Annotated in this window: 42 protein-coding genes (1 of these 42 only partly in view); 29 read left to right on the top strand and 13 right to left on the bottom strand. The window is 40.2% G+C overall.

Features of this window, described 5'->3' with window-relative positions; all coding sequences use genetic code 11:
• Positions 1-222 precede the first annotated feature (222 nt).
• The gene (locus tag C9J40_RS22125; protein WP_199188053.1) at positions 223-540 is read left to right on the top strand and encodes a hypothetical protein; all 318 of its coding nucleotides are present in this window, start codon (positions 223-225) and stop codon (positions 538-540) included.
• A gap of 147 nt (positions 541-687) precedes the next feature.
• On the opposite strand, the gene C9J40_RS22120 is transcribed toward C9J40_RS22125, so the two are convergent.
• Positions 688-846 carry a hypothetical protein gene (locus C9J40_RS22120; RefSeq protein ID WP_005366214.1) on the bottom strand — a complete coding sequence of 53 codons (159 nt, stop codon included), beginning with the start codon at positions 844-846 and terminating at the stop codon, positions 688-690.
• Positions 847-1,178: 332 nt separating this feature from the next.
• The gene (locus C9J40_RS06625; protein WP_107246255.1) at positions 1,179-1,568 is read right to left on the bottom strand and encodes an MAPEG family protein; all 390 of its coding nucleotides are present in this window, start codon (positions 1,566-1,568) and stop codon (positions 1,179-1,181) included.
• A 243-nt stretch (positions 1,569-1,811) separates the two neighbouring features.
• On the opposite strand from C9J40_RS06625, the gene msrA reads away from it, so the two are divergent.
• The 4 genes from msrA (at position 1,812) to C9J40_RS06605 (ending at position 4,387) form a co-directional block, all read left to right on the top strand.
• Positions 1,812-2,309 (top strand): peptide-methionine (S)-S-oxide reductase MsrA, encoded by a 498-nt coding sequence (msrA, locus tag C9J40_RS06620; protein ID WP_005366207.1) that lies wholly within the window; start codon positions 1,812-1,814, stop codon positions 2,307-2,309.
• A 114-nt stretch (positions 2,310-2,423) separates the two neighbouring features.
• Positions 2,424-2,705 (top strand): HPF/RaiA family ribosome-associated protein, encoded by a 282-nt coding sequence (locus C9J40_RS06615; RefSeq protein ID WP_107246254.1) that lies wholly within the window; start codon positions 2,424-2,426, stop codon positions 2,703-2,705.
• A 270-nt stretch (positions 2,706-2,975) separates the two neighbouring features.
• Positions 2,976-3,524, top strand: a complete 549-nt coding sequence (locus C9J40_RS06610) for a hypothetical protein (RefSeq protein ID WP_233217708.1) — start codon at positions 2,976-2,978, stop codon at positions 3,522-3,524.
• A 122-nt stretch (positions 3,525-3,646) separates the two neighbouring features.
• A complete protein-coding gene (locus C9J40_RS06605; RefSeq protein ID WP_107246252.1) occupies positions 3,647-4,387 on the top strand; it encodes an AAA family ATPase in 741 nt (246 codons plus the stop codon).
• Positions 4,388-4,425: 38 nt separating this feature from the next.
• Here the strand turns inward: C9J40_RS06605 and C9J40_RS06600 are convergent, their stop codons facing one another.
• Positions 4,426-5,295 carry a LysR family transcriptional regulator gene (locus C9J40_RS06600; protein WP_107206741.1) on the bottom strand — a complete coding sequence of 290 codons (870 nt, stop codon included), beginning with the start codon at positions 5,293-5,295 and terminating at the stop codon, positions 4,426-4,428.
• Between the two features lie 104 nt (positions 5,296-5,399).
• Between C9J40_RS06600 and C9J40_RS06595 the strand changes: the two genes are divergently transcribed.
• The 4 genes from C9J40_RS06595 (at position 5,400) to C9J40_RS06580 (ending at position 12,185) form a co-directional block, all read left to right on the top strand.
• Positions 5,400-6,302: an SDR family oxidoreductase gene (locus C9J40_RS06595; RefSeq protein WP_233217686.1), complete on the top strand. Its 903-nt coding sequence runs from the start codon at positions 5,400-5,402 to the stop codon at positions 6,300-6,302.
• Positions 6,303-6,865: 563 nt separating this feature from the next.
• Positions 6,866-9,883, top strand: a complete 3,018-nt coding sequence (locus C9J40_RS06590; protein WP_107246251.1) for a flavocytochrome c — start codon at positions 6,866-6,868, stop codon at positions 9,881-9,883.
• Between the two features lie 89 nt (positions 9,884-9,972).
• Positions 9,973-10,920 carry an FAD:protein FMN transferase gene (locus C9J40_RS06585; RefSeq protein ID WP_107246249.1) on the top strand — a complete coding sequence of 316 codons (948 nt, stop codon included), beginning with the start codon at positions 9,973-9,975 and terminating at the stop codon, positions 10,918-10,920.
• A 218-nt stretch (positions 10,921-11,138) separates the two neighbouring features.
• A complete protein-coding gene (locus C9J40_RS06580) occupies positions 11,139-12,185 on the top strand; it encodes an oxidoreductase (protein WP_107246247.1) in 1,047 nt (348 codons plus the stop codon).
• Between the two features lie 104 nt (positions 12,186-12,289).
• Here the strand turns inward: C9J40_RS06580 and C9J40_RS06575 are convergent, their stop codons facing one another.
• The 4 genes from C9J40_RS06575 to C9J40_RS06560 form a co-directional block, all read right to left on the bottom strand.
• Positions 12,290-13,021 (bottom strand): hypothetical protein, encoded by a 732-nt coding sequence (locus C9J40_RS06575; RefSeq protein ID WP_107246246.1) that lies wholly within the window; start codon positions 13,019-13,021, stop codon positions 12,290-12,292.
• Between the two features lie 409 nt (positions 13,022-13,430).
• Positions 13,431-13,937 carry a GNAT family N-acetyltransferase gene (locus C9J40_RS06570; RefSeq protein ID WP_107246244.1) on the bottom strand — a complete coding sequence of 169 codons (507 nt, stop codon included), beginning with the start codon at positions 13,935-13,937 and terminating at the stop codon, positions 13,431-13,433.
• 2 nt (positions 13,938-13,939) lie between these two features.
• Positions 13,940-15,112: a MerR family transcriptional regulator gene (locus C9J40_RS06565; RefSeq protein WP_107246243.1), complete on the bottom strand. Its 1,173-nt coding sequence runs from the start codon at positions 15,110-15,112 to the stop codon at positions 13,940-13,942.
• Between the two features lie 130 nt (positions 15,113-15,242).
• The gene (locus tag C9J40_RS06560) at positions 15,243-15,896 is read right to left on the bottom strand and encodes a YoaK family protein (protein WP_107206732.1); all 654 of its coding nucleotides are present in this window, start codon (positions 15,894-15,896) and stop codon (positions 15,243-15,245) included.
• A 291-nt stretch (positions 15,897-16,187) separates the two neighbouring features.
• Between C9J40_RS06560 and C9J40_RS06555 the strand changes: the two genes are divergently transcribed.
• From C9J40_RS06555 to C9J40_RS06475, 17 genes are all read left to right on the top strand, one after another.
• On the top strand, positions 16,188-16,802 hold the full coding sequence (locus C9J40_RS06555; protein ID WP_045083233.1) for a 4Fe-4S dicluster domain-containing protein: 615 nt from the start codon (positions 16,188-16,190) through the stop codon (positions 16,800-16,802).
• The gene (locus C9J40_RS06550; RefSeq protein WP_107206731.1) at positions 16,799-18,733 is read left to right on the top strand and encodes a proton-conducting transporter membrane subunit; all 1,935 of its coding nucleotides are present in this window, start codon (positions 16,799-16,801) and stop codon (positions 18,731-18,733) included. The genes C9J40_RS06555 and C9J40_RS06550 overlap by 4 nt, the downstream gene beginning before the upstream one ends.
• Entirely contained in the window at positions 18,733-19,686 is a 954-nt protein-coding gene (locus C9J40_RS06545; RefSeq protein WP_107206730.1) for a respiratory chain complex I subunit 1 family protein, read from the top strand. Before C9J40_RS06550 ends, C9J40_RS06545 begins: the two co-directional genes overlap by 1 nt.
• 9 nt (positions 19,687-19,695) lie before the next feature.
• Complete coding sequence (locus C9J40_RS06540; protein ID WP_107206729.1) at positions 19,696-21,450, top strand: NADH-quinone oxidoreductase subunit C; 1,755 nt, start codon at positions 19,696-19,698, stop codon at positions 21,448-21,450.
• A gap of 8 nt (positions 21,451-21,458) precedes the next feature.
• Entirely contained in the window at positions 21,459-22,007 is a 549-nt protein-coding gene (locus C9J40_RS06535; protein WP_045132255.1) for a formate hydrogenlyase complex iron-sulfur subunit, read from the top strand.
• Positions 22,004-22,837, top strand: a complete 834-nt coding sequence (locus C9J40_RS06530; protein WP_107206728.1) for an NADH-quinone oxidoreductase subunit B family protein — start codon at positions 22,004-22,006, stop codon at positions 22,835-22,837. Before C9J40_RS06535 ends, C9J40_RS06530 begins: the two co-directional genes overlap by 4 nt.
• Positions 22,830-23,294 (top strand): formate hydrogenlyase maturation HycH family protein, encoded by a 465-nt coding sequence (locus tag C9J40_RS06525; RefSeq protein WP_107246242.1) that lies wholly within the window; start codon positions 22,830-22,832, stop codon positions 23,292-23,294. Before C9J40_RS06530 ends, C9J40_RS06525 begins: the two co-directional genes overlap by 8 nt.
• 32 nt (positions 23,295-23,326) lie before the next feature.
• A complete protein-coding gene (gene hycI / locus C9J40_RS06520; protein WP_107206800.1) occupies positions 23,327-23,821 on the top strand; it encodes a hydrogenase maturation peptidase HycI in 495 nt (164 codons plus the stop codon).
• A 277-nt stretch (positions 23,822-24,098) separates the two neighbouring features.
• Positions 24,099-24,647 carry a 4Fe-4S binding protein gene (locus C9J40_RS06515; RefSeq protein ID WP_107246240.1) on the top strand — a complete coding sequence of 183 codons (549 nt, stop codon included), beginning with the start codon at positions 24,099-24,101 and terminating at the stop codon, positions 24,645-24,647.
• A 55-nt stretch (positions 24,648-24,702) separates the two neighbouring features.
• Positions 24,703-26,847 carry a formate dehydrogenase subunit alpha gene (fdhF, locus tag C9J40_RS06510; protein ID WP_107246238.1) on the top strand — a complete coding sequence of 715 codons (2,145 nt, stop codon included), beginning with the start codon at positions 24,703-24,705 and terminating at the stop codon, positions 26,845-26,847.
• 261 nt (positions 26,848-27,108) lie between these two features.
• On the top strand, positions 27,109-29,271 hold the full coding sequence (locus tag C9J40_RS06505) for a sigma 54-interacting transcriptional regulator (RefSeq protein WP_107246237.1): 2,163 nt from the start codon (positions 27,109-27,111) through the stop codon (positions 29,269-29,271).
• Positions 29,272-29,319: 48 nt separating this feature from the next.
• Positions 29,320-30,150 (top strand): formate dehydrogenase accessory sulfurtransferase FdhD, encoded by an 831-nt coding sequence (fdhD, locus tag C9J40_RS06500; RefSeq protein ID WP_107206724.1) that lies wholly within the window; start codon positions 29,320-29,322, stop codon positions 30,148-30,150.
• 94 nt (positions 30,151-30,244) lie between these two features.
• Entirely contained in the window at positions 30,245-30,832 is a 588-nt protein-coding gene (locus C9J40_RS06495; protein WP_107246235.1) for a HupE/UreJ family protein, read from the top strand.
• Positions 30,833-30,847: 15 nt separating this feature from the next.
• Positions 30,848-33,238, top strand: coding sequence for a carbamoyltransferase HypF (gene hypF / locus C9J40_RS06490; protein ID WP_107246233.1), 2,391 nt, complete (start codon positions 30,848-30,850; stop codon positions 33,236-33,238).
• Positions 33,239-33,256: 18 nt separating this feature from the next.
• The gene (hypA, locus tag C9J40_RS06485; RefSeq protein WP_045128683.1) at positions 33,257-33,598 is read left to right on the top strand and encodes a hydrogenase maturation nickel metallochaperone HypA; all 342 of its coding nucleotides are present in this window, start codon (positions 33,257-33,259) and stop codon (positions 33,596-33,598) included.
• Positions 33,598-34,662, top strand: a complete 1,065-nt coding sequence (gene hypB, locus C9J40_RS06480) for a hydrogenase nickel incorporation protein HypB (protein ID WP_107246232.1) — start codon at positions 33,598-33,600, stop codon at positions 34,660-34,662. Before hypA ends, hypB begins: the two co-directional genes overlap by 1 nt.
• Positions 34,663-34,859: 197 nt before the next feature.
• Positions 34,860-35,594: an alpha/beta fold hydrolase gene (locus tag C9J40_RS06475; RefSeq protein ID WP_107246230.1), complete on the top strand. Its 735-nt coding sequence runs from the start codon at positions 34,860-34,862 to the stop codon at positions 35,592-35,594.
• A gap of 61 nt (positions 35,595-35,655) precedes the next feature.
• Here the strand turns inward: C9J40_RS06475 and C9J40_RS06470 are convergent, their stop codons facing one another.
• A complete protein-coding gene (locus tag C9J40_RS06470) occupies positions 35,656-36,138 on the bottom strand; it encodes a hypothetical protein (protein WP_107206719.1) in 483 nt (160 codons plus the stop codon).
• Between the two features lie 563 nt (positions 36,139-36,701).
• On the opposite strand from C9J40_RS06470, the gene C9J40_RS06465 reads away from it, so the two are divergent.
• Positions 36,702-37,007, top strand: coding sequence for a hypothetical protein (locus C9J40_RS06465; protein ID WP_107206718.1), 306 nt, complete (start codon positions 36,702-36,704; stop codon positions 37,005-37,007).
• A 99-nt stretch (positions 37,008-37,106) separates the two neighbouring features.
• Here C9J40_RS06465 and brnQ (C9J40_RS06460) read toward each other — a convergent pair whose 3' ends face one another.
• The 3 genes from brnQ (C9J40_RS06460) to yjjG form a co-directional block, all read right to left on the bottom strand.
• Positions 37,107-38,441 carry a branched-chain amino acid transport system II carrier protein gene (gene brnQ / locus C9J40_RS06460; RefSeq protein ID WP_107246229.1) on the bottom strand — a complete coding sequence of 445 codons (1,335 nt, stop codon included), beginning with the start codon at positions 38,439-38,441 and terminating at the stop codon, positions 37,107-37,109.
• A gap of 559 nt (positions 38,442-39,000) precedes the next feature.
• Positions 39,001-40,320, bottom strand: a complete 1,320-nt coding sequence (gene brnQ, locus C9J40_RS06455; protein WP_107246227.1) for a branched-chain amino acid transport system II carrier protein — start codon at positions 40,318-40,320, stop codon at positions 39,001-39,003.
• Between the two features lie 371 nt (positions 40,321-40,691).
• Entirely contained in the window at positions 40,692-41,363 is a 672-nt protein-coding gene (yjjG, locus tag C9J40_RS06450; protein WP_107246226.1) for a pyrimidine 5'-nucleotidase, read from the bottom strand.
• Positions 41,364-41,625: 262 nt separating this feature from the next.
• Here yjjG and C9J40_RS06445 point away from each other — a divergent pair, with 262 nt between their 5' ends.
• Positions 41,626-41,874 carry a GlsB/YeaQ/YmgE family stress response membrane protein gene (locus C9J40_RS06445; protein WP_105062604.1) on the top strand — a complete coding sequence of 83 codons (249 nt, stop codon included), beginning with the start codon at positions 41,626-41,628 and terminating at the stop codon, positions 41,872-41,874.
• A gap of 73 nt (positions 41,875-41,947) precedes the next feature.
• On the opposite strand, the gene C9J40_RS06440 is transcribed toward C9J40_RS06445, so the two are convergent.
• The gene (locus C9J40_RS06440) at positions 41,948-42,850 is read right to left on the bottom strand and encodes a chemotaxis protein (protein WP_107246225.1); all 903 of its coding nucleotides are present in this window, start codon (positions 42,848-42,850) and stop codon (positions 41,948-41,950) included.
• A 1,045-nt stretch (positions 42,851-43,895) separates the two neighbouring features.
• Between C9J40_RS06440 and C9J40_RS06435 the strand changes: the two genes are divergently transcribed.
• The gene (locus C9J40_RS06435) at positions 43,896-44,552 is read left to right on the top strand and encodes an SH3 domain-containing protein (RefSeq protein WP_107246223.1); all 657 of its coding nucleotides are present in this window, start codon (positions 43,896-43,898) and stop codon (positions 44,550-44,552) included.
• Between the two features lie 107 nt (positions 44,553-44,659).
• On the opposite strand, the gene C9J40_RS06430 is transcribed toward C9J40_RS06435, so the two are convergent.
• Positions 44,660-44,737: the 3' portion of a DUF6435 family protein gene (locus tag C9J40_RS06430; RefSeq protein WP_006644842.1), read on the bottom strand. It continues 99 nt past the right edge of the window; only the last 78 of its 177 coding nucleotides appear in the window; its start codon lies beyond the right edge, outside the window; the stop codon is at positions 44,660-44,662.

Below are 44,737 nucleotides of genomic sequence, written 5' to 3'. Positions count from 1 at the left end.
GATATATTATTGGTTATTACAGCCAATTACGACCACATCAATATAATGGCGGATTAACACCGAATGAATCAGAACGATTATATTGGTTAACCTCTAAAACCGTGGCTAGTATTTGTTGACCACTACAATATTCATGATAAAGATTATGAGTTATGGGATAGTTATGAGGCTCAATTCCAACAAGAACATAAAGTCGCATTTTTTCCTCGTCGACTTTCAACGATGACAGCTTGGACTCATAGTGCCTATTTTCATCAGGCGATAGGTTGTTTAATTTTGGGCTTTACTTGGGTACCTCCTAAAAATAAGAATGAAGAGTTTCTTCAGCAACATTACATATCATCCATTGAAGAGCCAGATCTTGACGTGTTAAGTGAAGTTCATCAATTAGATGCATACTCGTGTATAACATCTGAACATGAGGCTGCTCGTGATGAGTTTTGGGCTTATGCAACAGATGGGAACGATGATAGAGGTGATAGGCGCGGTGGCTCTATTGATGCATTGCCGTTAGTTGGCTGGCAGGAGCGGCGCTTTTAAAAGAAGCGATGAAGAAATAAGATTATGTATTCGGAGAGTCATCCTTATGACTCTCTTGATATTACTAATAAAAAAACCACAAATACTGCTATCTATAAATGTGTAAAGTAAAAAGGCTGCTTGGCAGTATTTATGCTGTAAGATTTCCTAATCTTGCGTTTTAATCTGTTGTTCTTGTTTTTCTTTATTCTTCAGTTTTCTGTCTTGGTCGAAGTGCCACTTGATCGCAAAATATCCAGCAACCATTAACGCAATGACTTTAATCGCCATAGCGACATAAGGGAAAAAGTCTGTCCAGTGATTCATCGTAAATCTCCATTCCAACCGATATCAGATTAATAACAAAGAATGTGTTATCAATGAAATTCAATAAAATCTGTCATCGTTAAATTAATATCAAAAAATCGCATGCAAAATATCAAAATATATCCAATTACACATAGGATATGGTGCACAGATATAAAAATGGGTTGTATTTAATTGATATAAAAAGCCCCTCTAGTCACATATTTGGAATGAGGGGCAATGGTTATGATGAACCTAGACACTTGCATATAAATTTATAGTTACGCTAATGCTTTTTATCAAGTGCATTTATCAAGTTGCACCTTCAATCTACTTTTATGTCTTACTTTTGATTAACTCGACAGGCACTGTCCCATAATGATAAATGAGCAGCCGATTGCTATCGTCCAAGCGATGGAACGTAAAACACCGAGATTTATTAGATACAGTATGTGGTAGACAACTCTAAAGCTAATGTGGAGAAGTGCCAATAACTGAATTTTTTCATTTGTGGTGCCTGTTGCGATTGCTAACAAAACGGCCATGGAAAAAATAATCAGTGATTCAAAGGCATTTTGATGTGCTGCTAATGCTCGCGCACCAAAACCATGCAATTTTGCTTGTTGGTCTCGGGGATGGTTATTATCGTAGCCTCCCACTTTATGCATTGCGACGGCGAGAGGTATTTTGGCTATGTAAGGAAGTAATGCTGCGGCAATTAAACTATAAATTAAAATATCCAATGAATCGTCCCTGGTTTTATCAACTCGCTATTTGATTTTATATTAATAAGTATACTTGTTCTTTACCGTGATCATCAGTCAATTAGGTATATGAAGGCAGAATCTATTGCTAAATGAAGACTTTTCTTGAGGGCGTTGAAATAAGTTTTTAGCTGTTTTTCAATCACAAATACTGTTCATCCCTGACGATTTATTGATAGGGTATATATTGAATTAGGATTTAAGAATGCGAAGGAGTTAACGATGGCACAACAAAAAGCGATACTTGCTGGCGGCTGTTTTTGGGGGATGCAAGATCTTATTCGTCGTCAAACTGGGGTAATAACAACCCGCGTTGGCTATACGGGCGGTGATGTGGCAAATGCCACTTATCCCAATCATGGTACTCATGCTGAAGCGATTGAAATAACTTTTGATGATGACCAAACCAGTTTTGAAAATATTTTGGCGTACTTCTTTCAAATTCATGATCCAACAACGACCAATCGCCAAGGTAATGATATCGGTACTTCTTATCGCTCTGCGATTTTCTATACTTCAGAGGCGCAAAAAAACACGGCCCAAGATTTGATTAAGCGTATCAATGCTTCTGGCATTTGGCCGGGCACGGTAGTAACAGAAGTCGTGCCAGCAAGTGATTTTTGGCAAGCAGAGCCAGAACACCAAGATTATTTACTTCACCGACCTAATGGCTATACCTGTCATTTTCCGCGTCCTGATTGGGTATTACCTGAAGAATAAAGGTGAAGCGAAGTCATTTTTTGAGTATTAATATTACTTTTTTAGGATGAGACTTTTTTTATTTTTAGGCTTACATTCAGTGTCAGATATTTAAGAGAATTACTGAGGTGTATCATGAGCTTAAAAATCAAATGTGAACATATGGAACTAACTGATTCAATCAAAGCAGTAGTATCTGATTATATTGAAAAGATGATGGTTATCGATCCTGAATTTAAACATCTTCATGTGGATATCATCAAAGAAGATACAGGCTATGCTGTTGATTTGAAAATGGATACTGAAGTGTTCCATAAAGTGAGTGCTAAAGCGCATAACGTAAATTTAGAAGAATGTATTAAAGAAGCATTTTTCCATTTTGAAAAAGTGGTTGAGAAGAAAGCAGCGCATCAATAATTTCATGCGATTGCATTTCTTGTCATCAAAATTAAAGGCTCGTAATGAGCCTTTTTTATTGTCTGCCTATTACGGTTATTGCTCTTAAATGTATGCAATACCCAATCACATAATGATAAATTTAATTCTATGTTTATTGTCAAAGCCCTTATACTGTTTGAATAGTAAAGGTTAAATCATCTATCGCGTTAAATATTCAGCTTCAAGTCATTGTTTAGCGAATAAGATAAGATTGTTATCTCTTTTATAACGTATATTTTGGGGAGTTATATGATGAAATCACTATTATTGGTTGCGCTATCTATTCTCGCTTTTCAAGCACATGCACAAGATAGGTATGTGTGTAAAAGTGATCATTCTGAGCGTGTCATCGAAGTTGTTTATGCTAATCCAAATAGCAAAGTACCGTGTGAAGTTCGCTATACTAAGCCGGAAGGCACTGCTGTATTATGGGATGCGAAACATGAGGTCGGTTACTGTGAAGAAAAAGCGAAATCTTTTGCTGAAAAATTAACCAGCTTAGGGATGTCATGCTCTGGCGTCGATGTCGCATCAAGCGCTCCTGTTGTAACGGAACAGCCTACAGAGGCACAAACCCAACAAGATTCAGCTACACCTTTAGCAGCACCTTTAATCGATACTCCAACATCTTCAACACCAGAATCTACCAATGCAGCGCCAGTTGTAGAATCACAAACGCATGCTGACTCACCAACAGCAACGCAAATTCAGCAAGATGCGGCAGCACCCTTAGTTGATACTCCAACCTCTTCAACACCCGCATCTGCAACAGAAGCTGCACCATCTCAAGCGGAATAGGTCCGTTATTCATGGTTGATATAAATTGAGTGGGTACTAACTTTCTCGCTCATTTTATTTCAATGTGATAACGGATAACATGGTTAAACTATTTTAGAAATAAATAACACTGTTTGAGATTTATGAGTTTTGAAGAAAAACCTTACCTACGAGAAATCGCTTTAAAGCGCGAAAAAATTGATAATTACGATCAATTTCCGTTTTGTATTCCAGCCCTCAAAGCGTTAGATGTCATTGAATTTCATCCTGATGTTACTTTTTTTGTCGGTGAAAATGGTTCAGGAAAATCTACGCTAATTGAAGCGATTGCAGTCGCGATGGGGCTTAATGCGGAAGGGGGGAACAAGAATACCGGTTTTCCTACCGCGCAAACGCATTCTGAGTTAGATCGCTACATTAAAACCGTGAAAAGTTTTAAACGCCCGAAAGACTTCTATTTTTTAAGGGCTGAGAGTTTTTATAATGTTGCCACTTATTTAGATCAGCTTATGCCGCCACCGTTGCAAGGTTATGGTGGGCAATCACTACACCATCAATCTCATGGTGAATCTTTCATGGCAACGATCTCTAATAAGTTACGCGGTAATGGTTTATACATTATGGATGAGCCCGAAGCTGCTCTCTCACCAGCTAGACAAATGGCTGCGCTTTCAGAAATGCATCGTTTAGTTGAAGCAGGTTCGCAATTTATTATTGCTACTCACTCACCGATTTTATTGGCCTACCCAAGAGCTAAAATCTATCAGTTCAGTGATAGTGGCATCGATGAAACAACGTATGAGGATACCGAGCATTATGAGATCACTCGAAACTTCCTGAATCACCATCAGCAGATGATGAAAATCTTAATGGAAGAAGAGTAATTGAGCTTAATATTGCTCGATGAATCGCTTGAGTTTACCTATTCAAGTTTACTTTGAATAAAGTTAATAAAACAGCGAGTCTTGGCGGGTAGTAACCGTGTTTCGGTTATGGCGTATATCGGCACAGGAGAACTTTGCCAGTCCGGTAATATGCGTTGTAATGTTCCTTGCGCTAACTCATCTGTGATCATTTCTTGTGGGAGTAATCCCAATCCCATATTGAGCACTATTAATTGCTTGATCATGCCAATACTATTTACAAATAGTTTGCTGTTTACCTTAATATCTGCCGATTTATCTTTGCTATGTAATGCCCAATGGGCTGATTTTACGATACTAAAACACTGATGTTGAGTAAGTTCGTCTGGTGATTGTGGTTCGCCATATTGTGCCAAATAAGCGGGAGAACCATAAACATAGTGATGGAAGTTAGCGAGTTTACGAGCAATTAAGCTTGAGCTTTCACTTTCACCTGCTCGAATTGCTACGTCGAAATATTCCGATGTCATATCCACACGCCGTGAAGATAAATCAAATTCCAATTCAATATCGGGATATTGTTTTGAAAATTCGGGTAGTAATGGCGCAATGAAGTGGGTCGCAAAATCAATAGGGGCAGACACGCGAACCGTACCACTAGGATTTTCTGCTATATCACTCAATTGTTGATGGGCGAGTTTGGCTTCTTCAACAATACGACGACAACGCTCGTAATACAGTTGACCGGCCTCTGTGAGTTCAATTTTTCGTGTTGTACGGTGGAGCAAACGCAGCCCAATGGCTTTTTCTAATGCACTGATGCGCCTTGAAAGGGTGGAATTAGGCACTCCAGTAATCTCTGCGGCTTGGCGAAAGCTCATTACGTTGGCGACTTCTACAAATAACGCCATATCATCGAGTGATTTCATAATTATCCCATTTTTGAACCAATCATTTCCATTTTATAGTATTTAATCCAAATATAGAATTATATAACATGGCTTCAACGTCAGAGATTAACGAGAAAATGATTATGCAAACTCAAAAGAAGAAAGTACTTGTTGTTGGTGCCACAGGTTTCCTAGGTCGTAAAATTTTACGTAGTTTAATGCAGCATTCAAACGTCGATATTAAAGCGATGTCACGCCGTGGTGCACCAAAAGGTGAATTTTCAGAGCTAGAGTGGGTACAGGCTGACATGATGGATCCTGCTTCTTTAGATGCTGCATTACAAGGTGTGGATGTGGTGATTAGCTCTGCTAACGGTTATATGAAAGAGAGCCTTGATGCCGATTTCCAAGGCAATAAAAACCTCGCAGAAGCGGCAGCACGAGCAAACATTGAACGCTTTGTTTTCTTGAGTATTGTTAATAGTGATGAAGCGCAAAGCGTGCCACATTTTCATGCTAAAAAAGTTGCAGAAGATGTGATTAAGCAAGTCGGCATTCCTTATGTATTTGTGCGTGCACCAGCGTTTTTAGATCAAACGTCTGATTACATTGCGGATGGCTTTAAAGCGGGTCGTTTTTACGCAATTGGCGATACAACGACTAAGTGGTCGTACATTTTGACTGATGATTTAGCTGATTATCTTGCTAAAGCTGCCGCATTTGAAGGTGATGAAATCAATAATAAATCGATTGATGTAGGTTGGAGTGATGGTGCTAAAAGCCAAGCGGAATTGGTGCAATTAATTAGTGAAGTGACAGGTAAGAAGTTATCAACATGGACTGTGCCATGGTTTGTTTTCCAATTACTTGTTCGCCCAATCAAACTATTCAGTGAGCTTGGCTATGACATGCTTGAAATGTTCTTGTTCTTCAAAAAAGGGCGTTTTGTTGCTGACATTAGCGATCAAGAACGTTTCTTTGGCCCTGCGCCATTAGCAAAAGAGGTGATCACTCGTTGGGCTAAGAATAATAAGTTTATTGATTAACATACAACATTTTCAATAGAAGCTGACTTAATGTCAGCTTTTTTATTATTGGTTTTATTCACTGTCATCAAAGGCATAAATCCAGCCAATAATGAAATTCAATTTTGCAAATAAAGATTAAAGAAAAATAGGAATGATTTCTATTTTAATACGGCAATTTTTTCTGAGGAATAGGATAACCACTCTCCGTTTTATCATTTTTTGATTATTTTTATTATTAGTCAATTTCGTGAAAATTAAGCTGTTGATAGTAGTTATATTATCCATTTTCAACGATGTTTATTTTTTCATAACTGCTCATACTAAGTAAATTTTTCTCTTATTTTGTTTGCTTGTTTAAATTTAAATGTTAATAGAAAGAGAATTTATTTAAATGTTAATGGTTTTATGTGCTTTATGCATAGACTAAATGCAGATGTATCATTTTACTGAGAATTACCGCTGTAGTAATTTCATTCAATATTAGTTAATTGCCTTAGTTCTTATTTTAAAAGCTACTTAAATTTAACTGCTTATTTAGTGATTTTTAATATAAGTATTAATTATTATTGGAATATGAATCAGTGAATAAATTAACAGATGAAATTCAATTAGGCTTATCACAAGCCAAATTCAAAAACCGCATTGTTATGGCACCAATGACCATTCAATCTGCATTTTTTGATGGTGGTGTTACACAAGAAATGATCGACTATTATGCCGCTCGCTCTGGCGATGCTGGCGCAGTCATTGTTGAAAGTGCGTTTGTTGAAAATTACGGTAGAGCATTTCCCGGTGCATTAGGTATCAATACCGACAGTAAGATTGCTGGACTCAAGAAGTTAGCATCGGCAATTAAAGAGAAAGGCTCAAAGGCTATTCTTCAGATCTACCATGCTGGCCGTATGGCAAATGGCGAATACAATGGTGGCCATCAGCCTATATCGGCGAGTCCTGTCGCTGCGCTTCGCGATAATGCAGAAACACCACTTGAAATGACGAAAGAGCAGATTGGCTTCATGATTGATGCTTTTGCTAATGCTGTTCATCGTGCAATTGTTGCGGGCTTTGATGGTGTTGAGATCCATGGCGCTAATACATACATCCTTCAACAGTTTTTCTCTCCACACTCAAACCGTCGAAATGATAAGTGGGGCGGTGATATTGAAAAACGTACGACATTCCCTCTTGCTGTTTTAAATGAAGCGAAAAGAGTTGTCGCTGATCACCAACGCGATGATTTCATTATTGGTTACCGTTTCTCTCCTGAAGAAATTGAAGAGCCTGGTATTCGTTTTGAAGATACCATGTACTTGCTTGATAAGTTGGCTGCGAGTGGTCTTGATTATTTCCACTTTTCGATGGGTAACTATACTCGAAATTCGATTGTAAACCCTGAAGATAAAGAACTACTTATTCGTAAATACCATGCGCTTAAATCTGACAATGTTGCCAAAATCCCTGTAATAGGTGTTGGTGGTATCGCTCAGCGTTCAGATGCTGATCAAGCGTTAGCACAAGGTTACGACATGGTGAGTGTGGGTAAAGGTTTCCTTGTTGAGCCAACATGGGCGACTAAAGCGATCAATGGTGAAGAATGTGCCGAGTTCGCTGATATTGAGCAACAACATCAACTGAAGATCCCAACACCACTTTGGGAAATCATGGATTACATGATTGTTGATAGTAAAGCTGAGGCATTAAAGCACCAGCGTATTAAAGAATTACAAAACGTTGAGATCACCTTTGAGCCTGGTGAGTACACCGCTTATGGCTACGGTCATAATGGCAAATTACCTGTAACGGTGACGTTCTCTGAAGACAAGATCCTCGATATTATCGTTGATTCATCAAAAGAGTCAGACGGTATTGCTAACCCTGCGTTTGAACGTATTCCACAACAAATTATGGAAGGCCAAACGCTAAATATTGATGTGATTTCTGGTGCGACAGTGAGTAGCCAAGCGGTTATTGACGGTGTATCTGATGCTGTTGATTTAGCGGGTGGTAACTCGGAAGCGCTTCGTTGTAAAGCACGTGAAGCGGTTGAATGGTCTACGGAAGTTATCGAAAAAACTGTCGATGTTGTTGTTGTCGGTGGCGGTGGTGCAGGTTTAAGTGCAGCGCTTACTGCTTTAGATAATGGTAAGTCTGTTATCTTGCTAGAAAAATTCCCTGCTGTTGGTGGTAACACTGTACGTACAGGCGGTTGGGTGAATGCAGCAGAGCCTAAGTGGGTAAAAGATTTCCCTGCGATTGCTGGTGAAGTGGATTATCTTAAAGCAATTGCCGATACACCTGAATCAGACATTGCAGAAGAATATCTTGCAGATTTCCGCACACTAAAAGATCAATTAGCTAACTATTTCCTTGATACTGAAAGTGGCAAAAATTACCTGTTTGATTCCGTTGAACTGCACCTAATTCAGACATACCTAGGTGGTAAACGTACTAACCTTGATGGCGAACCAATTCATGGTCAATACGATTTAGTACAGACGTTAACAAGTCGTGCAATGGAATCGATTGATTGGTTAACGGAAAAAGGCATCGACTTTAACCGTGGCATGGTGGATATCGCTGTTGGTGCGCTATGGCGTCGAGCGCACAAACCTAATCGCCCTAAAGGTGTTGAGTTTGTCGAAAAACTGCAAAAGCAAGTAATTGCCCAAGGTGGTCATATCATTACGGATGCGCGAGCTGAGGAATTGATTGTTGATGATGGAAAAGTGGTCGGTATTAAAGCAACGCATTCAGACGGTACAAAATATGTGCTAACCACTCATTGTGGTGTTGTACTGGCGTCTGGTGGTTTTGGTGCTAACACCAAAATGCTGCAAAAATACAACAACTACTGGAACGAGATTGCCGACGATATTAAAACAACCAACTCACCTGCGCTTATTGGTGATGGTATTGAAATCGGTGAAAAAGTCGGTGCTGATTTAGTGGGCATGGAATATGTTCAGTTAATGCCGATTGGTGATCCTAAATCTGGTGCGTTATTAACGGGTCTTATTGTTCCACCTGAAAACTTTGTCTTTGTTAACAACCAAGGCAAGCGCTTTGTCGATGAATGTGAAAGTCGAGACGTGCTTTCTCGTTCTTTCTTCGACAATGGTGGTGTGATTTATATGATTGCTGATGAAGCTATCCGTCAAACAGCAGCGAACACCACAGATGAAACCATTGAGCGTGAGATCGAAGAAGGTATTATTATCAAAGCAGATTCCATTGAAGAATTAGCGCAAAAAATTAATGTACCGACCGAAGCGTTAACAGAAACGATTCGCCGTTATAACAGCTACGTTGATGAAGGGCGTGATCCTGAATTCCACAAAGGCGCACTTGGCTTAAAAGTGGAAAAAGCACCGTTCTATGCAACGCCACGTAAGCCTTCAGTTCACCATACAATGGGTGGCTTGAAGATCAATACTCAAGCGTGTGTATTGGATAAAACGGGGACACCAATCTCTGGGCTATATGCAGCCGGTGAGGTGACTGGTGGTATTCATGCTGGTAACCGTTTAGGTGGTAATGCGTTGATTGATATCTTCACTTATGGTCGTATAGCGGGTGATAGCGTATCTAACCGCGTTTAATTAGATATATACCCAAGCATCTTGAAGTTACTTGGGTACAAAGGGAAGCCATGTGCTTCCCTTTTTACTATTTAACGAGAACAGAGTTAATGGCAAGTTATAAAACGCGTTTTCCTATGATGGGAACCTTTATTGATCTTGTGGTTCATCATGAACGTGGTGAAGCATTGATCAAAGAATGTTATCTGCAACTTCAAGAATTTACTCAACGTTTTACGGTTAATCAGACGCAATCTGAACTGATGCGCGTCAATAACTACGCAGGCATTCGAGCTGTCCGTGTAAAGCCGGATCTTTATGCGCTGATTAAGAAATCAAAAGCGATCAGTGTCGATCCTCAAAATCCGTTTAATGTGGCGATTGGGCCACTGGTTAAAACATGGCATATCGGTTTTAAAGATGCCAAGTTACCCACCGATGTGGAGCTTGCGGAAAAATTACAGCTTGTCGATCCATCAAACATTATCCTAGATGATGACTATCAGTCGGTATACCTTTCTCAAACGGGTATGCAGATAGATTTAGGCGCTATCGCTAAGGGATATTTTGCTGATCGGATCAAAGATTTTCTTACCGCTAACGGGGTCGAGCATGGCTTTATTAACCTTGGTGGTAATGTACTGACCATTGGTTACTCGCCTGAGAATGCTTCACAAACATGGAATGTCGGTATTCAAAACCCGCTGGCAGCTTCGCGTGGCGATATCTGCCGAGTTGTGCCTTTAAGAGATTATTCAATGGTAACGTCTGGCATTAATGAACGTTATTTTGAATACCATGGGCAGCGATACCATCACCTTCTTGATGGGCAAACGGGCAAGCCTATCTCAACCAATATCGCGAGTGTGACGATTATTTCAAAGCTCTCTGTTGATGGTGAAATATGGAGCACTGCTGGTTTTTTATCATCCATTGATGATGCGCTTGCTTATCTTAATCGTCAGGCAGGGATTGAGGCGGTATTGATCTCAAATCAAGGTGACGTTTTTGTCACTCATGGCCTAACTGATAACGGTACAGTTATTCAGATGCGCTAAATAGCAATATTTGACTATTAAAGTGAAATACAGCTCTATGTTTTCCTGTTTTTACCACTTAAAACAACAAAAAATGTGTAAGTTGCATTTCCTACATTGCTCCATGATGATAAGTTTCTCACACAGATAGATGACTGGCTGGTATTTGAGTTTGTCAGTGTTTGTACAAATGAAACGATATTATTCAATTGCCAATTATTCGGTATGGAGAAATGAACATGGCGTGCTCAGCGATCAAAACAGCGGTTATTGGTTATGGTTTTTCAGCTCAAACCTTTCATATTCCATTTATTACAAGCCTAAAAGAGTTTGAGCTAACGGCGATAAGCACAAGTAAGCAACAACAACTTCAAGAAGATTGGCCATTAATTCAACATTTTGATAGTGCAGAAGCGCTGATAACCTCCTCCGATGCTGAATTAGTGATCATTACCGCGCCAAATGATGTCCACTTTCAGTTAGCGAAAGCAGCCTTAGAGAATGGTAAACACGTCATTATTGAAAAGCCATTTGTCACCAAGGTTGAAGATGGAGAAGTACTGATCGCATTAGCAAAAGAAAAGGGGCTAATGCTGAGTATTTACCACAATCGACGTTGGGATGGTGACTTTCTTACCGTGAAAAAAATGATCGATGAAAAACGTTTTGGAGAGTTAAAACATTTTGAATCTCACTTCGATCGCTTTCGTCCTGTGGTTCGCGAACGTTGGAAAGAGCAAGCCGCAGATGGTGGCGGCATATTATTTGATTTAGGATCACATCTGCTGGATCAATCGATCACCTTGTTTGGATTACCAGACGCGATCACGGCAGATTGTAGAGTCACGCGTAAAGGCTCTAATAATGTTGATTACTTCCACTTACTTTTACATTACTCAACTCACCTTGTTGTGCTTCATGGCGACATGATAAGTGCTGGCGAAAATAAGCGTTTTACTATTAAAGGTACTGGTGGCTGTTATGAAAAGCTGGGTATTGATCCGCAAGAGCAATACTTAGTTTCTGGTGTTATGCCTGTAAATGAAGATTGGTTAGCAGAATCACCTTCTCAATATGGTCACTTTTATGATGAGCAAAGTTGTACGCCTGTGCCAACAGTGAAAGGGTGTTATCAGGAATATTATCACCAAGTGGCTAAAGCCATTCGCCAAGGTGTGACATGTCCAGTTAAAGCAGAAGATGCGCTTTTAAATATTAAGTTAATAGAGTTGGCGTTGGAAAGCAGCCGTTTAGGTAAGAAAATACAACTTAAAGATGCTGTCTAAATACACTCTCAATAGGCGTTTAGATATTTAAGAACGCTAATCAGTTTTAAATAAAAGCCAAACTTAACTTTTTAAGTTTGGCTTAGTTTCTCCGTTCAATGAAATTAGATTGGTCTAATTACACCGTTTTCATCTGTACTCCAGTCGACCATAGCATTATTTTTACCCACTAATCGACTTATGCTACTGACAAAATGACTTTCATCTGTGTTGGTATTATGACTATAAATTAAACCATAGAATTCATGAGCAAAAGCGTCAACGGTTTTGATACCATTATCATTTGAGAAGGTAAAAGTACCACCTAAATACACTTGGTCGGATTCGACTTCTTGAATATTGGCTTCTTGATCTGTTGCCTCTGGTATTTTAATAAAATTTGTTTCTTTTTGTGTGTTAGCAATATTATTTTGATTGAGCTTAAAAGTATTTGTGTTTTGATTAATTAAAGGTGCATGAAATTGTATGTCTTTAACCGTGCTTATCTGAATCTTATCAGCTTGCTTTTGAACAGATAAAGTCCCTGATATCTCTTCAATACTCAACCCTTCATTATGATTGCCACTATCGATAACTGCACAAGTATTATCGGTTTCGCCAATGTTAAGATCTTTTGCACAGTTTAGGGCGCTTTCAGTAATAACTAAAAAAGTATCATAGTTAACTTGTGCGTATTGCTTTTTAACATCAGATGTTAAATTACCAAGATCAAGTGGAGTAGCTTTGTCTGTACCACCACCACCACCGCCACCGCTATTATTATCGTCATTACCGCCGCCACCGCCACAACCCACTAATATTGTTGAAATGAGTACGAATAGGCATAACTTTTTCATATAAAAACCTTTTTAAAAATGTGGGAAAATGTCATGTAAATAGATATATTTGAAAGATAATCAGCAAATAAATGTTAATAAATCAATTTTAAGTGACTGATTTAATTTGGTTATCGTTTTTAAGTTGGCTGTATTTTATTATTATCTATTGTCATGATATATAAACAAGCATTTATATAACCCATAACGAAATATTATGTTTTACATTTCTAATTATTCTTGATAAGAAAATTAATTAGTGGTTTTTTAAATGAGGTCGTGAAAATATTTAATAAGCTTAAAAAAACAAAGGTTATTGGTGATGTTTTTTTACCAAGTATATTTTTACAGAAGTATTAAATAATAAAGACGTTTTCTTATGGTGGAGAGTATATACAAATAGCCGACATTACATCGGCTTTTAAATGTATTATTCAAAAAACGCTGGATGATAGTTTACTTCACCTGTCGGAATTGAACCTTTAACAGGCAGAGCTAAGAAGTATTCAGCTGGCACACCTGTAAGGGTTAATTCTGGTTGGGCTTTAAAGCCAAATCGACCATAATATTCAGGCTCACCTAATATTACGAATCCCTCTGCACCATGTTCTTTTAACTGGGCTAATCCTTCGTTAATTAACGCTTTACCAATCCCTTTTCCTTGTTGTTCTGGCAATACTGATACAGGTGCTAAACCGTACCAGTTTGTAGCTTCACCATTGATCAGTACTGGGGAGAAAGCGATATGACCAATAACTTGATTGTTTACTTCTGCGACTAACGACAGTGTTAAAGCGTTAGCATCTCGTAGGCGGTTAACGATCAAGTGCTCGGTTGGCTCTGCCCCCGCTTCATGATGAGGATGATCTTTAAAGGCACTGTAAGTTAGCGTTTCAATCACAGTAATGTCTGACTCTTTTTCTGCTCGAATGATCATGTTTAACCTTTTTTCTTTAATACAAAGAATTGATAGCCGTATTGATCTAAATAGTGCTCATGGACATGGATTTCGTTCTTAATATCTTTAATGGCATTGGACGTGAAATGTTGATTATCCAATTGAGCGATCTTGTTTTGTAATGGCACTAGGTAATTTGTCCATGACTGATCACTCTGGGTAAAGTGGTTAATCGCTTCAAAACCTGCTTGCTGCATTTGTTTGATTCGCTGTGCGCTGGTGGTCATATCTGGATAGTTTTGTTGCCAGAAGTCGACCGCTTCTTGGCTTGGATTATCGGTTAACCACACTAAGTCGCTGATCACCAAATAACCATGAGTCTTAATTAATGACTTCCATTGTTTTAGTGCTTGCTCAACACCCATGATGTAAGCACTGCCTTCAGCCCACAGCAGATCAAACTGTTGTGCTTCAAAAGGCATGGCGGTCATGCGGGCGCAGACAGTAGTGATACGATGTTCGAGCCCGCTTTTAATAGCTGTTTCGTTTACACAACTTAAGTGGTATTCATCGTTATCTAACGCAGTGATATGAAAATCACCATGTTTAGCTAGCAGGGTCGCGACAACGCCTTTACCACAGCCGATATCTAACACTTCACCAGATCTAATGGATAATGTTTCAAGTGCTTTTAGAGAATCTTCATCACAACTAGGGCCAAGTCGCTCTAAATCATCAAAGATCGCTTCAAAATCTGCCATGTATTGCTCATGTTCGTTCATATCTTTCGACAGCCATTTTAATCGCAAGGCTTGTTTTTCACTGAAACCTTGCTTCATTAGCCATTCTAAATGAGCAGAGGGTGCGGCTGACTCCATTGATTGATGCCATTCTTTCATCGAATTCATACCCAGCATGGCAGAAAGCAAATTGCGGGCTTTTTGCTTTTGTGCGATCTCTTCATCGAGGATATTCAGCCTTTGTAGCAATAGTTCTCTGTCAATTTGGGCATCTAAACAGGCTTGGCACTCTTTTAGTGAAAGCCCACCTGCTTGTAGTTGCTGTAACAGTTTTACCCGTTGCACATCGTTGTCGGTATAGCCACGATAGCCGTTGCTTAAGCGTGTGCCAGCAATCAGTTTAAGTTTTTCGTAATAGAGTAAGGTGGAACGACTTAATCCCACTTTTTGCGCTAATTCAGAAATACGGTACATGGCAGCTTTCCCTTTGATTGATAAGCGCACTATAAACTATGAAGCTTTAGACAGGTCAAGAGGTTTTGAGATACAAAAAAGCCGACATCACGTCGGCTGTTCTATTTTTGTTATTTGTTACCCAATCCTATTAATCATCTGCAATTTCATGGGTCCAGAATAAAATGCCTGTCGCAATTAAGCTTAAGATGATAGGGAGAAGTAATGCATATTTGAAGGAGTAATCCATCACTTGTGTTCCTGCAATTGCGCCAAGAAAGATGGATAACCATAAGCTGAAATGGCGAAAAAACGTGCTACGATCGCCTTCACCCATTAATAGCATGGCAATAGAACGTCCAGTATTAACCAAAAAACCTGTTACGTAAGTGAGTGCGGTTGATTTTTCAATGGTTAATCGCAGTGCGATATTTTGAATACCCATAGCAAAGCTTAAGAAGAAATTGGTCACAATTGGTTTAGCGATAGGCTCAACAAACAATGTTGCTGATAGCACTAATGTGACTAGCGCCATGATCATACTGCGATAAAAAGGTTTGTTAGCTATCGCGATAGCTTCGCCGACGGCAGCACCTAAAACAAATAATACAATAACCCCAATGTAGTGCCACGCTTGTGGTGTATTGCCTGAGGTTAACAGTATGCCCACATGGGTTGTGTTACCACTCATAAAAGAGATAAACAGGCCATTTTTCAGATGGATAAAGCCAATAGCATCAACAATACCTGCAATAAAAAGCAGATAGAAGGGCATGGTTGAATGAAGGTGTTTTTTCTTAATCATTAGTCATATTCATAAAGTTAGGTGGTAAATGTCCATCGCATGAAGCTCAATTATAAAACAGTTTTTTCTTGTTTGTGGTTTTGTGTCGACACTACTGTCGAAATAAGGTGTCGATAGCAGTGTCGATAGGCGAACATCCTATGTTTATTTCCTTTTAGTAGTAATAAAAAGTGAAGAGTAGGAGAGCGCGCTAGGTATAAGTGAATGATCTTTAGCTAATAAAACACAAAGATACCTTATTGGTATGATTATTGCTTTTTGTGATGCTTTTTGCAATTAACTGGAAAGATCATGAAAAGCTTTGTTGTTGCAGATCCCGACAAATGTATCGGTTGTGGCACCTGCATGGCAGCGTGCTCCGAAGAACATAAAAAAGTCGGACTGCAAAGCCATCCTCGTCTTACCGTGGTTAAACATGACAATGCTACGGCACCTGTTATGTGTCGTCACTGTGAAGACGCGCCTTGTGCGGCTGTATGTCCGGTACAAGCTATTTCTAAACAAGCAGATCGTGTTGTTCTTAACGAGTCGCTTTGTGTTGGTTGTACATTATGTGCAGTCGCGTGTCCGTTTGGTGCTATCGCTTTTGATGGTAGTCGACCAATTGCGATGGCAAACAGTTACGATACCTATATCCCTTCTACTCCTCGTTCTAGTAACCCATCAACGTCAATACCTAGCACTTTTGGTCAAGATATTTTGGCATGGGAACCGGGCGTGAAAAGTATCGCAGTGAAATGTGATTTATGTGGTTTTCGTGAACAAGGGCCTGCCTGTGCACAAGTCTGTCCTACTCAAGCAATTGTGTTGATTGATGAGAGTAAAGTGATGAAAGCACGCCACAGTAAACGTGAAAGCGCGGCTGACAGTGCCGTTTCTGTGAAATCAGGAGCTATGAACAAATGAATCCGTTAGTTTTAGTTTTATTTGCAGTGATCAGCTACGGTGTAGCAGCCCTTATTTCTTGGCTTGGTCGTAAGGATGAACGTGATAGTTTACGTTTGGCGGGTGTGATTAGTGCATTTGGTGGCGTGTTTGGTGTTTTAGCGGGTGTGTCTACCATTGTGGGTCATTATGACTCAGCCGATTTTGCACTGGCGACGCGCTGTATGGTGAATATGGATATGCTTTCAGCCTTAATGGTGGTGGTAATATCCATAGTGACCATGGCGGCGTCTATTTATTCGATTAATTATTTAAAAGAATATCTGGGTAAATCGGGTTGGAAAATCAATATCCTATTTAACATCTTTGCTGCGGCAATGACGGTATTAGTGATTTCAGCCAATGTGATCACTTTTATGGTGTTTATGGAAGTGGTCTCAATCGCATCATGGTTGATTGTGATCAGCGATGGTAGTTTGGCAAGTCGTAAGGCTGGTTTGAATTACTTTATTGTCGATCATATTGCTAGCTTTTTGATCATGGCTGCATTTTTGATCCTATCGATAAATGCCCATAGCTATGACTTTAGTGCGTTCACTACTACACCAATAAGTGCTGGCTTTGCATCATTAACCTTCCTATTAGCGTTAGTTGGTTTCGGTATTAAATCAGCGGGTGTTGGTTTACACGGTTGGTTAATTAAAGCCTATCCTATTTCGCCTTCGTACTGTTCTACCTTGATCTCATGTGTGATGGTGAAGATTGGTATCTATGGCATCTTAAAATTCAGTATTATTTTCCTTGGCGCAACCCAGTTATGGTGGGGTTTCCTTGTTCTGATCTTCGGTGCGGTATCGTCTGTTTTAGGCGTAATGTATGCGTTAGCAGAACATGATATTAAGCGTCTATTGGCTTACCACACGATTGAAAATATTGGCATCATCTTAATTGGTGTCGGTGTCAGTATGATTGGTATCGCAAGCCATCATCCAGTGCTTGCGCTATTGGGCTTACTGGGTGGTTTATACCACTTATTAAACCATGCGATCTTCAAAGGCTTATTGTGTTTAGGCTCAGGCTCTATTGTGTATCGTATGCATACCAAAGACATGGATAAGATGGGCGGCTTGGGTAAGACCATGCCAAAAACAGCCATTGCGTTCTTAATTGGTACCTTAGCGATTTGTGCGTTGCCACCGTTTAACGGTTTTGTGTCTGAGTGGTTTATTTATCAATCACTATTTAGCATGGGTAAAGTAGGAACCGCAGCAAATATGTTGTTTGGCCCGTTCGGTATGGTAATGCTGGCACTAACAGGTGCATTAGCTTGTATGTGTTTTGTGAAGGTTTACGGTATCTGCTTTACTGGTGCACCGAAAACAGGACAAGCGGCGAATACTCGTGAAGTGGGTGCTGGCATGACAACAGCAACAACCATGTTAGCGATATTATGTATTGTATTAGGTGTGGGCTCGCCTTGGATTGCACCTTATTTTTCTGATATTGCATCTTCAATTCTTCATCTTGGCCCTGTTTCTGTTGCAACAGGCAGTGCGGTTTATCCTGCAGTGGCTGATCAAGCGATTCTCTCTACCCCTGTAATTGCGATTATGCTAGCGCTGTTAGCACTGGTTCCAGCGATATTGCTTTATGTGTTCCGTCAACGTCGTTTGGTACGTCGTCAACAAGGTGATCCTTGGGCGTGTGGTTACCAATATGAGCAGCGTATGACAGTTTCTGCCGAAGGTATTACGCGTCCAATGCGTCATATGTTTAGCCTTATTTATGACAACCGTCCAAAGCAATCTTTGATTGATCGTCATGTCTTACCACATTTATTTGCGGTAGCTGACGGTAGTCAACTTGATGGTCGAAAAGTCTGCATTATGTGCTGCGCTGCTGCGCTATTTGTGGTGTTGTTCTTTCCTTTCATTTCAGGAGTGAGTTGCTAATGTCCCCACTTGAAATGCCTTCTGCTAGTTGGATCACGCTAGCTGTTGTTCAGGCTTTATTGATGCTACTGCTTGCCCCTTTAGCCACCGGATTTTCCCGTGTTATTCGCGCTAAAATTCATTCTCGTAAAGGGCCGGGAGTACTCCAAGACTACCGCGATATTTATAAGTTATTGCAGCGCCAGTCGGTATCACCGTCAAATGCAGGCTTTATTTTCTGGATCACGCCTTGGGTAATGGTGATCACTATGATGTTGATCGGTATGGCATTGCCAACCGTGACGCAAGTGTCACCTTTCCCTATTTCGGGCGATATTATTACCGATATTTACTTATTGGCTATTTTCCGTTTCTTCTTTGCGTTATCAGGTATTGATTCAAACAGTATGTTTGGTGGCTTAGGTAGTAGCCGAGAATTGACTCTTGGTATCTTGGTTGAGCCAATGCTGATCCTGTCGATTGTAGTTGTTGCATTAGCAATGGGTACAACCGATCTTGGCTATATTAGCCATGCGATGGCAAATGACAGCTGGCATTCACCACTAGCGATTATCTTGGCAGGTCTTGTGTGTGCATTTGCACTGTTTATTGAGATGGGTAAATTACCGTTCGATAGTGCAGAAGCAGAGCAAGAGCTACAAGAAGGCCCTGTGACTGAATACTCAGGTGCTGGTTTAGCGATGGTGAAATTAGGCCTAGGTCTAAAACAGCTCGTTGTCGCTCAGTTCTTCCTTGCGATTTTCATTCCTTGGGGTAAAGCCCAATCATTAGGTTTCGGCAGCTTATTTTCAGCAACCGTGATCTTATTCATCAAGCTTTTTGTGGTTTTCTTCATTGCAGGTATTGCGGAAAACACCATGGCGCGTTTCCGCTTTATGAAAATCCACCGCGCTATTTTCCCTGTATTTTTAGTGGCCGTGTTGGCACTTATCTTTTTAATTTTTGGTTGGTAAGAAACAGTAATGACAAACAATACATTTGAACAATATGCCACTAAACCGCAATCAAATCGGATTGGCAAACAGTATGTCGATGGTGTGAATCATTTCTTTCCATCAGCCATTATTGATGAAGAGTGGCAAACGGATAATCAAGTGACCATCACGGTAAAAATGACCTCTTTGGTCGAAGTGATGAAGTGGCTTTATTACGATCAAGGCGGTTGGCTGACCGTTACATTCGGTAATGACGAGCGTACCTTAAATGGTCACTTTGCGGTTTATCACGCGCTTTCTATGGAAGGGGAAGTTAAAAGTTGGGTAACGGTAAAAGTACTGGTTGATGCCAATAGCCAAGAGTTTATTTCTATTACGCCAACTATTCCTGCTGCCGTGTGGGGCGAGCGTGAAGTACGTGATATGTACGGTTTACGTCCAGTAGGTTTACCTGATGAACGTCGTTTAGTCCTTCCTGATGATTGGCCTGAAGATCTCCACCCACTTCGTAAAGATGCGATGGACTACCGTCAGCGTCCACAGCCAACAACCGAAACAGAAACCTATAACTTTGATAACCAGTTAGGTGACGACAGCAACCGTATTGTACCTGTTGGTCCATTACACATTACTTCTGATGAACCGGGTCACTTCCGTTTATTCGTTGATGGTGAAGACATTATTGATGCGGATTACCGAATGTTCTACGTTCACCGTGGGATGGAAAAACTGGCAGAAACACGCATGGGTTACCACGAGGTCGCGCAGTTAACGGACCGTGTTTGTGGTATTTGTGGCTTTACCCATAGTGTGGGTTACAGCAACACGATTGAAAATGCGTTATCGGTTGATGTGCCATTCCGCGCCAAGATGATCCGTACTGTTTTACTTGAAGTTGAACGTCTACACAGTCACTTACTAAACATTGGTTTATCTAGCCACTTTGTTGGTTTTGACTCAGGTTTCATGCAGTTCTTCCGTGTCCGTGAAAAGACCATGGAGCTTGCTGAGCTACTAACAGGTGCCCGTAAAACTTACGGTATGAACTTAATTGGTGGTGTACGTCGAGATTTTCTTAAAGATCAACGCTTAAAAGGTATTGCGATGGTCAAAGAAGTACGCAAAACCTTTTCTGAGCTGGTGGAAGTGCTTCTAGCAACACCTAATATCGAAAGCCGTATTGCAGGTGTAGGTATTTTGTCGAAGCAAGTTGCTCGTGATTACAGCCCTGTTGGTCCACTTATTCGTGCTAGCGGCTTTAAGCGTGATGTACGTATTATTCATGGACAATCTTTAGAGTCTTACGGTGATGTTCCAATGGAATTACAAACCATGGACGGCGGTGATGTGCAATCACGTGTGATGGTACGTATTCGTGAAGTGTTTGATTCACTTAATATTGTTGAATACGGTCTTGATCACCTACCACCGGGTGCAATTCTCACTGAAGGTTTTAACTACGTACCGAATAAGTTTGCGTTGGGCTTTACTGAAGCACCGCGTGGTGAAAACGTGCACTGGAGCATGACAGGGGATAACCAAAAACTATTCCGCTGGCGTTGTCGTGCAGCAACGTATGCGAACTGGCCGACATTACGCTACATGTTACGAGGTAACACTGTTGCTGATGCGCCGTTAATTATCGGTAGTTTGGATCCATGTTACTCATGTACTGACCGTGTCACCATTGTTGATACCAAGAAGAAGCGTAGCAAAACTATTCCTTATAAAGCGATTGAGCAGTACAGCATCGACCGTAAAAATTCACCGTTTAAGCTGTAGGAGGCGTTGTGTTTAAGTTATTAAAGACCGTCTTAAAAACCGGTGAAGTCACAACTAAATATCCATTCGCACCATTGGAAGTGAATGAAGACTTCCGTGGTAAGCCAGAGCTAGATGCGGATCAGTGTCTGTCTTGTGCTGCCTGTATGCGTGCTTGTCCTGCCAATGCGTTAGTGATGGAAACTGACGAAAAAGCCGGTACACGCCGTTGGGAATTGTCGATGGCGCGATGCATTTACTGTGGTCGCTGTGAAGAAGTCTGCCCAACGAAAGCCATTAAGCTGTCGCAGAACTTTGAGTTAGCGGTAACCCGCAAAGAAGATCTGTATGAACATGCGGTGTTCCAACTGGCGAATTGTCGCCAATGTGAGCGTCCGTTTGTAGCGAAAAAGCTATTGGACTATGTGCTAGATACCTTGGCACAAACGGGTGTTTCAGCGGATCAATTAGAGTTACGTCGCCAACAATTAGAAACCTGTCCTGAATGTCGTCGCAGTAACAATATGCTAGATAGCGAAAACGTTAGCCATCTACGTTACCTTGAGGAGGAAATGTGAAAGGTATTAAACAGCTAAATGGTACAGCTCATACCCAAACTGTTCCTGTTCCATTACCGCCTAATAGCCAGAAATTAAAAGACGCGCTTATTAAGCAGATTCGTCGCTCGGCGTATGTTTACCGTGTTGACTGTGGTGGTTGTAACGCTTGTGAAATCGAAATTTTCGCAGCCACAACCCCTGTATTTGATACTGAGCGTTTTGGTATTAAGGTTGTTGCATCACCTCGCCATGCCGATATTCTTCTCTTTACGGGGGCTGTGACTCGCGCAATGCGTGCACCCGCGCTTCGTGCTTATGAAGCGGCGCCTGATCCTAAGATTGTGATTTCTTACGGCGCGTGTGGTTGTGATGGCGGTATTTTCCACGACTTATATTGTGTCTGGGGCGGTACTGACAAGATTGTACCTGTTGATGTCTACATTCCGGGCTGTCCTCCAACACCTGCGGCAACGATTTATGGTTTTGCAGTAGCATTAGGCCTACTTGATCAGAAACTGAAAGCGAAAACACACAATCCTGATGAGCAAAAAGCGAGCCTTAAACATACTGAAATTCCACTGGATATTAAGGTGATGATTGAGCGTCAAGCCCGCTTACTTGCCGGTTATGTTCAAGGCCAACGTATTGCAGATGAAGTGATGGATGTATTGGCAACCTGTAGTGCGGATAACGTTGATAGCAAGATTGCTGCTTACTTAGCGGAAAAAGACGATCCACGTTTAACCGAAATCGTGAATATTCTGCTGAGCAAAACCATGGCTGCATTAACGGGACAACCTGCGTGCGGGGCAGAGCAAAAAGCGTGCTGTGGAGGCGAAAATGCCTAATAGCAAGATTGCCGATTTACCTGAAGAGTTAACGCAATCTCGTCACCTTGAGCAGAATGTGTATTTCTACAGCTTGGGTCGCAAGTTTGTTGATGAAAGCTACGATGTACCAGAAGAAGCCAAGCAAATTATGTACTACAGCTTGGCAATTGGTCACCATCTTGGTGTGGTCGATTGCTTAGATGCGGTATTGAAATGCTCAGGCCATGAGTACCTTGAATGGATCAGTGGATTAGACCAAAGCGGTGAAGCATTTCGTAAAATGAAAGGCTTTCTGGTGTTTGGTGAAATCACGATTTATCCCGAGCATTTAAACATGTTGGCACTGGCGTTTGATGGTATTGATAGTGCGACTCAAAGCGAGAAGTCAAAGCTGTTAACCGATGGATTTATTGAAGCCTTAGGGGATATTCATCGCGAACCAACCATGTACATGATGATCCGAGGAGGACAGTAATTGTGCTAGAGGAAATTAACCTCTCTTCTGTCATGGGCGTAACGGTGTCGAATGACGATGTCGATCTGTCGGTCAGCAATATTGTATTGACGGTTGGTAACAGCATGATGGCAGACGATGGTGCTGGTCCATTACTCGCAAAGATGATGAAAGAGAATCCGATAGCGGATTGGAGCGTGCTGGAAGGTGGCTCGATGCCTGAGGATTGCTTACACCTTATTCGTAAAGCAATGCCGAAACGGGTGCTGGTGGTTGATGCTGCAGATATTGGTGAAGAAGCAGGGGAAGTACGAATTATTGATCCTGAGACTATCGTTGATATGTATGTGGTGTCGACCCACAGTTTGCCGTTGAACTTCTTAATCGATGAATTAAAGACTTTTGTACCAGAAGTGATCTTCATTGGTATACAGCCTGCGATTGTTGCTTTTTCATTCCCTTTAACGGAAATGGTACAACAAGGTGTTGAGCAAATTTATCAACAATTACCAACTTGGCAAGGCTCGGGCGGATTCACCCACTGTTAGCAGTAAACTGCGACAGTGACGATGCTTAATCGTTGGCCTGTCGATAAGGTGTCGATGAGATGTGACGAAGTGTGTCGATGATAGTTATTGATACATATCAGACATATTCATTGCTATAAATAAAGCCTGATTTCGATCAGGCTTTATTTTTTTGTCTTAAATATTAATAGTTTGCGTTTTTGCTGTTCAAGGTGTAAAAACTGGCACAGCTCATGCTTGTAAGGTATCGCAATGCGGATATGTATTGCGATGTATCGACATCAACAAGGGATACACCATGAACCGATTTGTTTTTGCAGATCCAAATTTGTGTATTGGATGCCGAACTTGTGAAATCGCTTGTGCGTTATCGCATCAAGCAGAAAATACGGTAGCAGGAATGGCACCATCGGATTTTTCACCACGTTTAACCGTCGTGAAAAATGCCCATGTAACTACGCCTGTAATGTGTCGTCAATGTGATGATGCGCCGTGTGCTCAGGTTTGTCCCAATAACGCCATCGTATTAGAAGATGGTTTTGTCAAAGTGATTCAATCTCGTTGTATCGGTTGTAAAACCTGCGTTATTGCATGCCCCTACGGTGCAATGAATGTGGTGACAACGATGGTTGAAGAGACAAAAGGTGCTGCGTTGTTTACGCGCAAAGTACCGCAAACCCAAGCATTAAAATGTGATTTATGTCATCACCAAGAGTCGGGTCCTTCTTGTGTTCAAGTTTGTCCTACTGGTGCGATTCGAATCATTGAGCCTGAGACGTTGACTGAAACGAGCCAACAAAAACGTGAAGCAGCGGCAATGAGCGCTGTAGTAGCAACAGGTTGCTAAGGTGATTGTTTAATCACAATGCTATTGACGTTTATTATTACAACCTAAGGTTAGTATGAAAAAATCAATTGTTGTTTGTCCCTACTGTGGTACTGGGTGCAAACTAAAATTGGTTGTCGAAAATAACAAAGTAATTGCAGCAGAGCCTGCAGATGGCCGTACCAACGAAGGTCAACTGTGTTTAAAAGGTTACTATGGCTGGGATTTCCTTAACGACACCAATTTATTAACTCCACGCTTGAAGCAACCGATGATCCGCCGTACACGCGATGCCGCGTTAGAAGCGGTTTCATGGGAAGAAGCTATTGATTTTGCCGGCGAAAAGCTAATGGCAATCAAGAAGCAATATGGCCCTGACGCGATCATGACAACGGGTTCTGCGCGCGGTCCAGGTAACGAAGCTAACTATGTGATGCAGAAGCTCGCACGTGCGGTGATAGGGACGAATAACGTCGATCACTGCGCCAGGGTGTGACACGCTCCATCAGTCTCCGGTCTGGAGACAACAGTAGGTAATGGCGCAATGAGTAACGCCATTCCCGAAATTCAAAAAACAAAATGTTTACTCATATTCGGTTACAACGCGGCTGATTCTCACCCAGTTGTAGCAAGGCACATTCTTAAGGCTCGCGCTAATGGTGCGAAGATCATTGTTTGCGACCCACGTAAGATCGAATCTGCACGTGTCGCTGATCAATGGTTAGCGTTGAAGAACGGTTCAAACATGGCACTGGTTAATGCGTTAGCGAATGTCATTATTGAAGAAAACTTATACGACAAAGAGTACGTTGCAAATAACACTGAAGGCTTTGATGCGTTCCGTGAGCTTGTATCTCGTTATACACCTGAAAGTGTTGAAATAACAACAGGCTTAAAAGCGGAAGATATTCGTTTAGCGGCACGTACTTATGCGGCAGCACCTGAAGCGATGATCCTTTGGGGTATGGGTGTTACCCAATACGGACAAGCTGTTGATGTTGTGCGTGGTTTAGCCGGTCTTGCATTATTAACCGGTAACTTTGGTCGTGAAGGTGTAGGTTGTGGTCCTGTTCGTGGACAAAACAACGTACAAGGTACCTGTGATATGGGTATGTTGCCACACCAGTTCCCAGGTTATCAGTCAGTAGAAGATGCCGACATTCGTGCAAAATTTGAAGCGGCTTGGGGTGTACAATTATCTGGTAAGCCGGGTTACCGCTTAACAGAAATTGGTCACAAAGTTGAGGAAGGGATCTGTAAAGCATTTTATGTTTTCGGTGAAGATCCAGCACAAACTGAAGCCGATCTTGCAGCGATGCGTGAAACCATGCGTAAGATGGAATTGGTGATTGTTCAAGATATCTTCATGACACAAACAGCAGAATTTGCTGATGTGATTTTCCCTGCGACAAGCTGGGGTGAGCATGAAGGTGTATACAGTAGCGCCGACCGTGGTTTCCAACGCTTCTATAAAGCGATTACACCACCGGGAGACGTGAAACCTGACTGGGAAATTTTCAGTTTATTAGCAACCCGTATGGGTTACCCAATGTCTTATCAAAATACCCAAGAAATTTGGGATGAGATGCGTCACCTTGCACCACTATATACAGGTGCAACGTACGAGAAGATGGAAGGGTTAAAATCTGTACAGTGGCCATGTCCAACTGAGGATCATCCGGGTACACCTTTCTTGTTTGAAGGTAATAAATTCAGTACGCCATCAGGTAAAGGTCAGTTCATTGCTGCGGAATGGCGTGCGCCATTAGAGCAACCAGATGCCCAATACCCGTTAGTATTATCTACTGTGCGTGAAGTAGGCCATTACTCTTGTCGTTCAATGACGGGTAACTGTTCTGCATTACAGACATTGGAAGATGAACCGGGTTATGTGCAGATGCACCCGGATGATGCACGTCAGTTAGGTATTGACGATCAACAATTGGTTTGGGTTTCATCACGTCGCGGTAAAGTTATTTCACGTGCAAACTATAATGAGCGTGTAAATAAAGGCGTGGTATACATGACTTACCAATGGTGGATTGGTGCATGTAATGAATTAACCATTGAGCATGTGGATCCGATTTCAAGCACACCTGAATTTAAATATTGTGCCGTTAAGGTAGAAAATATTGAAGATCAGTCATGGGCGGAAAATTACGTACAAACAGAGTACAGTAATTTGAAAGCACGCTTGAAGAGCCATGTTGTTAATGCTTAATAACAAAAAATGAGTGTATTTGTTTATTTTATTATTCAAATAAACCATTAATGAAAATAAGGTTTCCAAGATAGAATATTGTATATTTTAAATTTGGAAACCTTATATTTCATTGCTTTGCTGTATATTGCTACTAGTCATTCATATCGCTCAAATAATTAGCATTTACTCTGTTTTTCATCATTAGTTTGCATTTATATTTATTGTTTATTGATTGATATCAATACTTGGTTACTAAAATGGTTGAGAATTGTATAATAAATGCTTGAATTATTACTCTCTATTCGAGCGACATTATCAGCAAGAGTTAATGCCAACATGGAACGCTTTGAAAGTGATTTGATGACTTTTTCTAAAGCCTTATTATCAATCAATGATATTTCAGGCGTAATGGATTTTCTTAACAATGAAGATCTATTATTTATCAATGTTGAACGTGTGAATCTACTTTTAAAAAATGATCTTGATAGTCAACCAAGCCTTTACTACCTTGATCAAGATAAACAATGTCAGCAATTTGATTATACAGGCGCAAGCATTGGGCTGCATGGGGTTACCATGCGTGACTATTGCCATCAGATGGATGGTGAAACGCTATATCAAACTTTTCCTCAGCTAGAAAGTCATCCTGCGTATGACTCGGTTTTTAATTATTGCAAAATACCGCTATCTATTTGTAATCAACCTTTAGGTGCGATTGAATATATTAATCTAACAATGCCTGATGATAGTGAGAGCGAGAAGCAATTCAAATTATTTAATAATATGATTTCAGCAATGATTGAACATATTATAGAGCACCAAACTGCATCAACGTTTACTGAAAAACTAACAACTGAAAAAAACAATTTTCAGGTTCTGGTTGATGTGACGAATACTGTTATAAGTCAAAGTACAAAAAAAGAATTGATAGGCTCATTATTACGCTTTTTATATCAGCATTTTGGTATGACTGATCTATCGATTATTCAATTACAAGATGGGCATTACAATCAGCATTCTGCTTGTTTTATTAATAATGAAATTGATTATCAATGTCATTTCTTTACCAATGATAAATTAATTAAAAATGCAATTAAGTATAATCAACCGGTATTTTTAAATGCGATAGATATTAAGAAAATGCAGGATGATGATAATAGCCCGTATTTTCCTTGTCGTGTTAAAACCGCTTGTGTTATGCCACTCGTATTTAGAGGCATTGCAGTGGGTTACATCAGTTTTATGAAGCCTAATGAAGCCCCTTATAAAAACACGGATCTTGAGTTATTTAAACAGATAGCTGCACGTGTTGCCTTAGCAATGCATAGTATAAAAACACATCAAGCGAGCATTCCAAATCGACCTATAACTAAGTTTGTAAACATCGATGAAGGGATGGGTGAACACGTTATTTTTGACGATATTATTAGTCAAAGTGAAGTGATGAATAAAGTCCTTGAACAAGTCGCCCTTGTTGCCAGTTGTGATAGTACGGTGCTGATCTTAGGCGAATCGGGGACGGGAAAAGAGTTAATTGCTCGTGCGATCCATAAGTTAAGCCTACGTAGCAAAACGGATATGGTGAAGATGAATTGTGCCGCCATTCCTGCTGGCTTGTTTGAAAGTGAATTATTTGGTCATGAACGTGGCGCCTTTACTGGTGCTATTAGCCAGCGTGTTGGTCGTTTTGAGCAAGCGCATAAAGGTACGTTATTTTTAGATGAAATTGGCGATATGCCGTTAGAGCTTCAGCCTAAATTATTACGTGCATTACAAGAAAATGAAATCGAACGTGTGGGTAAAAACGCATTAATTAGTGTTGATGTGCGAATTGTTGTTGCCACGAATGTTGATTTATTACGCCGTGTGGAAGAAAAGAAATTTCGTAATGATCTTTATTACCGTTTGAATGTTTTTCCTATCCAAATTCCGCCATTACGTGAACGTGCCGAAGATATCCCATTATTGGTTAAACATTTTACCCGTGAATTAGCCCAAAAAATGGCCAAAACGATCACCGTAATTGCAGCAGAAGATTTAGCGGTTATGAGCGCATTTCCATGGCCGGGCAACGTTCGTGAATTGCGTAACTTTGTTGAACGCTCTGTGATTTTAACGCGTGGTAATGTGCTTAATGTTCCTGTTCATGAGTTAAAAACAGCGTCTCATTCTGCCTGTGTACCAACCGAGAATGCGCCTTCTGTCGGATTGGTTACCCCTGAAGCTACTGGTGTTATCAATACGCCAGAATCAACAGTGAAAGGTGACGTAGTTAAACCCATTATTAGTAAAGCAGACGTGATTAAAGCATTAAAGGCTTGTCATGGTGTGGTCGCAGGGCCGAATGGTGCGGCAAACCAATTAGGACTGAAACGGACAACCTTGTTATCTCGAATGCAGAAAATGGGGATTAAGAGCCAAGATTTTCGAGGTGGTATCTGATGCGTTTTATACCAGCCTACATTTTTATTTAATTATAGGATCACTATTTTGACCACTCTTGAGGTGCAATCAACCGATGCCGTTAGTGATGCTTGTCAGCGTCCGATCATTCGCTATCGCAAAGGAGAAAGCGATTTTAGAGAGATGGATTTCATTATTGAAGAAACGCCTGTTGCTCTTGCGTTTAATGGCGTTGCGTACACCGTGATGATGTGTACTCCTCATGATTTAGAGCCGTTTGCGATAGGCTTTTCATTGTCTGAGGGAATTATCGATCATCACCGTGATATTCACGATATACTGATTACCCATCATGATAATGGGATCAATCTTGATATTACAGTTGCAAATCGTTGTGCTGAGCGTTTAAAGCAGAAACGTCGTTCATTAGCGGGTTTAACGGGCTGTGGTATTTGTGGTGAAGAAAAATTGGAAACCGTATGTCGGATGCTAATGCCATTGCCGATGACAGTTGAGTTTGATTTAAGTCATTTAGAACAAGCGTTACAGCAATTACTTCAACACCAAGCACTTAATCAACTCACAGGTGCAGCACACGCGGCAGCATACATCGATGCCAATGGGCAATTACTCGCAACATTTGAAGATGTTGGTCGCCACATCGCGTTAGATAAATTAATTGGTTATATCCATCAACAGCGTTTATCTGGCGGTGCTGTGTTAGTTACCAGTCGCGCTAGTTTTGAAATGGTACAAAAGGCGGCCTCAGCCGGTGTTGAAGTGTTACTTGCCGTATCTTCTGCAACAAAAATGGCTGTCGATTTAGCGGATCGTTTAAATATGACGTTATTAGGGCATTGTCGCCGTGGTCGAGCCGATGCTTATGCTCACCCAGAACGTATTTTTGGCATGATTTGATCTCGTGCTTTCATCGTACTTTACGCTTAGTTATCGCGTGAAGTGTTTTATAACCCTCCGGATTTCCGGTTACTTTTATTAAGAAGATATTAATATGAAAATGAAACATCTAATGTTGGGCTTGCTAACTACTTCTTTTTCTCCTCTTGCTTTAGCACACCCTGGTCACATTGGTCCTCACGCTTCTGCGTTCATGAGTGGTTTTGTTCACCCATTTACTGGCATGGATCACCTAAGTGTTATGGTGGGTGTGGGTCTATTAGCAGCAATGATGGGGGGTAAAGCGATTTCACGTTTACCTCTTGCTTTCATCTCAATCATGATTGTAGGTGCTGCATTAGGTGTATCAGGTGTTGTGATCCCAGGTGTTGAGCTAGCTATTGCAGTGTCTGTGATTGCGATGGGGGGCATGCTATTAGCGGGTGGTCGTATCTCTGCAAAAGTAGCGACAGGTGCAGTAATGGCATTTGCATTATTCCACGGTATGGCTCACGGTATGGAAATGCCTTTAGGCGCTACGGCTGTTGAGTTCTTTATCGGTTTCGTACTCGCAACAGCAATTCTACACGCGTGTGGTGTGGTATTAGGTAAAGCTATCGCGTCTTCAGCTGCTAATCGCCGTGTTACTAATGTCCTAGGTGTCGTTATGGCGGCATTTGGTGGCATCTTAATGCTGTCTTAATTCAGGGCAGTTAGCGTGACAGACAACATTGCACGACAATATATTCATATTACCGGCATTGTACAGGGGGTCGGTTTCCGCCCCTTTGTCTACCAACTAGCGACACAACATGCGCTAGTTGGTTCGGTGATCAATGATTCAGAAGGGGTGAAAATTGATGTGCAAGGCTCTCTTGATACATTAGCTATTTTCACTTCGCAGTTAATTGACCAAGCGCCTCCTTTAAGTCGCATTGATGATGTGGCAATTCGCACTTTATCGCTATGGTCTGAATTGGAAAAGCCGAATACTTTTGATATAGAGCAAAGTCAGTGCGGTGAAAGCACAACGGTATCTATTTCACCAGATCAAGGGCTTTGTGATGCTTGTAAGCGGGATATTTCCAATCCAGATTCTCGATACTTTCAATACCCATTTACCAACTGTACTCATTGCGGTCCACGTTACAGCATTATAAAAGCGCTACCTTATGATCGTGCAGCAACCAGTATGCAGGATTTTTCGTTGTGTTCTGATTGTGCCGAGGCATATCAAAATCCAGTCGATCGTCGTTATCATGCTCAGCCCATTAGTTGTGACTGCTGCGGCCCTTGGGTAACGCTTTATGATGCACAGCAGCGAGTAAAATCGAGCGCAGAATTACCACTTGTTGCAACCAAACAAACAGCGATTGAGCAGCTTGCGCAACAGATTAAAGACGGCGAAATTGTTGCAGTTAAAGGCATCGGTGGTTTTCATTTAGTGTGTGATGCTACTAACGCACAAACAGTGGCGAGTTTACGTAAGCTTAAGCATCGGCAGTCAAAACCGTTAGCCATCATGGCGGCAAGTGATGACATTGCTCAACAATTCGTTGCAGGTTGTGATGCGGAATGGAGAGCATTAGCAGCGCAAGCGAGACCTATTGTTCTTATGAATAAGCGGTTAGATATTGTGGCAGAAGAAGTGACACGAACAGATGGCGTATTAGCTGAAAATGTTGCTCCGAATGTACCGTATCTTGGAATCATGCTGCCGTATACGCCATTGCATTATTTGTTGTTTGATGAATTAAAAGCAATCGATGCGACAAGTACACTTGTTATGACCAGTGCGAACTTATCAGGTATGCCTATTGCCACTGAGTTAGCTCAAGTCTGTACTCAATTTTCAGGGAAAATCAGTGGTGTTTTAGATCATAATCGTCCGATTGTGAGTGCGTGCGATGATAGCTTGGTACATTATGCTGGCGGAAAGATCCGTGTGCTACGTATGGCAAGAGGCTATGCGCCTGTGAGTCATTTCGGTACAGGTAGTGAACAAAGTACAGGTAACATCACCGTTGCTTTAGGTGCTGAGCAAAAATCAACCATAGGGTTAGCATTACCTCAGCAATGGCTAATATCCCCTTATATTGGTGATTTAGACGATCTCGATACCGAGTTACGTTATCAAGAAACGGTTAACCATTTAACAGCGCTTTATAATGTTAAGCCACAGCAGTTGGTGTGTGATAAACACCCTAATTATCATTCCTCTCAATTTGCTGAAAAATACCAAACCCAAGCCCATTTGGTCACACCACTTTTAAAGGTGCAGCACCACCATGCCCATGTATTAGCTGTGATGGCTGAGCATAATTTAACGGAGCAGGTTTTAGGTTTTACCTTTGATGGGACTGGCTGGGGTGACGATCACACCGTGTGGGGCGGTGAAGTCTTACTTTCTACGCCACAAAGTTATCAACGTGTCGGACATTTACGTCAATTTCGCTTAATTGGAGGCGAAAAAGCGATAAAAGAGCCAGCTCGTTTGTTGTTTGCCCTTTTATTGGAATGTTACTCAGTCGATGCGATTAAAGCGATGCAGTTATCAGCCTTTAAAGCGTGGAGTGATATTTATTTCAATAATTTATACCAATTATGGCTAACAGGTAGTCAATCGCCTTATACCTCATCGATGGGACGTTTAATTGATGCGTGGGCAAGTTTGTTAGGTTTAGTTGATCGCGTTGATTATGAAGGTGAGTGCGGGTTGAAACTCGAACAAGCGGCAATGAAAGATCGATGCCATCAACCTATTTCTTTTGCTGTTGATGCTAATGGCGTGATTGATTGGCAACCACTTTTGGAATATGCATTACCACTGTTAAGTTTAGTTGCCGATGATTATCGCCCAGCATGGCGAAATTGTTTGGCGCACAGTTTTATTAGTGCCATTGCGAACGTCATCGTCACCATAGGACAAACGTATAAGCCATTACCGATTGTTTTAGGCGGTGGGGTATTCCAAAACCGTGTATTAGTTGATGAAGTGTTTGAAAAAGCCAGCGCGCACAGTTTATCCCTTTTTTGTGGTGAATCACTCCCTGCTAATGATGCATCTATTTCAGCAGGTCAGTTGTGGTTTGCCATACATCAAAAATAAGAATGAAGAGATCTCGTCATGCATGAATTATCACTGAGTATGAATACGGTAGATACCGTGGTTGAACAGGCGAAAAAGCAAGGCTTTCATCGTGTAACTCGAGTGACATTATCGATTGGGACATTATCGTGTATAGAGCCCCATGCATTGGCAACAGGATTTGAATTTGCAACACGAGGAACGATTGCAGAAGGCGCGAAGTTAGCCATTGAGTCTGTACAAGCTCAAGTTTGGTGTATGGAGTGTCAGCGCTATATCGAAATGGATGAGCGTGGTGTCTGCTGCCCTCATTGCCAAGGTTATCAGCTTAAAGTTGAAACCGGTGACGAATTAATGATTAAAAATATTGAGGTAGAGTAATGTGTAATGTATGCGGCTGCGGAGATAGCCATGTAGAAGGTGTCGATCACCATCATCATGGTTCTCATCACCACGATCATCATGGGCATAGTGATCACAATGACCATCACCATGATCACGCGCACTCCAATGTTCATAAAGCGAGTAATGAACAGCCTGTTGTGATCCATCATCACTACTATCATCAAGGTGATGTTCATCATCATGTGCATTACACGTTACCTGCAACATCGCACCATGAACACAGCCACCCACATCATCAACATTCTCACCATGACCATGCATCGCACGTACATCACAACCATGCTCATGATAGCCATGACCATCATCAGCCTGAAACCTTAGATAAAGGTGATTTGCACTACGGTAAAGGCGAAGCTGAAGTGCATGTGGCTGGGGTTTCTCAACGTCAACTTCTGACGTTAGAGATGGATATTCTAGGTAACAACAATAAACTGGCTGAACATAATCGCGAGCATTTCAAAGCCAATAAACAGCTTGTGCTGAATCTAGTATCAAGCCCAGGCTCTGGTAAAACGACCTTGCTTACTGAAACCCTGATGCAGCTAAAACAGCAGTATCCATGTGCGGTGATCGAAGGGGATCAGCAAACCTCTAACGATGCGGATCGTATTCGTGCTACCCAAGTGCCCGCTATTCAAGTTAATACAGGAAAAGGCTGCCATTTAGATGCACAAATGGTGCACGATGCTTATCATCAATTAGCAATGAATGAGCCAGGTTTCTTGTTTATCGAAAATGTCGGTAACTTGGTGTGCCCTGCGAGTTTTGATTTAGGTGAGGCATGCAAAGTCGCGATTTTGTCTGTTACTGAAGGGGAAGATAAGCCGCTTAAATACCCTAATATGTTTGCTGCCGCTGACTTAATGCTGATCAACAAGGTCGACCTATTGCCGTATGTTGATATCAACATTGAAGATTGTATTGCTAATGCACGAAAAGTGAATCCCAATATTCAGGTCATAAAACTTTCAGCTAAAACGGGTGAAGGGATGGATGCGTGGTTAAATTGGCTGACTGAGCAACTTCAACAACATCAATAGTTATTACGGTTCAGTAGACATTTAAAACCACAGGTTCATGAAAAGTGCCTGTGGTTTTTTATAAAGATGCGCACAAAAGTATGCATTAAAATGTAATGCCCCTTATTTACCTTCCTCTCAATTCACATCCTCTGTGTTTAATTTTGCTATAACTAATCGTTTCATCAATAGTTTACAAGTTAAAGAAATGAGGTGAGATGATGATAAGTGCTACAGGTATTGAGTATCGCTATATAAAGCATCACAGTGCTAAAGATTGTGTAGTGATTAATACGGGAGCTAACGTTACCATTGAAGATAACCGATGGTTACAAGACGAGTTAGCAAAGCGTTACAGTGTACTTTTATTTAATCGAGGTGGTTATGGCAGAAGTCCACTCAATACAAAGGTAAGGACACCAGAGGTTGTATCTCAGGAGTTGCATAGTTTACTTATAGAGTTAGATATTAAAAACGCCATCTTACTTGGTCCGTCCTTGGGTGGACTTTACGGTCGATATTTTAACTATAAATACCCTGATTTAGTTAAAGCCTTGGTGGCTGTTGATTCGCCAATTAGCTTTATTTTTGAGAAAATTGAAGCGCGCCTTCCAAAAGATATTAAGCAATTTGTTCAGCAAGAACTTTCTCTTTTAAAGCCAATAAATCCCGTTGTTGACTCTGAGCTGCTGGAGGTAACTCAACTGGAATTTACGGACTTTTCTTATCACCAAAAGCCGGTATTAAATTTTTATAATACCTATTTAGGCGATGGCGCAGAGTTTGTTAGTCAGTTGATTGTTGATGTTGCTAAGCAAGAAGCAGAAAAAGAAGGTTGCGTTAGATTGGCATTTTCAGCAACAGGACATGATATTATTTCTAATGATTTGGATTTTTTCTTGGCAACATTTCATCGTTTTATCGATGATATAAATAGTGACTCTAAATTTTAAATAACACAGTGACGTTAAGTATCGGCTTTGATTGAAGCCCTGATAAACAGGGCATTATTGCTTACTTTTTATAAATAACAGAAATGATGTCTTCAGGTTGCTGATGATTTAATTGTGCTATTTGTACAATGGACTGCTTAGGATTATCAATTGTAAAACCAGCCAATTTTATTTTATCTACTAAGTTATTAATGGGTTGATGAGTTAGCTCTGACATCAACGTAATTGGAGCATTATCGATAGAATCAAACAAGGCGACAGAGACATTGTTAGACTGTTCGACTTCTTTATCACTTTGGATCATTGCGATACCCAGTAACAAAATAGCCGCCATCATTACAATGTTATTCTTACGTGATAAGTGCTTGATAATTGAGTTCTTATATAAGAAAGCATGCCCGAGAACGGCAATGACCATTAAGATACCAATCCATTCATGCATAAGAACAATATTTTTCGAATTAATATCTAAAAATAGGAGAGAACCAGAAGTTAGCACAAGTAGTGCACAAACGAGTGTTAGTGGTGTCCAGTATTTTTTCATTTGATCTACTTTTAGTGTTTATAAAGACAGAGCAAAAAGTAGCATGATTAAGCTTTGCTCATTTTCGTTTGAGCGCCAATATCATCATTCTTTACGCCATTCCTATGAATAAAGACATTCTCTAAATTGTGTATCTCGAATAAGGTGCAATATTCATTAGCCTGTTGCTAATTGATGCAACTAAGCAAGTTGCGTTAGATTGTTTTTTTTCGATAGGACATGACACAATGGCTAATGATTTGGGCTTTTTATTGGCAACTCTTCATTGTTTTATCAGTGGCTTAATAGCTTCTTAATAGCTTCTTAATAGCATATTACTTCGATAATTAATTTCAGCAATGTTAAATTATCATATGTATTCGTTAAGCGTTATTTTTACAAGGAATTAACGTAATGCTTTATGAGAGTGACTGTCTTCAAAAGAATGATGATGGAGGTTAATTAACACTACCAATTTGTTTTTTTATCTATACAATTCCGCGCAACTTCGCTAATGGCATATCGTTGATATTCATTTTTCGCCTGCAATTAGTGACACATTTTGATGCTATGAATAGTCTACGATGAAAACTAAAATCTTACTGCTTGCTCTACTGCTTTCTGGCTGTGATATGACAGCAACTCCTTTTACTCCACCTTCTACCAATGATATCGAGCAGTGCCAAATTTTGGTAACGAATAAAACGCAATATACTGCTGAAACCATTATTGCTAATGATGTTGATAATCAATCTGAAAGTAATCGAGGCTGGGTGTTTGTCGATCATATAAAGCCGGCACATCGTGGTGATATTAACTTTCGTTGTAATTTAGAGAAAAATAGAGTGGAAGTATGGGCGCCGGGTGCCGCAATGTGGAATGAATTGTAATACTTTCATTGCTAGCGCTTAAAGTGAAGCCTAGCTTTTTGCTTGTATAGTAAAAACAACAGTAAAAAAACGGCGATACCCCAATATCGCCGTTTTTTATTAATCGTTATTTGCCGTTTTTAATCGGTAGTCAACACGCCCAAATTTTTTCTCTGCACTTGCTGTACGCCCAATCATCGCCGTCGTAATTAACATGAATAAAGACGGTAATAACCAACCTGCATGTGCGTTGTAAAGCGGTAATGCATCGCTGAAAAAGTCACCGAGATCTTTTGGCATCTTACCTAAGATATTAATCGCATCAATAGTACCGAAAAGCGTCGCTGTGATCAGAACCGCACTGTGTGTAAGGCGTGAAACGGTAAATGTTGAAGCCGCCAATGATGCTAATACTAATGCGATGGCAACCGGACAAAGTACAAGGATGGCAGGTAAACTTACTTTCAGAATATCGTTTAAACCAAAGTTTGCGATAACCCCTGTTAGCACAACAATGACTGTTGCTGTGAAACCAAACGAAGCTTTAAACGTATCTTGATAATACTCAGCACATGCATTGGTTAAACCCACCGTGGTGGTTAAACATGCCATTAAGATAATAGCGGCTAATAACCATTGACCATAATGACCAAACTCACCTGCAACGTAACGAGTTAAGATCACGCTACCATTAACACCATGTTCAGCAATCGTTGATGATGTTGCGCCTACGTAGCCCATAATGATGTAACAAGACGCCATTAACGTGGCGTAAATTAATGCGACTTTAATAGAAGTTGATGCAATACCTTGTTGTGTTGTAACACCCTTAGCTTTTATTGCATGAATGATCACCCAGCCGAAACCGACAGCAGCAATGGCGTCCATCGTCATGTAACCTTGGATCAAACCACTTGTAACAGCACCGACTTGGTAATCACCAGATGGAGCAGCAGGTGTACCGAGAGGGCTAAGAAATGCTGCTAAGCCTAATCCACATAGTAAAATAATCAGTGCAGGCGTCATGATCTTACCAATGTAAGTCACAAGGTTTCCTGGTTTAAATGCAAGAAATAGGGTAGCGGCAGAAAAAATGATAGAAAAAGCAACCAAATGGTCATGAGTAAAAAATGGTTGAATACCCATTTCATAAGCAACAGTAACGGCGCGAGGCATACCAAATGCAGGGCCAATAGCGGTAAAAAGTAATACCCAAAAAGTTGTACCTAGCCACTTAGGTAAAGCCTTGGTTAAATTATTGGTATTACCAATTCGACCTAGCACAATAATAGTAAATGCGGGTAAGCCTACGGCAGTAATTAAAAATCCGGCCATTGCGGAGGTCAGAGAAGTCCCGGCATCTAATCCCATTGCTGGTGGAAAGATCAAGTTACCTGCACCAAGAAAGAGGGCAAATGTTGTGAGACCGAGTACGAAGATGTCTTGTGTTTTCAAATGTAGTTCCTGCATTTTTGAAGTTATAGACAACCATCGCGATTAATGCGCAATGCGTTAAACGTCCATGATTGAAATCGTATTCCGCAGGTTTGCTGAAAGAAGATATTTGACTTGATAGTATCCTCCGCCAGCTCGGCTGACGGAAGCTTGCCCGCCAGCCTAGCGAATAATCACTAGGATAATAGCGGTAATAATTCGTGTTGTATGTTTTATATCAACAACAGAAGCCTCGCTCCAATTAGTAAATTGGCTCGATGCTAAGTTTTTTCGTGTTTTATGTTCGCAAAGTGCTGAATACATAACTTAACAACTTCTGTTTTGTGATTGAATTAACGCTTACAACATATAAAGAAAATATAGAGTTGTAAACGATTTTTTTATGGTATGCGTTTTATTGCGACTAAGTAAAAGCAATTAACTAAATAAAATCATATTGATAGTTAAATATGTGAGTTCTAGTGCTAGATTTTGTGTTTTTATGCTTCGATATAATAATTGAAAGCAGTGGTAACGCTGATATTGAAGCTATACCAATGGCATAGCTTCAATTTTAGTGTCAGTAGGTAGCAACTGTATTTCGATTACGTTGAATAATATGGGTCACTTTACTGATACAAATGGTTACTAGAACAGGGAGTAGCCATGACGCATGAGCATTAAACAAAGGCAACCATGCTGTTAGATCTTGATGAATAGCGGAAGGTATTTTACCCAAAATGTTTAGTGCATCAATACTGCCAAATAACGTGGCTATAATGACGATCAGTGTTTGGCTCATCGAGAATTTACGCTTTTCGTTACTCACAGTGTTCGGCATAAAAATAATGGCGATGATGAGTGATACAGCGATAGGGCATAAAATCAAAATAGCAGGTAGGCTGACTTCAATAATCGTTTCTAAGCCAACATTAGAGATAATGGCTGTTAAGCTCATGATCACAACAGCACTGATTTTAAAAGGGATGTTATAAGTATTTTTGTAGTATTCGCTATTAGCATTGGTTAAGCCAATAGTTGTGGTTAAACAAGCCATTAAAGTGATAGTTGCTAATAAAATTTGTCCAAATGTACCAAACTCACCAGCAGCATAGCGTGTTAGAATTTCACCGCCATTGGTTGAGTTGGGAGCAATCGAAGAGGACGTCGCACCTAAATAACCCATAGCTAAATAACACAAAGACATCAGTAATGCGTAGATACCAGCAATACGTAATGTGTAGTAAGAAATCGCTTTATTACAGCTAATACCCGTACTACGAATGGTTTGAATAATCACCCAACCAAATGCGACCGCTGCGATAGCATCTAATGTCATATAACCTTGGATCATACCGTTAACCGTCGGTGCTGCTTTATAAACAGCAATGGCATCTGTCGGAGAGCCTAATGGGTTAATCAAAGCGGCAATCACTAAGACCGCTAGCATCACGATTAATGCAGGCGTCATTACTTTACCAATATAGCTAACTAACTTACCGGGCTTCAGTGCCAAAATTAAGGTTAATAAGCAAAATAGCACTGAAAACAGCATTAACCCGTTACCGTGGTAGAAAGGTTTAACACCCATTTCATACGCCACAGTTACCGCTCGAGGTAGAACAAAGGCTGGCCCCAGAGTCGTTAATACTAAAAACCAGAAAGTACGATCCATCCAATGTGGTAATGAGGCAGTGAGTTTATCTGCAGATGACAGTCGACCTAAAACGATCAGTGTTAAGGCGGGTAAACCAACGGCGGTTAGTAGGAAGCCTACTATGGCAATTAACCAGTTTTCACCGGCTTGTTGTGCCATCATAGGGGGGAAAATAAGGTTTCCTGCCCCTAAAAATAAGGCAAAAGTCATAAATCCAATGGCGGCAAGTTCTCTTCTCTTCAAACGGCGTACCTTCTACATGAATGGTCAGTTTGGCTGGAAGATAAAAAGGAGAGTTAACATATCCGCCAGCAATAGTAACTGACGAATAAGCTTAAACGTCAGCGTTATTTGACGACGACGACAACAGAGACAAGCGCAATAGTATTCATAACAAATACAGTAGAAGATACTGCTAAATTGTTGTGCTTAACTGAATACATAAGTGATGCGCTCGAATGAAATAATTGACCTAAAACTAAAGCTATTTAAGATGATTGTAAAGTGATATTCGGTAATTATTCGTATTTAATACGGAATGTATAATGTATGTATCGCGAATATAGAATAAAAATTCGCGATACATATCCGTTATTATATTTAACCTGTTGTTTTTAAGCTAATATTTTTTCAAGTTCAGCCAGTGTTGAAACTTGATAGGTTGGCTTTATAGTATTTGGCAATAATTGATTTTGATGATTAAACCAGCATGTGTCTAAACCTGCATTGATACCGCCTAAGATATCTGATTGCGGGTTATCACCGACCATAAGTACAGAAGTAGGTGCAGGGTTGCCCATTTTTTCAAGACTATAATCAAATATACGGCGATCGGGTTTAGCGACGCCGACCTGCTCTGAAATAACGAGCAGATCAAAATAATCGGCTAGTCCTGTTTTTTCTAAGCGGATTTTTTGCAGTGCAGTAAAGCCATTAGTAATGATGCCTAATTTAACTCGACCATTAAGAGATCGAATCAGTGATGTTGTCCCCGGTAATACTTCGCAAATATCAGCCATTGCTTGCATGTAATCATCATTAAGCTGTTGTTCTGTTGTTTTTAGTTTTTTTGCCCACTCCCGAAAACGTGTTTGCTGAAGTTCACTGGCTGAAATATCGCCATTTTGATATTGCACCCATAGCGGGCGGTTAATTAATTCATATTGTTTGAAGTCAGCGTCACTAAAGGCGATATCATAACGAGAAAACATGAGCTGTAGCCCTTTAAAAGCATCAAAATAGAACAGGGTCTCATCAGCATCAAAAAGAATCCAATCGTATTTCATATGTATTATTGCCTTATAATATCTATCTATAGTCATCGAATAGCGCGCATATTACACTATAGTGAATGAATAAAAAGAGTGATTTTAGGTGAGAGTAATTTAAACGATCTTATGCCCTCAAAGTTAATCTAATCATATTTGGTATATAAGTTTCTTATGATTTTATAAACTTCCTGACAAAGAATTGAACTTCGTTAGCCGATACCTGTCTACACTTACCAATTATAAGTATTTACTATTTTTAAAAGTATAGGGGCTCTTAATGGGTATTTTATCTTGGATTATTCTTGGTTTAATTGCTGGTGCATTGGCAAAGTTTTTAATGCCTGGTAAAGATGGCGGTGGTTGGATTGTAACAATGGCATTGGGTATTGGCGGTGCATTTGTTGGTGGTTTTGTGGGTAAATTTATTGGTTTAGGTCATGCAACAGGTGTAAACATTGGTAGCATTATTACCGCTACCTTGGGTGCATTTATTATTCTGTTTATCTATAACCGTTTTATTCGTTAATCTAATGTAATAATACATTATAAAAGCGAGAAATTACCGCTAATATGACGGGTGATTTCTCGCTTTTTTCATTTTAGCTACTTAATGCTAAATGCTGCTCCGCCCCCCGAAGCATCGCATGTATTAATTCATTTGCTTCAAATTTTGTCAGTGCTTCTTGAGCACCAACTTGGTGTGCTTGAGACACACTTATTTCACTTGAAAGGGAGGTGTGTAAAATAATATAGGTTGAGACGAGCGCATCGGTGTTTTTGACATTGAATGCCAGCTCATACCCATCTAACCCTGGCATTTCGATATCACTAACCAAAATATGGAACGGATCGTTTGCTTGCGCAGCCGTTTGCATCATATTAAAAGCATCTTGCCCATTTTTGGCAACAAAGTAGGGCACACTGATACTATCAAGTGCTTGAGTTAATTGTTTTCTGGCGACGGCTGAGTCATCAACTAATAAGATTTTTAACGGACGTAAAATCTCACGTTCAATATCGGTAAGAGTAGGCAATAACGTTGAAGGATCATCTGGAAATATTTTAGAGAGAAGCAATTCAACATCTAGTAGTTGAATCAACTTATCGGCATCGCGCATAACACCAGTGACAAAAATATCGCTACCTAAATGTTGGGGAGGTGCTTCAATATTTTGCCAGTTACACTCGGTGATCCGTTCAATACCTCTGACTAAAAATCCAACTAACTTACGACGACAATCTGTAATGATAATAAAGCAACGTTGGCGCTCTTCAAGACTGATAGCGGGATAACCAATTGCTTTGGCCATATCAATAACAGGGACAGTGTCGCCACGTAATGTAGTGGTGCCAAGTACGGTTGGGTGAGATTTTGGGATAACACTTAAATTTGTATAGGGTACGATTTCACGGACTTTAAGCGTACCAATCGCAAAGCTTTGTAGTGTGGACAGCTTAAAAAGTAACATCCCTTGTGATGCATTCGTTGCATTCTTTATCATACCGAATCCATTGCATAGATAATTTATGTTAATAATTCATTATAATAACACTATCGTAATTTATACCAAACGTTTATAAATAAAAATTCACAATTAATATATTAGTAAATTTCGATATTGATTATCTTTTTTCTGTCTTAACTGGTTTTCTATGCGTTCGAAATAAAGGACATCAAATTGTTTTTATCAATGAAAACTTGAAGCATGAGCTGATTTTTCATATTAATGTTGATTAATTAGGTATGACGTATAAAGAAGTGATGTCGAATAATATTCTTTCATCCGATTTTATAACTTACCTTAACCATCATAGTTTAGCGACTGATGTGAGTGAAGATTCACAGCAAAGATTACTGAATGAAAATAAAAGGATAATACTCTCTATTTTGATATCATGGAATTTGACGCAATTATAAACACAGAAACTTTTTATTATACAGTTGAAAAGATATTACTTGCCTTTATAGAGAGAAAAAGCAATATCAGCATATCTCATTAATTGGTGAATTTAGTGGTTTATATAATAAGCGATTTATCAATAACTATCGTTTAACAAAAAAATATTAATTATCATTGATTTAGATGGATTTGGGCATGCGAATTATAATCGTAACGATATAAAAGTGATGAATTAATTAAAAAATCATCTTCATTGTTGTGTTCAACTTTTTATTCGGAGGGCTCAGCTATTCGTTATGGTGGAGTGAATTTGTTTTCATTACTGAAAAAATAATGCCTTGGGAATTAAATACATAATAAATTTTATTAATGAAAAATAAGTTATGCTTTTAGTGACTGACTATTTATTTATGGTACTGAAAGTTATCAAGGTGAACTTATTAAGATAATGAATGTTATAGATAAAAAATGTATGAGAATAAGAAAGCAAAATTGTAAAATAATTTACCTTGAATGAATTTAATTATTTGAGGTCTTGTTCATCTTCGATTAATTTAAGAGACATAATATATCTGTTACAGGTTATGCGTGGTCAACCAGTATTTTTGACCTTTTAAATTATGTCACTGTGCATAGAGGATATTTTATGAAACGTTCTATTCTAGCATTTGCAGGTATTGCCGCTGTAGCATGTATGAGTACTGCTGTGTGGGCTGCTAATAATACCACTGAAACTATCAAGCTATATCAAGAGCCTAATGTATCAGCTAAGGTAATTGAAACGATAAAAACAGATGTACCTTTGATCACTATCTATAAAAATGAGGGTTGGTCAAAAGTCGGTGATCCAAGTAATGGTCAAACGGGTTGGATTCAAACAGTTGATTTGAAGAATGTAGATAGTGCATCAGCTAATGTACAACCAAACCAAACGACAAAAACGGTAAAAACCGATAGTGGTGAAAAAACGGTTACTAAAGGGACAGTGCAGACTCCACAGGGCCCAATGAATTATGAGATTGTTCAATTTCAATCCAAAGGTGATAACGCCAAAGTAGATAAAGCATTCTTTAAACAGTTGCAGCAACAACAAATTGAAATGAATAATGTATTTGCAAACTCATGGAATGATATGGGGGGTATGCAAATGAATATGTCTAACTTAATGGCAAAACAACAGCAGCAAATGATGGAAATGCAAAAACAATTTCAGCAACTTACGCAGCAAACAACCGTGCCTTCCAATCATAAAATTGAATTAAAAGATGCAACACCAGCGCAGGTACAGCCAGCAGCGAAATAAGCTTATTTTTAGTTAAGCAAGAAAGCCTCCAATAGCTTTAACTCATAGAGTATAAAGGTTATTGGAGGCTATTTTTTACTGAAATTAACAAGCCGTTTATGCAAAGCTCAGGTTTCAGATTGATTGAGGTGCTTGATTTGCTGAAATAGTTCATCAGCTTCTGCTGTTAAGCGGGAATAGGTTCT

Source organism: Photobacterium sp. GB-72 (assembly GCF_003026095.1).
Taxonomy (GTDB): Bacteria; Pseudomonadota; Gammaproteobacteria; order Enterobacterales; family Vibrionaceae; genus Photobacterium.
The sequence above is the reverse complement of the archived record's forward strand: the minus strand, read 5'-3'. Positions and strand labels throughout refer to the sequence as shown.

What these genes read in the sequence shown, in the direction of transcription:
- C9J40_RS06440 (WP_107246225.1), bottom strand. Translation starts at nt 42,850, where the DNA reads ATGATAAAGAATGCAACGAATGCATCACAAGGGATGTTACTTTTTAAG.
- C9J40_RS06545 (WP_107206730.1), top strand. Translation starts at nt 18,733, where the DNA reads ATGTCCCCACTTGAAATGCCTTCTGCTAGTTGGATCACGCTAGCTGTT.
- hypB (WP_107246232.1), top strand. Translation starts at nt 33,598, where the DNA reads ATGTGTAATGTATGCGGCTGCGGAGATAGCCATGTAGAAGGTGTCGAT.
- C9J40_RS06555 (WP_045083233.1), top strand. Translation starts at nt 16,188, where the DNA reads ATGAAAAGCTTTGTTGTTGCAGATCCCGACAAATGTATCGGTTGTGGC.
- C9J40_RS06540 (WP_107206729.1), top strand. Translation starts at nt 19,696, where the DNA reads ATGACAAACAATACATTTGAACAATATGCCACTAAACCGCAATCAAAT.
- C9J40_RS22125 (WP_199188053.1), top strand. Translation starts at nt 223, where the DNA reads ATGACAGCTTGGACTCATAGTGCCTATTTTCATCAGGCGATAGGTTGT.
- C9J40_RS22120 (WP_005366214.1), bottom strand. Translation starts at nt 846, where the DNA reads ATGAATCACTGGACAGACTTTTTCCCTTATGTCGCTATGGCGATTAAA.
- C9J40_RS06610 (WP_233217708.1), top strand. Translation starts at nt 2,976, where the DNA reads ATGATGAAATCACTATTATTGGTTGCGCTATCTATTCTCGCTTTTCAA.
- C9J40_RS06470 (WP_107206719.1), bottom strand. Translation starts at nt 36,138, where the DNA reads ATGAAAAAATACTGGACACCACTAACACTCGTTTGTGCACTACTTGTG.
- C9J40_RS06570 (WP_107246244.1), bottom strand. Translation starts at nt 13,937, where the DNA reads ATGATCATTCGAGCAGAAAAAGAGTCAGACATTACTGTGATTGAAACG.
- C9J40_RS06475 (WP_107246230.1), top strand. Translation starts at nt 34,860, where the DNA reads ATGATGATAAGTGCTACAGGTATTGAGTATCGCTATATAAAGCATCAC.
- C9J40_RS06550 (WP_107206731.1), top strand. Translation starts at nt 16,799, where the DNA reads ATGAATCCGTTAGTTTTAGTTTTATTTGCAGTGATCAGCTACGGTGTA.
- C9J40_RS06595 (WP_233217686.1), top strand. Translation starts at nt 5,400, where the DNA reads ATGCAAACTCAAAAGAAGAAAGTACTTGTTGTTGGTGCCACAGGTTTC.
- C9J40_RS06615 (WP_107246254.1), top strand. Translation starts at nt 2,424, where the DNA reads ATGAGCTTAAAAATCAAATGTGAACATATGGAACTAACTGATTCAATC.
- yjjG (WP_107246226.1), bottom strand. Translation starts at nt 41,363, where the DNA reads ATGAAATACGATTGGATTCTTTTTGATGCTGATGAGACCCTGTTCTAT.
- C9J40_RS06575 (WP_107246246.1), bottom strand. Translation starts at nt 13,021, where the DNA reads ATGAAAAAGTTATGCCTATTCGTACTCATTTCAACAATATTAGTGGGT.
- C9J40_RS06495 (WP_107246235.1), top strand. Translation starts at nt 30,245, where the DNA reads ATGAAAATGAAACATCTAATGTTGGGCTTGCTAACTACTTCTTTTTCT.
- C9J40_RS06560 (WP_107206732.1), bottom strand. Translation starts at nt 15,896, where the DNA reads ATGATTAAGAAAAAACACCTTCATTCAACCATGCCCTTCTATCTGCTT.
- msrA (WP_005366207.1), top strand. Translation starts at nt 1,812, where the DNA reads ATGGCACAACAAAAAGCGATACTTGCTGGCGGCTGTTTTTGGGGGATG.
- C9J40_RS06585 (WP_107246249.1), top strand. Translation starts at nt 9,973, where the DNA reads ATGGCAAGTTATAAAACGCGTTTTCCTATGATGGGAACCTTTATTGAT.
- C9J40_RS06445 (WP_105062604.1), top strand. Translation starts at nt 41,626, where the DNA reads ATGGGTATTTTATCTTGGATTATTCTTGGTTTAATTGCTGGTGCATTG.
- C9J40_RS06605 (WP_107246252.1), top strand. Translation starts at nt 3,647, where the DNA reads ATGAGTTTTGAAGAAAAACCTTACCTACGAGAAATCGCTTTAAAGCGC.
- hycI (WP_107206800.1), top strand. Translation starts at nt 23,327, where the DNA reads ATGGGCGTAACGGTGTCGAATGACGATGTCGATCTGTCGGTCAGCAAT.
- C9J40_RS06600 (WP_107206741.1), bottom strand. Translation starts at nt 5,295, where the DNA reads ATGAAATCACTCGATGATATGGCGTTATTTGTAGAAGTCGCCAACGTA.
- C9J40_RS06525 (WP_107246242.1), top strand. Translation starts at nt 22,830, where the DNA reads ATGCCTAATAGCAAGATTGCCGATTTACCTGAAGAGTTAACGCAATCT.
- C9J40_RS06515 (WP_107246240.1), top strand. Translation starts at nt 24,099, where the DNA reads ATGAACCGATTTGTTTTTGCAGATCCAAATTTGTGTATTGGATGCCGA.
- C9J40_RS06465 (WP_107206718.1), top strand. Translation starts at nt 36,702, where the DNA reads ATGAAAACTAAAATCTTACTGCTTGCTCTACTGCTTTCTGGCTGTGAT.
- C9J40_RS06505 (WP_107246237.1), top strand. Translation starts at nt 27,109, where the DNA reads ATGCTTGAATTATTACTCTCTATTCGAGCGACATTATCAGCAAGAGTT.
- C9J40_RS06565 (WP_107246243.1), bottom strand. Translation starts at nt 15,112, where the DNA reads ATGTACCGTATTTCTGAATTAGCGCAAAAAGTGGGATTAAGTCGTTCC.
- C9J40_RS06580 (WP_107246247.1), top strand. Translation starts at nt 11,139, where the DNA reads ATGGCGTGCTCAGCGATCAAAACAGCGGTTATTGGTTATGGTTTTTCA.
- hypA (WP_045128683.1), top strand. Translation starts at nt 33,257, where the DNA reads ATGCATGAATTATCACTGAGTATGAATACGGTAGATACCGTGGTTGAA.
- C9J40_RS06435 (WP_107246223.1), top strand. Translation starts at nt 43,896, where the DNA reads ATGAAACGTTCTATTCTAGCATTTGCAGGTATTGCCGCTGTAGCATGT.